Below are 55,341 nucleotides of genomic sequence, written 5' to 3' on the forward strand. Positions count from 1 at the left end.
CGGGTGCTTTGCCGCAACCGGCCAGCAGCAGCGATGCCGCCAGCAGCGCCCAGGCGCAGGGACGATTCAAGCCGATAGCTTGCATGGCAATAGGCCTGGTCAGCATCAGAAGCGCATCAGTGCGGACAGTTCCACGCTGCGTCCGCGTTCCAGCAGCCACTGGTTGCCGCTATAGGCATAGGTGGCATAGAGGCGGTTGGTCAGGTTGCGGCCCACCAGGCGCAGGGTGGTGCGCGGGTTCATATCCCAGCTCAGCACGGCGTCGGTCAGCACATAGGAAGGCATGCGAACGGTGTTGGCGTTGTCACCAAAGCGGTCGCCCACATAGCGCATGCCCAGCGATGCCTGCCAGGGGCCGGTGCGGTAGTGGCCCCAGAGATTGGCGGTCACGCGCGGCACGTTGCTGGGCCGGTTGCCTGCACGGTCCACGCCCTTGTTGCCTTCGAGAAGACGGTCGAACTTTGCATCCACATAGGCAAGATTGCCTTCGAGGCGAAGCGTCTTGCTGGCATGGACGAGAGCGGTCAGCTCCAGCCCCTTGGACGATTGCTTGCCGCCCTGAACCGACAGTGCCGGGCGATCGGGGTCACGGGTGATGATGTCGTCCTTGACAATGCGATAGGCCGCCACGGTCCATTCGCCACGCCCATCGGCCAGTTGCTGCTTGTAGCCGACCTCGATCTGGCGGCCCTGGCTGAGGCTGAAGCCGGTTTGCGACTGCGCAATCGCCAGAAGGCTGGTGACGGGGTCATGGCCGGTACTGGTCTGCACATAGGCGCTGCTGAGCGCATCGAACTTGTGAGTCAGGCCCAGGCGCCAGGAGGTGCCGTTCAGGGGCTTGTCAAAGCCCGATCCGTCCTGAATATTGGTGCGCGAGAAGGCATACCAGTCGCGGCGCATGCCGGCCATCAACAGCCATTGCTCGCTGATCCTCCAGGCATCTTCAAGATACAGCGCATTCTGGCGGAGACTGGAGTTCGTGCGCGGCAGATAGGCAGCGGGGCTGTCCCAATAGCCATGCTGCGGGTTGAAGGCCGAAACCGTGGACTGACCGGTGTAGGGCGAGTTGCTGGTGCTGGTGAACTGGGCGTTGGAGAGGTCCCAGCCCATGGCGATTTGGTGGTTGGCGGCCTTGAGGTCCAGCCCCATGCGATTGCCCGTCTGCTGCACATCGTGGCCGATTTCCAGATAGTCGGATCGCCCCACCTGGCCGGTGGCAGGCTGGTAGTCGTAAGCCTCGATATTCTTCCAGTGGCGATCGGACTTGAAGTGATAGAGCTCGTTGCGCACCGTCAGCGCGTCGCTGGCACGCCACTGGGCCTTGGCACGGAAGCGCTGATCCTTGAACTGGTCGATGGCATCGAGCACGTTGTAGTTCTTGTTGCGCAGCTCCTTGACGATCTGTCCGCCGATCACGGGCGAACCGAAATAGCGCTCGGGCTTTTGCTGGCTGATGTCGGCGCTCAGGTCCACGGTCAGATCGCTGCGTGGAGTCCAGCGCAGTGCGCTCATCAGCTTGCCGCTGCTGGCCTTGCCCAGCTCGCGCTCGCCGTCGGTGCGGTCGCCATAGGCATCGAGCCGGTAACTCAGGGTCTCGCCCAGTGCTCCACTGGCGCCGATGCCGGCATAGGCCTTGCCGTGGCTGCCTGCTCCCAGCAGCACTTCGGTGGAGCGCTCGCGGCTGGGCTGCTTGCGGATGGCATTCATGGTGGCACCTGTGGTGCCGCTGCCATACATCAGCGATGCGGGGCCGCGCAGCACTTCGATGCGCTCATAGCCCCAGCTGTCGCCCGGATAGTTGACGGTGCCCGAGGCCACGCCCAGCATGATGCCGTCCTCGGCAATGCCGATGGAGTTCACGCCATTGAAACCGCGGCTTGAAAAAGACAGTCCGCCATTGCCAGGGGTGCCCGAGGTGCTCAGGCCCACGGTGCGCGTGACTGCGTCGGAGACCCGATAGTCCGCACGCTCGTCGATCTGCAGCGAAGACACGCCGCTGACGCTGGCCGGAAGATCCAGCACGGGTACGTTCACATGGGAGGCCGTGACTGACGGCTGGCTGGTCTGCAACTCATGCGAGGGCAGGCGGTTTTCCCGCACTGTGACTTCGGGCAGGGACTGCTGGGCCATGCCGACGGCGGGGCAGAGCAAGAGCAGCTTGAGTGCAGTGCTGCCTAGATGGTGCAGCGGAGGCTTGGAGTTGAGGACGGAATGAAGAGCAGCAGATGTTTGTGGATGAGAGCACATATCACGAGGCCGAAACTGCCTGAAGGGATAGCTGTGCCGCAGACAGGTCCGCCTTTTTCAGGCAGGACGCAATCCACTTTCTAGCAGCTATCCGCACCCCGCAGACAGTTTTCGTAAAGACCGCCCCAAGGGGCGGAGTTGAGTCATCGGCAGGCCGGTCTCCGGGCTCGCAGGCAATTCATTGCTGAATTCACAACTCGCCTTCCCGGAAGATACAGACCGTCGCGATGCGAGGGGCCGGATCATGTCCAGTGGCTGCGAGCGCTGATGCGCTCGCATGAGTGTGTTGACCTGTTTACCGTTGCGGGGGCAGCCAAGGCTTCCTGAGCTTGCGATCAGACCTTGTTCCCGTTTCACTCGCAGTCAAGCGAGCACCTTCCGAAACGAAGCGCCATCAAGGCGCCGCGAGAGTTTATCAGTCCCTGGGCGAAACGCAGAGGGATTTAGAGCAACTCGTCCGGCATGAACTCGATCAGCGGTTTGCCGCTGCGCTCGGCGATGCGTACCTGGGCACGTACTCCGTAGACTTCGGCAATGGTCTGCGCAGTCAGCACCTGGGCAGGTGTGCCCTGTGCCACCAGTTCTCCTGCCTTGAGCAGGTACAGGCGGTCGCAGTAGTGGGCAGCCAGTGGCAGCTCGTGCAGCGCGGCCAGCGTGGTCAGGCCCAGGCTGCGGACCAGGTTCATCAGCTCGAACTGGTGGCGTACGTCCAGATGGTTGGTGGGCTCGTCCAGCACCAGCAGCCTGGTCTGCTGGGCCAGTGCCCTGGCCATGAGCACGCGCTGCTTCTCGCCCCCTGACAGGGTTGAGAACATGCGCTGTGCCAGCGACTGGGCCCGGACCTGAGCCAGGGACTGGGCGACGATGCGGAAGTCCTGCTCGCTGTCCCGGGCGAAAGAGCTTTGGTGCGGCGTGCGGCCCATGAGCACCACATCGCAGACGCGCAGATCAAACTCGCTGGCGTTCTCCTGGGTCAGTATCGCCATGGCGCGGGCATTGTCCCGGGCGCTGCGCTGCCAGACGTCGTGTCCGTCTATGCAGACCGCGCCGCTGGCAGGCCTGAGCATGCGGTAGATCATGCGCAGCAGCGTGGACTTGCCGCTGCCATTGGGGCCGAGCAAGCCGACCAGTTCGCCATGCCGGATATGCAGGCTGATGTCCTTGACTATGGCCGTGGCCGCCGTCTGCCAATGCAGGCGGCTGGCTTCCAGCAGGCAGGAAGAGCTGGGTGCGGAACTCACGGATTGCCCTTTTCCCGCACGCTCTTGCGGCATAGCATCCAGACAAAGAAGGGGCCGCCCAGCAGCGAGGTGATGACACCCACAGGTACTTCGGCGGGGGCAAAGCTGATGCGCGAGAACACATCGACCCAGATCAGAAAAATGGCGCCTGTGAGCGCGGCCACAGGCAGCACGCGCCGGTGCTCGGAGCCGACCAGCATGCGGGCGACATGGGGCACGATGAGGCCGACAAAGCCGATCGGACCCGTCAGCGCCACCAGCACGCCCGTCACCATCGAGACCAGAACGAATAGCCAGCGTCTGGTGCGAGTGGTGTCCACCCCCAGCGTGGCGGCGGTCTCTTCGCCTGCCAGCAGCGCATTGAGCGAGCGGGCCTGTGCCAGCAGCAGGGCCACGCCCGCCGCCAGCAGGGCGGCCGGCAGGCCCAGCTCCTGCCAGCGGGTTCCGGCCAGGCTGCCCAGGGTCCAGGTCAGCACGGAATTGGCCAGCTCGCGCTGATCGGCCGTCAGCACAATCAGACTGGTGACGCCACCCAGGCAGTAGGCAATGGCCACGCCGCCCAGAATGAGCCGCGATGCCTGCAGTCGTCCATTGGCATGAGCCAGGAAGTACACGGCCGCACAGGCCAGCAGCGCACCGCTGAAAGCTCCCAGCGGCAAGGCCAGCTCGCCGGCAAATGCCAGTGCGCCGAAGGCCAGCACGCTCACGGCCCCGACCGACGCACCGGATGAAATGCCCAGCAGATAGGGGTCGGCCAGCGGATTGCGCACCATGGCCTGCATGGCCACGCCCACCAGCGCAAGGCCTGCGCCGGTCAGGGCAGCCAGCAATACGCGCGGCAGGCGCACGCGCCAGACAATCTGGTATTGGGCGCTGCTCCAATTTCCGGAAGGCCAGTCCAGACCCAGGCGCTGACCCAGCTCATAAGCCGTGATCTGCCAGGCTTGCCCGGGAGCGATCCGGACCGGCCCCAAGGTGATGGCCAGAGTCAGAGAGAGCAGCAGCACTGCCGTCAACATGGCCAGCCATAGCTTCAGCTGATGGCGTTGCTGGACGAACATCTGTGTTAACGGCTGGGTCATGGCTGCAGCCGGGTGGGGCTCCAGGCGGGGCGGGGCAGGGGGCCGGCGGAATCGGCAAAAGATCTGGTGCCAGCAGGCCCAAGGCGCAAGGCGCAAGCCTGTGCAAGGTGTCTCATTGTCATCAGCCAAGGCAGACGGTCTGCATGCTGGTGACGAGATCGGGCGGAGGGCGGGCCTCGCAGCCTGTTGCCGTCACGCTGCTCCCCGCAGACGCTCGTTGCACATGCCGACCGCCGGAGCTGGGCCCGGGCGGTCAACGCTCAACAGGCCGGTATCCGGGCTGGCAGATTGCGCAAGGCATGTCACTTCGCCTTCCCGGCGTTGTCGCGCGCCTCGTCGAAGAGGCCACGTAGAACACCAGTGACGGACTCCTGCAAGCGCAAAAGCCATGAAGTGGTTTGATCTGCTTACCGTTGCGGGGGCAGCCAAGGTTTTGAACCTTGTTCCCGTTTAACCCGATGAAGCACCGGGCACCTGTCGCATGGAGAAAAAGCCTGCGGCACCGCAGTGCCGAGACTTGTTTCAGCGAAAAATTATATAGCAGCGCATCCAGACATCGTTTCGGTGATCTGGGCGATTCCTTTGAGGCGGCGAGGCGCAAAGACGGGGCGGCCGTCGCGTTCGGCGCGTGTCGGTGCTGCAAGGCACGAAGTTCATGCCCTGTGTCGACGCTGTCTGCGATCGATATCCGATGCTCAAACAGGCCGTAGCGGCCTGAAAACTCGGCGGCGGCTGTTTTTTGAGTGGCCGCAGTCAAAACTGAGCTGACATTTGTGCATAAAAATAGAGGCTGAGACAGCCCTTGATTTTGAGGTCACTATGAGCATCTGGTCCATCGACGCACAGACCGTCACCCACAGCATTCAGCTCGCTGTTGCGCCGGTTTTTTTTCTGACTGCCGTGGCCGGCATGATTGGCTCCGTAGCGGGGCGGCTGGCCCGCATCATTGATCGCGCTCGCAAGCTGGAGGAAAGCCTGCGCACCCTGGATGATCACGATCTGATCGCCCGCCATCTCAAGGAGCTGCATTTTCTGCGCGAGCGCGGGCGGCTGGCCAACGTCTCCATCGCGCTGCTGACGCTGTGTGGCATGTGCATAGGGCTGACCATCGTGCTGCTGTTCGTGGGCCAGGCCTACGGCGTCAGCGGCCACGGCTATGCCGTTTTCAGCTTCCTGCTGGGGGTGCTGGCCTTTGTGCTGGCGCTGTGCTGCTTCCTCTGGGAGACCATCATGGCGACACGCATTCTGGACTTTCATATGCTCACCCAGGCCAGGGCGGCCGTGCGCCATATGGAGTCCGAGCATCGCCCCTGATTGCGCTGCGAGACATGTTTGTCCTGCCTCTGCTCCTGGTGCCCATCGTCTTCCTGATGGCACTCGCTCGCCTCTATCAGGTTCCCGCGCAGCTGCGTTCGGGCCGGTTGCAGCTGGTCGGTCGCGGCAGGGCGGGCTTGCGCATGGCCACCTTGCTGGCCTATGCCGGCCTGCTGGCAGGTAGCGGGGCATTGCTTGCGGCCTTGGGATATGCAAGCTTTTTCGCGGTCGACCGGTGGTCGGCCTATCTGCACCTGGCCCCTTATCTGGCGCTTTATCCCTGGCTGTACCTGGCAGCCGCATGGGTGTTCTATTACGGCCTGAAAAAGCCCGCTGCAGACTGAGCTAGTCCTGCATGGGCTCCAGCCAGGCAGCTGCGGCATGAATGATGCAGTCGGTCAGTCGCTGCAGGCTGGTCTGGGCATTGCGGGTGTGGGCCCAGTACATGGGGATGTGGAGATCTCTGCCCGGAAGCAGTTCCATCAGATCGCCACTGTCCAGCTGTGGGGTTATCAGCTGGACCGGGTGCATGCCCCAGCCCATGCCCAGTTCCACCGCACGGGTGTAGCCCTGGTTGGAGGGCAGAAAGTGACGTGCATTGTTGCGCCGTCCGTCCAGCCCCAGGCCGTGCAGCCATTGGTCCTGCAGGCTGTCCTTGCGGCCGTAGTACATCATTGGCGCTTTGGCCAGCATCTGAGCCAGCTCCCGGTCTGACTCGGCTTGGGCCAGGTGACGCTGCACAAACTCCGGGCTGGCCACGGCGATATAGCGCATGCGGCCCAGCGGCCATGTGTTGCAGCCTGCAATTGTCGAACCCGTGGCCGTGACGGCGGCCATGACTTCGCCTTCCTTGATGCGTTTGGCCGTGTGGTCCTGGTCGTCAATGCTGATGTCCAGCAACTCGTTGCCGTCCTGTGTGAAGGCCGCCATGGCATCCATGAACCAGGTCGACAGGGAGTCGGCATTGACTGCCAGCTTCAGCGTGGGCAAGGCGCTCTGTCCTTCGGGGACCAGCTCAGGGTTCTTGCGGCGCAGATCGTTTTCCAGCAGCGCTACCTGCTCCACATGCAGGCACAGGCGTCGGCCAGCGTCCGTGCCGGTGCAAGGCGTGCCGCGTAGCACCAGCACCTGCCCCACGCGTTCCTCGAGCAGCTTGATGCGCTGGGAGATGGCGGAGGGGGTGACATGCAGTTTGCGCGCCGCACGCTCGAAGCTTCCCTCGCGCAATACGGCGGCAAGCGCCTCCAGCCCCGCGTAGTCAAACATTAGAAATTCTTCATTGGGTTGAGTAAATGTAATTTTACTTAATCCGTGTGCAGAGCAAGAATCCGGGCCGGTTTGGAGGAGTCAGCGGCTCATGGACATGACAACTAATTTTTATTCCGCCTGGATTGCAGGCTTTACAGTGTGCGCTTCGCTCATCGTTTCCATAGGTGCCCAGAACCTGTATGTGCTGCGTCAGGCAGTGCAGGGTGAACATGTGAAGGCCTGCGTGGCTCTGTGTGTGCTCAGCGACGGGCTGCTGGTTGCGCTGGGGGTGGCCGGCATGGCGCAGATGCTGGCCAGCTATCCGGCATTGGCCCAGTATCTGACGCTGGGCGGAGCCGCATTCTTGCTGGCCTATGGCCTTTTCGCCTTGCGGCGCATGTGGCTGGCTCCGGATGCGGCCATGGAAGCCGGCGAGCGCAGGGCGGCTCCACGCGGAATGATGAGCGTGCTGGCTGCGCTGGCAGCCATCACTTTGCTCAATCCCCATGTGTACCTGGATACGGTGTTGCTGATGGGCTCGATTGGCGCCCAGCAGGAGGGTGCCGGCCGCTGGTCCTACGTGATGGGAGCGGTTTCGGCCAGCTGCCTCTGGTTTGTGCTGCTGGCGATGGCGGGGCACCGTCTCAAGCACTTGTTTGCCAGCCCCGGAGCCTGGCGCGTCATGGACGGCATCACCGGTGTGATGATGCTGTGTCTGGCCTGGTGGGTGGCGAACAGCGCTTTGGGAATGGAAATTTAAGTCTCAAGTTGCGTCAGCGCCATTCATTGCTGGCTCTTCCACACTCCCGCATTGGGTTTCAAGCCTCTGCGGCTTGTTCCCACAGGCCTACGGCTTCGATGAGGTTCCAGCTATTGCATTCAATGCGGTAGTGGCCTGTGGCTCCGGTCTTCTGGCTCTGGCCCTCGATCACCACAATATGCTTGCCGTGACGCTGGGCTTCGGAGAGCGGGTGGATCTTGTCGTAGTTGTGCCGCTCGGCAATGTCGCCACGAAAGGCAATCGTCACCTGCTCGCGCCGGGGGAAGTAGTCCTTGGCATATTTGTCCAGAGTGCGATCGGCAACCAGCGTGGCCATATCGGGCGAGGTAGCGGAAGAAGTGTTCATCGTGTTTCCTCAAGAGTGGACTTTTGTTTGTGTGCAGAATCTGATTCGGTTTATGACGTGATTGTTGCATTTTGTTTCCGGTGGCGCCAGTGCCAGTCTCCATGGAAGATGGCTGCCCTCGTGCGGGATCAGCTCCAGCCGTACAGCCGGACTGCCGGACTGCCTTATGGCACTGACAGCGGCAGTTGCAGACCTGTCTTGATGCGCTCCAGCGCGATCGAGGTGCTGTAGCGGCGAATGTTCTCGTCACCTTCGAACAGGCGTCTGCAGATGGCCTGGTAATCATTCATGTCGGTTGCCGTGACGACCAGGATGTAGTCGGTTTCGCCTGTCACATAGAAGCACTGCTGCACAGCCGCTTCGTCGGCTATCCGTGCTCTGAAGCCGCGCGACAGATCCGGCCTGTCGTTGACCAGTTGCACGGTGATGACCGCCGTCAGCGTGCGGCCCACTTTGATGGGCTCCAGCACGGCCACATTGGAGGCAATCACCCCGGTTTCCTGCAATCGTTTGATGCGCCGCTGCACGGCTGGGGCCGAGAGGCTGATGTGTTCCGCAATCAGGCGCTGCGGCATGAGGTTGTCACGCTGGAGCAGGGCAAGAATCGCGTGGTCAAAGGAGTCCAGGTCGGCTGCAGGCATGGTTTTGAATGTGTTGAGAGCGAAACTTGCAGATTCAGGGTTGAAAACGAGCAAATTTCGCGGATGACATGCAATATCGTACCTACCTATGTCAAAAAACAGCTGGAATCATTGGTGGCCCGTATTGGCCGTATTGGGCTCGGTCACTGCACTCGGGCTGGGGACTTCGCTGGCCAAGCAACTGTTTCCCTTGATTGGTGCCCAGGGTACATCGGCACTGCGAGTGGGCTTTGCCGCGTTGATTCTGGTGTGCGTCTGGCGGCCCTGGCGCTGGTCGCTCAACCGTCAGCAGGCACTGGCTCTGCTGGTTTTCGGCATGGCACTGGGCGGCATGAATCTGATGTTCTACATGGCGCTGCGCGATATTCCGTTTGGCCTGGCCGTGGCCATCGAGTTTTCAGGACCACTGGCCGTGGCCATCTACTACTCACGCCGCGCGCTGGACTTTATCTGGCTGGCGCTGGCGGTTGTCGGCCTTGCCTTGATTCTTCCTCTGGGCAGCAGTACTTCGGGCCTTAACCTGTCACCGGTGGGTATTGCCTGCGCGCTCGGAGCCGCCATCTGCTGGGCCTCCTACATCGTGCTGGGGCGCAGGCTGGGCCATATCCCCAGCGGCCAGGCCGTCTCTCTGGGCTTGCTGTGCGCGGCTTTGGTGGTGGTGCCGTTTGGTGTGGCCGAGGCTGGAGTCAAGTTGCTGACGCCATCGATTCTGCTGTTCGGGCTGATGGTGGCGGCCATCTCCAGTGCCTTGCCTTACTCACTGGAAATGCTGGCTCTGCGCCGTCTGCCGCCTGCCACCTTCGGCATCGCGCTGGCGACCGAGCCGGCCATTGCAGCACTGATGGGCATGTTGCTGCTCAGCGAGAACCTGACGTCCACGCAGTGGACCGCCATTGCCTGCATCATGGCTGCAGCCATGGGCAGTGCCGTGACGCGCCCAGGTACCAAATCGCCTGCGGTGGATGCTTCGGCAGCCACTTCCGGATGAATACCCATGCTATGAAAACAGATGCTGCTAGCGCTTACTCATCAATGCTTTGCTTAAATATTTCTAGTGAATAACCCTTGAAATTTAAGCAGCAAGCTCTGTTTTCTGTAGCTGCAATAGTTCTAAACGCTGCTTGTTCAGCGTTTTTTTTGTCACCCAGATTGCCTGTAAGGCGATGCTCCGATCAGTTTTTCGAGTCGACGAAATCTTGAATGATGGCAGATAGATAGTGGGCTTTATGCTTCCATGTGGACAGACTTCTATGCTCATTTCGAGTCATATTTTTTGACCGATTTTTGCGCTATCCGGTTTGCGGTTTTGGCTGTCGTGGCTACTGCGTATTTGTAGGAATCTCGGTCTATTCAAATTAGGAGCGAGGTGCTACAACGGACGCACACGGTAACGAATGCCTTGCAACTTTGCGGCACTGATTCGAGCCCTGGTGCCGCCACGGGAGGTCATATGGATGTCATCAGCAATTCCGCAGCACGCTACGCTCGTCTGCGTGAAGAAGAAATGTCGCTGGACGAGTACCTTAGCCTTTGCCAGCGTGATCCCATGGCCTACGCCGGAGCCTCGCAGCGCATGCTGTCCGTCATCGGTGAACCCGAAATGGTAGATACCCGCAACGATCCTGTGCTGTCGCGTCTGTTTGCCAACAAGGTCATCCGCCGCTACCCCGCGTTTTCTGAGTTCTACGGCATGGAAGATGCCATCGAGCAGGTGGTGAGCTTCTTTCGCCATGCGGCCCAGGGTCTGGAGGAGCGCAAACAGATTCTCTATCTGCTGGGACCTGTTGGCGGCGGTAAGAGCTCGATTGCCGAGCGTCTCAAATACCTGATGCAAAAGGCACCGTTCTACGCGCTCAAGGGATCGCCGGTGAACGAGTCGCCACTAGGTTTGTTCGACCCCGTGGAAGACGGTCCGGTACTGGAAGATGAGTTCGGCATTCCGCGTCGCAGCCTGCAGCATGTACTCTCGCCCTGGGCCGTGAAGCGGCTGGAGGAGTTCGGCGGAGACATTCGCCAGTTCCGAGTGGTCAAACGCTACCCCAGCATTCTCAAGCAGATAGGCATTGCCAAGACCGAGCCCGGCGATGAGAACAACCAGGATATTTCCAGCCTGGTGGGCAAGGTGGACATTCGCAAGCTGGAGAACTTTTCGCAAGACGACACCGACGCCTACAGTTACTCTGGTGGCCTGTGCCTGGCCAATCAGGGTCTGCTGGAGTTCGTGGAAATGTTCAAGGCTCCGATCAAGGTGCTGCACCCCTTGCTGACGGCTACGCAGGAAGGCAATTACAAGGGCACGGAAGGCTTTGGTGCGATTCCGTTTGACGGCGTGGTGCTGGCACACAGCAATGAAAGCGAATGGAAAGCCTTCCGCAACAACCGCAACAACGAGGCGTTTCTCGATCGTATCTACATTGTCAAGGTGCCTTATTGCCTGCGCGTGAGCGAGGAGGTCCGCATCTACGAGAAGCTGATCCGGGAGTCTTCGCTGGCCAATGCCATCTGCGCGCCTGGCACGCTCAAGATGATGGCGCAGTTCTCCGTGCTCACGCGCCTCAAGGAGCCAGAGAACTCCAGCATCTTCAGCAAGATGCAGGTCTATGACGGCGAAAGCCTCAAGGACACGGATCCGCGCGCCAAGAGCTATCAGGAATACCGTGACTACGCGGGCGTGGACGAGGGCATGGAGGGCATCTCCACCCGCTTTGCCTTCAAAATACTGGCCAAGGTCTTCAATTACGACAGCACCGAAGTGGCGGCCAACCCCGTGCACCTGATGTATGTGCTGGAGCGGCAGATCGAGCGCGAGCAATTTCCGGCCGAGCTGGAGACCAAGTACATAGGTTTCATCAAGGAATATCTGTCCCAGCGCTATGCCGAGTTCATCGGCAAGGAAATCCAGACTGCCTATCTGGAGAGCTACAGCGAGTACGGCCAGAACATCTTTGACCGATACGTCACCTACGCCGATTACTGGATTCAGGACAGCGAATACCGCGACACCGATACCGGCGAGGTGTTTGATCGCAATGCGCTCAATGCCGAGCTGGAGAAGGTTGAAAAGCCGGCCGGCATTGCGAACCCCAAGGACTTCCGCAACGAGATCGTCAACTTTGTGCTGCGGGCCAGGGCCAACAACCAGGGCAAGAACCCCAGCTGGACCAGTTACGAGAAGCTGCGCGTGGTGATCGAGAAGAAGATGTTCTCCAACACCGAGGAGTTGCTGCCGGTCATCAGCTTCAACGCCAAGGCCAGTGCCGAAGATGCGCGCAAGCACGAGGACTTCGTCACTCGCATGGAAGCCAAGGGCTATACGCCCAAGCAGGTGCGTCTGCTTTGCGAGTGGTATCTGCGCGTGCGCAAGAGCAGCTGACCGACGGACCGGTGGTCGTCCTGGGCGGCCACCGGCGCGATGATTGAGAACAGTCCCTGGAGATGGGAGCACAGATGGCACTGCATATCATCGACCGCAGGCTCGCAGGCAAGAATAAATCGGTGGGCAACCGCGAGCGGTTTGTGCGGCGTTTCAAAGAGCAGATCGCGGAGGCGGTGCGCAAAGCCGTGTCTGCGCGCGACATCCGCCACATCGATCAGGCGGAAAGCATCACCATTCCGAAAAAAGACATTCAGGAGCCGGTCTTCAGGCATGGTCAGGGTGGTATCCGCGATATGGTGCTGCCCGGCAATCGCGAGCATGTGCGCGGTGATCGCATTGCCCGGCCGCCTGGTGGGAGCGGAGGTTCGGGATCGCAGGCCAGCGATAGCGGCGAGGGGCAGGATGACTTTACTTTCACCTTGACCAAGGAAGAGTTCATGGAGCTTTTCTTTGAAGATCTGGCCCTGCCGCGCCTGCTGCGCAATCACATCGGCAATACCTTGCAATACAAGACAAGGCGCGCCGGCTACAGCCATGACGGCACGCCCAGCAATCTGGCGCTGGTGCGCACCATGCGCGGCGCCCTGGGGCGGCGCATTGCACTGACCAAAGCTCCACACCGTGAGCTCAAGGTACTGGAAGAACAGCTTGAAACTCTGCTGGCGCAGGATGATGGCACCAGTGAGTCCGTAGCCGAGTTGCAACGCCGTATCGATACCTTGCGTGAGCGTATCGGCGCAGTGCCGTTCCTGGAGCAACTGGATCTGCGCTTTCGCAATCGCAGCAAGGTGCCTGTGCCCAGCAGCCAGGCCGTGATGTTCTGCGTGATGGACGTGTCCGGTTCCATGGATCAGGAGCGCAAGGAGCTGGCCAAGCGCTTTTTCATCCTGCTGTATCTGTTTCTCACAAGGCATTACGACAAGATCGAGATTGTTTTCATCCGCCACCACACCCAGGCCGCAGAGGTCAGCGAAGACGAGTTCTTTCACTCCACGGAAAGCGGCGGCACGGTAGTCAGCAGCGCGCTGGTCCTGCTCGAACAGATCATCAGGGCCCGCTACCCGGTCAACGACTGGAATATCTATGTCGCCCAGGCCAGCGATGGCGACAACTTCAGCGACGACGGCGGCAAATGCCACAGCCTTCTGGCCGAGAGAATATTGCCACTGGTGCGCTACTACGCTTACCTGCAAGTAGTGCTCGAGGAGCAGAGTCTCTGGGAAGAGTACAGCCGCCTGCTGCCGCTGTTCCCCCATTTCGCCATGCGCAAGGTATCCGCAGCCAACGAGATCTATCCGGTGTTCCGCGATCTCTTCAAGAAGGATGGGGTATCGATATGAACCTCAATCTCTATCCCGTGCTGGATCTCAGCGCCAGCAGAAAGGCCGGAAATTCGCATGTCCAGGGTGAGCCGCGCTTTCGCGATGTGCCGCAGGCGCCTTTGATGGCGTCCCAGCGACCGGCGTCTCCCTTGCCCGATCCCAGCGACTGGACTTTCGAACTGATCGAGCAGTATCACGCGGCGATTGCGGCCACGGCTGAACGCTACGGCCTGGATACCTATCCGAATCAGCTGGAGATCATCACTGCTGAGCAGATGATGGATGCCTATTCCAGCGTGGGCATGCCGGTCAACTACCGGCACTGGAGCTATGGCAAGGAGTTTCTGGCCACGGAGCGCCGCTACCGACGAGGTCACATGGGACTGGCCTATGAGATCGTCATCAATGCCAACCCTTGCATCAGCTATCTGATGGAGGAGAACAGCACGGCCATGCAGGCTCTGGTGATTGCTCACGCGGCCTATGGGCACAACAGCTTTTTCAAGAACAACTATCTGTTTCGCATGTGGTCTGACGCGGGCAGCATCATCGACTATCTCGTCTATGCGCGCGACTATGTGGCGCAATGCGAAGAACGCTATGGCTTCGACACCGTGGAGCAGTTGCTGGACTCCTGCCATGCGTTGTCGAACTTTGGTGTGGACCGCTATTGCCGTCCCTCGCATAAAAGTCTGTCGCGCGAGCGCGCCGAGAGAGAGGCGCGTGAAACCTATGTGCAGCAACAGGTCAATGTGCTGTGGCGCACCCTTCCAGCACGAAGGGACAAAGACAAGGACAGTACGACGCAAGGCAGCGAGCGCTTTCCCCGAGAGCCCGAAGAGAACATCCTCTATTTCATCGAGAAGAACGCTCCGTTGCTCGAACCCTGGCAACGAGAGATCGTGCGCATCGTGCGCAAGATCGCGCAGTATTTCTATCCGCAGCGCCAGACTCAGGTGATGAATGAGGGCTGGGCCACCTTCTGGCATTACACATTGCTCAACACGCTGTATGACGAGGGCTGGCTGACCGATGGCGTGATGCTGGAGTGGCTGTCATCGCATACCAATGTGATCTACCAGCCTCCCGCTGGTCACCGGGCCTTCAGCGGCATCAATCCTTATGCGCTGGGCTTTGCCATGTACCGCGATATTCGGCGGATCTGCGAAAAGCCGACCGAGGAAGATCGCCGCTGGTTTCCCGACATGGCAGGTACGCCCTGGCTGCCGGCGCTGCACCACGCCATGCGCAATTACAAGGACGAGAGCTTTGTCGGCCAGTTTCTGAGTCCGCACCTGATGCGCGACATGCGTTTGTTCTCTTTGCACGATGACCCTGACGAACGTGATGTTCTGGTCAGTGCCATTCACGACGAAGATGGCTACCGCACGCTGCGCCAGTTGCTGTCTCAGCAATACGACCTCGGGACGCGCGAGCCCAATATTCAGGCCTGGAGCGTGAATCTGCGCGGCGACCGCAGTCTTACTCTGCGGCATACCCAGTACAAGGGTAGGCCGCTGGCAGAAGATGCACAGGAGGTTCTCAAGCATGTGGCTCGCCTGTGGGGATTTGGCGTGCATCTGGAGAGCGTCAACGGCGATGGCGAGACACCGGTTTTGCTGCACTCGGTGCCTGCACCCTCACATTGAAAAATCTCCAGTGAAAATTGCGTTAAACCATTGCCTGTAAAGCGCTGAAAGCTATCAAATAAAAAGAAAAAGCGCTGCAGAAGCAGCGCTTTTTTCTGGGTCAGGTCGTCAAGTGTGGTCGGCGGCCGGTTCTGTCCGGCCCCGGGACCACAGCAGGAACCTGTGCCCATCTCATCCTTCGCAGCGCGGTCGTCACCCCCTGTCGAGGAGGGGTGCGCCAACGCTTATAAGGCTTTTGCGAATCAGAACGCAGGAACCACGGCGCCCTTGTACTTTTCCTGGATGAACTTCTTGGTGTCTGCAGAGTGCAGAGCGCTCATCAGCTTGGCAATGTCGGCGCCGTTGGCGCGATCCTTGCGAGCCACCACGATATTGGTGTAGGGCGAATCGGCACCTTCGATGAACAGGGCATCTTTAGTGGGGTTGAGCTTGGCTTCGATTGCGTAGTTGGTGTTGATCAGAGCCAGGTCGACATCAGCCAAGGCGCGGGGCAGCAAAGGCGCTTCCAGTTCCTTGAACTTCAGCTTCTTGGGGTTCTTGACGATGTCCAGAGCAGTAGGGGTCAGGCTCTTGGGATCCTTGAGCTCGATCAGGCCATGCTTGACCAGCAGAATCAGTGCTCGGCCGCCGTTGGAGGGGTCGTTGGGAATGGCCACGGTAGCGCCATTCTTCAGATCCTTGATGTTCTTGATCTTGCTGGAGTAGGCTCCGAAGGGCTCCACATGAACCTTGCCGTTGGGGACGGCCACCAGCGAGGTCTTGCGGTCCTTGTTGTAGCTGTCCAGATAGGGCTGGTGCTGGAAGAAGTTGGCATCCAGTTGCTTGTCTTCCACGGCGGCGTTGGGCTGCACGTAGTCGCTGAACTCCTTGATTTCCAGATCAATGCCCTGAGCCTTCAGTGCGGGCTTGATGTGATTGAGGATTTCGGCGTGAGGAACGGCCGTGGCACCTACCTTGAGCACGTCAGCAGCTTGGGCCGACAGCGCCAGAGTGGCAATAGCGATAGCAGAGAGAGCTTTCTTCAACATTGGTTCTGACCTTCTTCAGCAAGTTGCAATAAATTCCGGGCCTCGTCTGGACCGCAGTGAACTAAGGTGCATAGTCTAGTGCGGTGTACCAACGTCTGCAGGACATTTTTCTTATTTGGTTATAAGAGCGTCGTTTTTTATACAAAATTTCCTTCCGATTGACTGCCATGAATCCCGAAATGCTGGAGCGCCTGGTGCGCGTGCCTATGCCTTATGGCAAGTACAAGGGCCGTTTGATTGCCGATCTGCCCGGTAACTACCTCAACTGGTTTGCCCGCGAGGGCTTTCCCAAAGGCGAGATCGGTCAGTTGCTGGCTTTGATGCAGGAGCTTGATCACAACGGACTCAGCGGTTTGCTGGAGCCCATTCGCAAAGCTGCAGGGCTGCCGTCAAGAGCACAGGAATAGGCCGCAGAGAGGGCCTCGGCAGTGATGGCGCCAGGCGGCTCGATGAATATGCGGAAGGCGGGCCTGCATAAGCCCTGGGCGCTCGCCCTGGGTCGGACGCAGGTAGCTGGCCTTTGGGCTTGGCTGATTGCGGCCGGGCCGTGAGTCTCCAAAATGCCCTGTTTTGGCTCCTAAGGCGTTGTCAATTCCCGGCTCTGGACATATATGGATGGAGCTGGTCGCGGGGGGCGCTCTCACGCCTCGGAGTCTTGCGAGAGGTCCGAATGCTGAACAATGCGTCCCTTGCCTGCATGCTTGGCTGAGTACATGGCTTCGTCCGCGCTCTGCATCAGGTTGGCCGAGGAACTACCTGCGGTGCTGATGGAAATACCGATGCTGCTGCCGACTTGCACCATCACTCCACCATTTAGCGCAATGGGCTGACGCACGGCTTCCATGCAGCGCTTCATGACAGACATGGCCTCACCGGAAGTTCGCAAGCCGGATAGCAGCACCACGAACTCATCGCCGCCCAGGCGGGCAACGCAGTCGCCGGCACGAGCCTGGGCCGTCAGTCGGGCAGCCACCACACGTAAAACTTCGTCGCCTGCGTCGTGACCCTGGGTGTCATTGACCTGTTTGAAACCATCCAGATCCATGAAGCACACGGCAAGCATCTGGCCATCGGCCAGCTCCTGGTTCAGCGTTTCCTCAAGTGCGCGGCGGTTCGCCAGACCCGTCAGAGCGTCGTGGTTGGCAAGGTGGTTGGCGGCTTGTTCACCTCGCTTGAGGGCGTCGATGTCCACCAGAATCCATAGCGACTCTTCTGCATTCAGCAGGGTGCCGGATGCATCCACCCACAAGAGCTTGCCCTCGGCATTTTGCACCTGGAACTGCGCGTGAAATTTGCCCCGAGCCAGCAAGGAGGCATAGGCTTTTTCGCCGATACGCCTGTAGGAGGCTTCGTCCGGGTAAAGCATGCGCGTGGATGCGCCCTGCAGTGCAACTGCTGGCTGCTTGAGCAGACGGCGCATGGCGGGGTTGGTCCAGACGATCTTGCGCGCACGCAGGCGAGCCATGCCGATCAGATCATTGTCGATGACCAGCTCCTGCTCTTTGCGGATGCGGCGTTCACGCTGCTGCAGCCGGTACATTGCCACCGAACCCATAGCGATCAGGGCGATGCACAAGCCGGCGAGACTCCAGGCACGCCAAGCTGAGGCACGCCACATGGCCATATAGGCTTCCGTGCCGAGCCCGGTAAACACCGTCAGAGGATATCCAGGCAGCCGATGGTAGGCCGTGATGCGCTCCACGCCATCGATCAGGGTCGGTGTGATGTACCAGCCTTCCTCGCTGTTGCGGGTGATGGCCTGGTGATATTCAGACGAGACGGCGGCCTTGCCGATACCTGCGTCGGCGTCCTGGCTTGCAGCCGGATAGCGCGCTACCAGCACTGCCTGGTCGGTGCGCAATGCCATGGCACTGCTCGAGCCGAACGACTGGCGCTGGAATAGCTGGTGAAAATGCTCGGCCGCGACAATGGCATAGACGATGCCCTGGAATTGGCCGCCCTCGGCCTGAAGACGCCTTGCCAGCACGATAGACCATTTTCCGAAGGAATGGCTGATCAAAGGCTCAGACACCACCATTCGGTCTGTTTCGCGGGCTTGAGCGAAATAGGCGCGTTCCGCCACTGAAAACGGCACATCAATTTCGCTGGGAGTGATGAGTACTTCGCCTGCACTGTCTGTGATGCGCAGGGCGGTGACAAAAGGAATCAGGGCACGCTGCTCCTGGAGCATTTCGTACAAGGCAAAGTCGGCAGCGGCAAGGCCGTCAAGGCTGCGCGCGCGGTAACGACTGGCAATCGATGACAGAGCGTTGTCAACGAGTCGCACCTCAGCAGCCAGTTCCAAACTCAGGCTGCGCGCCTGATGCCTGGTGACGGCTACTCCCAGGTCCATGTCCGCGCGGTAATTGGCATGCACGCCCAGCCACGTGGCAAAGCACAGCAAGGCCGCTACCAGCAGGTTGCCAAGCACGATGCGATGCAAAAGCTTGTGAGAGCGAAAGCTTGTCATCTTGATTCTTGAGGTCCTTGAATACCAACCTGGATCGGAAACGGCTCGGATCTGGACATTTGTACCAATCACCTGCCGAGTAAAGCATCGCAGAGCTCAACAGCGCAATAGTCTTGCAATCATCCAACAGGTGTTGGGAGGTTGCTGCGAGCAGGCGCCCGAGAGGGTATGCCGAGTGCGCGAATGGCCAGAAGTGGAGCTCCAGGCATGGACGTATTGCTTGTGAGTGATTGTGCAGGGCCGAGTCCTTCCTCCACGCTTGTCGCAGGCGCAAGGTGATGCGGCCCGGCAGAGGATGGAGCTGAAACATATACGGAAATAGTGACGGCATTGAACAAAACTGAAATGAGAATTGATATCATTTGAGGTCTGTTTGAGATTTATTCCCCGTTGCACCATGCCCGTTGTCGAAACAGCCTCCCATCGTGAAGTCGCGGCGCTTTACACAGATCATCACGGCTGGTTGCAGGGCTGGTTGCGCCGAAAGGTCGGCAATGCCTTTGATGCAGCAGATCTGACGCAAGACACTTTTGTCCGTATCCTGGGCGTGCGTGAGCCGCCGCGCATAGAGTCGCCGCGCGCTTATCTGACCACAGTGGCCAAAGGGGTGCTGGTCAACTGGTGCCGGCGGCAGGCGCTGGAGCGTGCCTATCTGGAGGCTCTGGCCCTGTTGCCCGAACTTGAAGCGCCGTCGCCTGAGCACCGGGCCCTGGTACTGGAGGCTCTGCATGAGATAGATGCCATGCTTGATGCCCTGCCGCCGCTGGTACGGCGCACTTTTTTGCTTTCACAGCTGGAGGACATGAAGTACGACGATATCGCCTTGCAGCTGGGCGTGTCGCTGACCAGCGTCAAGCGCTACATGGCCCAGGCTTTCAGACAGTGTCTGGCGCTGATGGAATGACTGCAATGGATGCACGTTTGCTGGACGAAGCTGCGCACTGGCTGGTCCGTCTGAACGATGAAGGCCTGACGGCTGCCGAACGAGTCGCCCTCGAGCGTTGGCGCCAGGCCAGTCCCGCCCATGAAGGTGCCTGGATGCGGGCCGAGCGGCTGATGGACAAGCTGGGAGGGTTGCCGCCAGCGCTGGCCATGCCGGCGCTGGGCCGATCGCAGCGCCGCAGCCGACGGGCCGCAGTGGCCAAGCTGGCTGTTTTGCTGGCCGCCGTGCCCGGTGGCTGGATGAGCTGGCGTGTGGCGCAGCAGCAGGGATGGGCAGCCGATCTGCGTACTGTCACGGGCGAGCAGCGCCTCGTGACATTGGCCGATGGCAGCCGTTTGCTGCTGGATACAGGAACGGCCGTCGATATCCGGTTTGATGCTCATCAGCGCCTGATACATCTGCACCGGGGCTCGATCCTGCTGGAAACTGCCGCCGATCCCAGTGGCGTGGACCGACCGTTGCTGGTGGCGACGGCCATGGGGCGTCTGAGGGCGCTGGGCACACGCTTTTCGGTGCAGCAGAACAACGAAGGAAAATTCGTGGATCTGGCCGTGACCCAGGGCGCGGTCGAAGTCACATTGAGCGCAGCCTCCCGGCCCGCGCTGGTGGTGCCCGCGGGCAACTGGGCGAGGTTGACTGCACTGGGAGCAGGGGGTCTGCAGACGGCAGGGCCGCAGCAACTGGCCTGGGTGCACGGCATGTTGGTGGCGGATGCCATGCCCATGGCAGAAGTCTGCGCCCAGTTGTCGCGTTACCGGCCTGGTCTGCTGCAGTGTGCCCCGGAGGCGGTGTCCATCAAAGTGTCGGGCGCGTATCCCTTGGCCGATACTGATCGTGCCTTGGCCATGCTGGTCGAAACCTATGCCGTGACGGTGCATCGGCGCTGGCAGGGTTACTGGGTCACGGTGGCGGCCCGCTGAGTTCACTAACAAGGCATCCTCTAAAAATTGCACGAAGGTGAGACTTTCTGGAAAGTTGTTTGGCAAGCAAGGTGAACCACTCATTTTTGCTTCCAAAGGACTGTCTTTCATGCCTGCTTCCATGGCCTCCCGTTCCCTATCGAATCCTGTATTCAGCCCCGTTGCGCGCGCCGCGCAGCTTGCCTTGCTGGGCTGGGCGCTGGCGGCGACCTCCGTGCAGGCTGCCGAGCCGCCTGCAGCGGGGCAAGCTCAGGCCTACCGGATAGAAGCAGGCCCGCTGGGCCGGGTGCTGTCCGAGGTTGCGGCTACGGCTGGCATGGCACTGTCGTTCGATCCTGCGCTCACACAAGGTCGGCAAAGCCCGGTGCTTTCCGGCAGCTATACGCCGCGCGAGGCACTGCAACGCCTGCTGGCTGGCAGCGGGCTGGAGCTGGTGTCACGCTCCGGCGGCAGCTATACCTTGCAAAGGCAGGCCGTAGCGCCCGTCTCGAGTGAAGAGGGCAGCACACTGTCTGAGGTGCGTGTCACGGCCCAGGCCGAGCGCAGCGGCACCACGGAAGGCACGGGCAGCTATACCCAGACGGGTCCCAGCCGCACGGCCACAGGTTTGGGCCTGACTCTGCGCGAGACGCCGCAGTCGGTGAGCGTGATGACACGCCAGCGCATGGACGACTTCAAGCTGGAGACGCTGGTCGATGTGCTGGAGCAGACACCGGGCATTGCCGTCTATCGGCAGAACAACGCGACGGACTTCCAGGCCCGCGGCTCGGATGTGAATCTGCAGGTCGACGGCATGTCCCAGCTCAGCAATGGCTGGTACTTTGTCACCAGCACCATGTATGCGTTGGACGATATGGCGGAGATGGACCGTGTCGAGGTGCTCAAGGGCTCGTCGGGACTGGTTGTCGGCAAGGGCGGCTATGGCGCCACCGTCAACCTGATCCGCAAGCGTCCCACGCGCGACTTCCAGGCCAGCGTGCGCGCCAATGCCGGCAGTTGGGATACCTACCGTGCGCAGGCCGATACAAGCGGCTCGCTCAACGAGGCGGGGACGCTGCGTGGCCGCGTGGTTACGTCCATGACGGATGCGGGCAGCTTTCGCGACAACGAAAAGAGCAACAGCAAAATGCTGTTCGGCACGCTGGAGGCCGACCTCACGCCCGATACAGTGCTGAACCTGGGCATCACGCTGCGTCAGCGCGAGGCACGTGGCTTCGGCACGACCCGACCCATCCAGCGCTACACCGCAGCGGGTGCCGAAGTGGGGCTGATGCCGCGCTCGTTCAACAACGGTGCGCCCTGGTCGGGCTATGAACAGGAAAGCACCGAGCTGTTCGGCAGCGTGGAGCAGCGTCTGGCCCATGACTGGACGGCAAGCCTGAAGTTCTTCCATCAGAGGGTGAAGATGGACGACATGACACTGGGCTATCTCTGGAACAGCACCACCGCTGCCTATCTGCCGTGGCAGGACGTGGATAACCGCAACTGGTCGGTCAATCTCGATGTCAAAGGCCCTTTCACACTGCTGGGCCGCACGCACGAGTTGTTGGCCGGCATGGGCATGTCGCGCTACCACAGCGGCCTGCTCTACGGCAGCTCGAAGAGTGTTTCCCTGGCCAATTTGGGCCTGAGCTATGCCCAGGGCGGAAGCGCGCTGGCGCAGCCCGATTTCCACAACTGGAACTATGACCGCCATGTCTTCAACCAGCGCCAGCGCTATGCCTACACTGCAGGGCGCTTTCGCCTGGCAGATCCGCTGCAGCTGATAGCCGGCATGCGTGTGACGCAGTACCGCCAGAATGATGTGACGCCCACCTGGTGGAATTACGATATGCGCGAAACCGTCACCACGCCCTATGCCGGCTTGGTCTATGAAGTGCATCCCCAGGTCTCGCTGTACGGCAGCTACGCCACCATCTTCAAGCCGCAAAGCGCCCAGGATGAGCAGGGACGTACCCTGGATCCCGAGCAAGGCAAGACCTTTGAAGTTGGTGCCAAGGGCGAGTTCCTGGACAAGCGGCTCAACGCCAGCATCGCTCACTTCTGGATGAAGACCGACAACTCGGCCGAGGAATCCGGTGGTTTCACCCCCGGCGGCGAAATGGCCTACCGTGCCGTCAGCGGCGCCACGCGGCGCGGCTGGGAGCTGGAGCTGTCGGGTGAGCTGGCGCGCGGCTGGCAGGTGCAGGGCAGTCTGGTGCAGCAAAACAGCTCGCTGACCAGCTCCAGCTTGTATCCCAGGTACCAGCTCAAACTCGGCAGCACGTACCGCTTCGAGGGTGGATCGCTGCGAGGCCTGACATTGGGAGCGGCCACTCGCTGGCAAAGCAAGACCTCGACCAGCGACAGCCACAACACCCTGGCGCAGCAGTCCTATGCCGTGCTGGATCTGATGGCCCGCTACCAAGTCGACAAGCATCTGTCGCTGAGCTTGAATGTGAACAATGTGCTGGACAAGAAATACTTTGCCGGCGTCAGCAGCCTGGGTGGCCTGTACTACACCTGGGGGGCGCCGCGCAGCGTGAACGTGGGCATGCGCTACGACTTCTGAGTGCAGGCAGCACACCTGCCCTGGAGGCCACTGGTGCAGCCGGCCTGAGTGCAGCGGCGCTCCAGCTGGCGATCTCTGCTGGCACTGCCATGGTTCAGCCAAGGCTCTGTGCGGGCCTGGCGCCGGCAAGCCTGCGCCGCTGCAGGCCCTGCCGCTGGAGCCGGCCTGTGCCATGGCGCAGGGCGGATGACCCTTTTTGGATTTTCGTTTGTCATACATAGGGACAGGGCCGTGCGGCCTGCTTCGCCCCGGGTTGTCCGGGGCATCCATCTCTCTGTCCTTATGTCATGACCCCCTTCTTTCTAAGCTTCGCGGGCAGCAGCGTCCTATCCCGGCGGCTGGCCGCTGTTCTGGGCGGCTATCTGCTGGCCAGCGCCCTGGCCGTATTCCTGGCGACGGTCCTGTCCGCGCCGCGTGCCGAGTCGGTGCTGGCGGGCATGCTGTGGAGTTTCGCCGTGTATGTGCTGGCGGTGTTCTTCGGGCTTTGGAGCCTGGCGCTGCTGCATGGCCTGGTGCGTGCGCCCGCCGTTGCATGGCAGGAGCAGCTGGGCCTGCTGGCCGTTCTGTGCCTGCTGCTGCCGCTGCTGAACTGGATCACGGTCGGTGACAGCCTGCCGGTCCAGATCGCTCGCGGCGACTGGGAGAGCGCGGGAGTGGCGCTGGGATTGCTTGCTGCCTGGGCCTGGCGCTACCTGAGGCGCCGCAGCTGCGATGCAACACGGCGTGTTCCTGCAGTCAAGATGGAGATGGGAGCATGAATGCCCTGCAAGCTTCAATGCTGGCTTTTGCGCTGGCCTTTGCCGGCATGGTGACACTGGCTTTTGCCATGGAGCGTCATCATGAACAGCTGACGGGGTCCATGGAGATTTCCCGGGCTCGATCGCGGCTGTTGCGCTGCGCGGGAGCATTGATGTTGGCGGTGGCCGTCATGCCCTGTCTGCGTGCCTGGGGCTTTTTCGTGGGAGTCGTGGCCTGGCTGGGCTGGCTGTCGATAGGAGCGCTACTCGCCGTCGCCCGTTGGGCCGCTGCCGCTTGCTGCATTCTTGCTGCGGCGGCTCTGGCCTGGGTCTGGAGCGTGTGACAAGGATCTGGCGGCGCATCATTGTCAGGTGCCAAGCGGTTGGCGCTTGATGCGTGCTTATCTTCGGTGTCTTGTTGTGCTTCGCGTAATTGGCAGGGGCCGCAGTTCCAGCCTCATTGGTTCACAGGCCTGGGCATGTCTCATATGGTCGGCGTTCGGACATTGTCTGTTGCCAGGAATGTGCCGGACCAGGCAACCGGAGGTGGCTGGAAACACCCGAAGGAATGCACAAATGGGTGAAAAAAGGGATGCGAATCGCATCCCTTTTTTGAAACAGCCGGAAGACCTTAATTCTTGCACAGCCTGTTTTGACGCCCGGTTACGGGCCGATGATTACTTGGCAGCTGCGCGTGCGGCTTCCGCCTTGGCCTTGGCTTCGTCCAGCTTCTTTTGCAGAGCGGCGGCTTCCGCTTCAGCCTTCTTGGCCTCTTCTTCCTTGGCCTTCTTGGCTTCTGCTTCCTTGTCGCCGCCACCCATGGCGCCGGCAATGGCGTTGCCAGCCATGGAGCCGGCCACGGCGCCGACAGCTGCGCCGGCCATGGTGCCCATCATGCCGGAGCCACGAGCGGCAGGAGCCGCTGCAGCTGCGGGAGCGGCCGCAGGAGCTGCCGCAGCGGCGGGGGCTGCGGGTGTGGCAGGTGCAGCAGCCTTGGGCGCGGCGGCGGCAGGAGCCACGGGTGCGGGCTGAGCGGGCGCCTTGCTGCCGATGCTGGCAGGGCGAACGGACTTGCTGCTGCCCATGCGCTTGGCCTGAGCCAGGGAAGGCACAGTCAGCGATGCGATGGCGATAGCGATCACGGAGGCAGCAGCACGGTACGAAGTCTTCACGAAATGGTTTCCAGTCATGGTTGTCATAGATGGTCGCCTGCTTTTCAAGGGTGCAGACAACCAGCATGCCTTGTGACGCTTGTCGCATCAGGCTTGCTTGCTATGGTATTTAAAGTCAATGGGTGGATTTTCAAGGTGCTGAACTGAAACTGTCCGTAAAAGGACAGGGCTCAGACCCTGAGCGGCCGGATGTTGTGTGATGTATGAGGCCGCACGCTATTGTAGGAACAGTCTGCATGCGCAAAAGTTCCACTAGTCTTCAATGCAGGGAAATAGCCTTGAAGTGCCCTGCAGCGCCTGGAGCGTGAGCGGGGCATGCTATCGAGCCAGAGGAAGATTGGTTTAGCGCTTCTGGTGCAGTTGCACCCAGTCGAGAAAGCGTGTCATGTACTTGACGAGGAAGTCATGGCTGCCCTGGCCGATCTTGCCGTCGGCGTCCAGCAGCGTGTCGGACCAGCGCACAAAGCCTTCGGGCTGGGGCAGGGTGGGCATGTCCAGCGACACCAGCACATTGCGCAGGTGCTGCTGGGCCATGGCCGTGGCGGCCGCGCCAGGCGAGCTGCCGATCACGGCGGCCGGCAGTCCTGCCCAGACGGATTGGCCATAGGGACGGCTCAGGCCATCGAGCACGTTCTTGAGCGATGCGGGGATGGAGCGGTTGTATTCGGGCGTCACGAACAGAACGCCGTCGCAGCCGCGAATCAGGGGCTTGAGGTCGTCGAAGGGCTTGAAATCGGGGGTGTTGTCGAAGTCGCGGTTGTAGACCGGCAGGCGGCTGATATCGATGAATTCGAAATCGGCCTTGTCCAGCATGAGTGCGGCCAGGCCCTGGCCGAGCTGGCGGTTGATGGACTGCTTGCTGAGGCTGCCCACGATGACGGCGATTCTGAGTTGGCTCATGCTCTGACCTTTCGACTGGGTTGAGGGAGATGCATGGCACTGTAGCAAAGCTGCCGGGATTTGCCGCGCCGCAACGGGCACAAAAAAGCCGCTGACCCTGGATGACAGGGCCGCGGCTGATGGGGCGGGTGCTTGTCGCCGCCTATTTGAGCACTTCCAGCAGGCGATCCAGGCCGCCTTCGTTGATGGCGACCTTGGCCTCGTTGCGCACGCGCGGCTTGGCGTGGAAGGCCACAGACAGACCGGCCGCCTGCATCATGGGAATGTCGTTGCTGCCATCGCCCACGGCAATGCACTGGCTGGCATCGATGCCGATCAGCGAAGCCACTTCCAGCAAGGTGCGGCGCTTTTCCGCGCCGTCGCAGATATCGCCCCAGGCCTGCTCGACCAGACCGCCGGTTAGTGCACCGTCCTTGATCTCCAGCACATTGGCACGCACAAAGTCGATATTCAACAGGCCGCGCACATGCTCGGCAAAGTAGGTAAAGCCGCCGGAGACCAGCAGCACCTTCAGGCCGGCGGTCTTGGCGGCCTTGACCAGGGTTTCAGCGCCCGGCGAGAGTTTCAGGCGTTCGGCCAGAACGCGGGCCATGTCAGCCTCGGTCACTCCGACCAGCTTGCCTACGCGCTGGCGCAGGCTGTCTTTGAAGTCGGTGATTTCGCCGCGCATGGTGGCTTCGGTGATCGCCGCCACTTCGGCTTTCTTACCCGTGGCGTCGGCGATCTCGTCGATGCACTCGATGGTGATCAGCGTCGAGTCCATATCAAAGGCGATGAGCTTGTAGTCCGCCAGCTTCTGGGGGGCGGTAAAGCCGCGGATCATCAGGCCGGGAGCAAATTCGGTGGCGTCGGTCATTGCGAGTCGTGCGAATGAGGGGGTAGCAGAAAGGGGAGTGGCGGAGATCGGGCCCGCGCCATTCCTCAAGGTGGCCGCCATTATCCGCTGTTGTGGCTGGCTTCGGCTGGCCATTCACCCGGGAGTCTGCATCCCTGGTGCTGCACGAGGCGGCACCTACTGCGGCTGAATGCCTGCTGCCTTGACCAGTTCTGCATGCAGCCTGATGTCCTGGGCCACTGTCTGCCTGAGCTGCTCTGGCGTCGATGGCGCGACTTCCATGCCGTTTTCACCCAGTTTGGTCTTGATCTCGCTGTCCAGTGCAACGCGCACGGCGCGGTTGAGCTTGTCGATCACGGGCTGCGGCGTCTTGGCAGGGGCGAACAGGCCGACCCAGGCCGAGAGGTTGAGGTCGGCAAAACCGCCTTCGGCCATGGTCGGGGTGTTGGGCAGCATGGCTGCGCGCCTGGGCGCCATCAGAGCCAGGGCATGCAGCTTGCCGGCCTGGATATGGGGCAGGGCTTCGGGCAGCACGGCAAACAACATGTCCACATTGCCAGCCAGCGTATCGTTGACGGCTGGCGCGCCGCCTTTGTAGGGCACGTGCAGCATCTTGGCCTGGGTGCGCGTCTCGAACATCAGCGCTGCCAGATGCTGTGGGCTGCCGTCGCCGGATGAGGCAAAGGTCAGCTTGCCTGGGGTGGCTTTGGCTGCCGCCACCACGGCAGCCACGCTGGGGAATTTCTGTCTGTCCTTGACCACCAGCACCATGGGCTGGTTCACCAGCTTGCTGATGGGCGCGAAGTCGGCCTCGGGGTCATAGGGCAGGGATTTGAAGATGCTCTTGTTGGTGGTCAGGAATGAGGCCGGCGAGACCATCAGCGTATAGCCGTCCGGGGCGGAACGTGCCACGGCCGGTGTGCCGATCTGGCCCGAGGCACCGGCGCGGTTGTCCACCACAAAAGGCTGCTTGAGTTCACTGGCCAGCTTTTGACCCACGACTCGGGCAATCATGTCGGCGCTGCCCCCTGCGGGCAGTGCGACTATGACCTTGACCGCGCGTTCGGGATAGACGTCCTGTGCCTGGGCCGTGACGGCAAAGCCAGCTGCCAGCGCGCAGGCCAGGCCTGTGCGGGCGGTGGTATGTACGGCTTGGCGAATATTGAAGCCAATGCTGGCGCGAACGGGGTGGAACAGCATGCGATCCCTCTCTTTCTCAAGATATGCACCAGCTTGGTGATTGCCCCGGTGCGATAGTCCGATGATGAGCAAGCCTTGTGCCAAATGCCTTGGCGTTTTGCCGGATGGGAAAGATGCGGTTTGCGCAGTGGCCGGGAAAGTGGCAGAGCTGATGCGCCACGACGGCATCAGCTTTCAGGATTGCCAGGCGGCTGCAGGTATAGGGCATCGGACCAGGTGGCCACCCAGTGCGGGCGAAACACCACGAATACCGCAGTCAGCATGCCGGTGGTCACGCCATCGCTCCAGGCCATGAGCCAGCGCGCCATGTGCGAGAGCTCGTCGTTGACATTGGGCAGCACATGCCCGGCCCATTGGCCGAGCAGGGACGCGATGAACACGCACACAACCGTGCCCAGGAAGCCGCGCAAGAAAATAAAGATAAAGATGTTGTGCCAGCACCAGCGGCGCACCGCTGTCCCCCAGAGCATGGCCAGCGTGGCCGGCACCAGCCCCTGCCAGACCGCCAGGCCTAGAGCGTCCTGCAGTCCGAGTGCGGGAGCCAGTGCAAAGGCAATCGCGCTTGTCGCAATCAGTACCGGCACTGCAAGCGGCCAGCCGATCAGAAGCAGCACCAGCGGTGCACCAGACCAGTGCAGTTGCAAAGGCATTTTGTGCAGCTCGGGCAGCGCCCAGACCCAGGGCAGCAGCACCAGAATGGCCAGCAGCGGTGTGATCAACGGTGACGGTACCGGGTCAAGCATGCCGCCGGGGCCGGCCCGGCTGCCCAGCATGCGCCAGGGGCGGCAGAGCAGGGCTAGCAACAAGGCCAGAAGGGCAATGGCAGCTTCAAGAAACATGGCGGCTCGGAAAATCAGGGTCCGCCGCCATCTTGCACCGTCTGCATCGGGCTGGGCTCAATAGCCCTGCTGGCTTTGTCAGCAGTCTTTTCAGGCACGAACAGCTGTTTCGCTCTTGAGCGGCTGGCCCAGGCTGCGCAGCACGTCGCGCACCATCTGGGCACGGTCCTTGGGGTTCTCCAGCTCTTTTTCGATGCGCAGCTTCTCGTTGCCCGCCAGCTTGATGTGCTTGTTCTTCTGGATCAGGTGAATGATGTTCATGGGATCGATTGGCGGCTGAGGCTTGAAGCTGATGTTGATCACGCCGGGGGCGGCATCCACCTTCACAACGCCGTAGGGCTGGCTCAGCACGCGCAGACGGTGCACGTCGATCAGGGTCTGCGCCTGGGGCGGCAGCTTGCCGAAGCGGTCCACGATTTCCTCGAGCAGGGTATCGATCTGATCGGCGGTCTTGGCTGTGGCCAGCTTTTTGTAGAACGACAGGCGCAGATGCACATCGCCGCAGTAGTCATTGGGCAACAGGGCCGGGGCGTGCAGATTGATATCGGTGGAGGCTGACAGCGGCGAGAGCAGATCGGGTTCCTTGCCGGCCTTGAGGCTGCGCACGGCTTCGGACAGCATCTCGTTATAGAGCTGAAAGCCCACTTCCATCATATTGCCGCTCTGGTTTTCGCCCAGCACCTCGCCGGCGCCACGGATTTCCAGGTCATGCATGGCCAGATAGAAGCCCGAGCCCAGCTCCTCCATCTGCTGGATGGCCTCCAGCCGCTGCTGGGCCTGCTTGGTCAGGCCGTCCAGGTCCGGCACCATCAGATAGGCATAGGCCTGGTGGTGGCTGCGTCCCACGCGGCCGCGCAGCTGGTGCAGCTGCGCCAGACCGAACTTGTCGGCGCGGCTGATGAGAATGGTGTTGGCTGATGGCACGTCGATACCGGTCTCGATGATGGTCGAGCACAGCAATATGTTGTAGCGCTGGGCCACGAAATCGCGCATCACACGTTCGAGCTCGCGCTCGGGCATCTGGCCGTGGGCCACGGCGATGCGTGCCTCGGGCAGGATTTCCTCCAGCTTTTGCTTGCGGTTCTCTATGGTCTCGACCTCGTTGTGCAGGAAGTAGATCTGCCCGCCGCGCTTGAGCTCGCGCAGCACAGCTTCGCGAATCACGCCCGTGCCCTCGTTGCGCACAAAGGTCTTGATGGCCAGGCGCCGCTGCGGCGCCGTGGCAATCACCGACAGATCGCGCAGCCCCTCCAGCGCCATGCCCATGGTGCGCGGAATCGGGGTGGCCGTCAGCGTCAACACATCGACCTCGGCACGCATGGCCTTCATGGCCTCCTTGTGGCGCACGCCAAAGCGGTGTTCCTCGTCGATGATGAGCAGGCCCAGGTTCTTGAACTGCGTGGACTCGGACAGCAGCTTGTGCGTGCCGACCACGATATCCACCGTACCGTCCGAGATGCCTTTGATGGCGGCCGAGATCTCCTTGCCTGAGCGGAAACGTGACACCTCGGCCACCTTGATCGGCCATTTGGAGAAGCGGTCCACCAGGGTCTGGTAATGCTGCTCGGCCAGCAGCGTGGTGGGGGCCAGAAAGGCGACCTGCTTGCCGCCCATGGCCGCCACAAAGGCCGCGCGCAGCGCGACCTCGGTCTTGCCGAAGCCGACATCGCCACAGACCAGGCGGTCCATGGGCTGGGGGCTGATCATGTCCTGCACCACCGCGTGGATGGCCGCGCGCTGGTCGGCCGTTTCCTCGAAGCCGAAGTCGGCCACAAACTGTTCGTAGTCGGCTGCTGGGAAGCGGAAGGCATGGCCCTGGCGCGCGGCGCGGCGGGCATAGATATTGAGCAGCTCGGCGGCCGAGTCGCGCACCTGTTCGGCTGCCTTGCGCTTGGCTTTTTCCCATTGCGTGCCGCCCAGCTTGTGCAGCGGCGCATCGTCGGGCGAGACGCCGGTGTAGCGGCTGATCAGGTGCAACTGGCTGACAGGCACATAGAGCACGGCGTCGGCCGCATATTCCAGGTGCAAAAATTCCTGCAGTGCGGGCGTGCCGTCCGGGTTCTTCTGGCCCATGTCCATGTTGATGAGCCCGCGATAGCGGCCGATGCCGTGGTCGGAATGGACGATGGGGTCCCCCACCTTGAGCTCGGACAGGTCCTTGATCAGGGCCTCCACATCGCTGACCTGCTCCTGGCGGCGGCGACGGCGGCCCGTGGGGCTGCTGGCAAACAGCTCGGTTTCGGTGACGAAGTCCAGGCCTTCCTCGACCCAGGCAAAGCCCGTCATCAGGCTGGAGGTGGCGATGCCGACCTTTTCCGTGGCATCGGCCTGGAACTCGGCCAGAGAATCGAACACGGGCGGGTTGACGCCCGAGGCGCGGAAAAAGTCGAGCAGACTCTCGCGCCTGCCATCGGATTCGGCCAGAAGCAAGACCCGGCTTGCTCCAGCTGCTATATGTTTTTGCAGCTTGGCCAGCGGGTCATCGGCCCCGCGCAGCACGGAAAGGTCTTCGAGCTTCTGGAAGATGGCGCTGTCGGCCACATCTTCGGTGCCCGGGCGCAAGGCCAGCTGGGCGTGTTCCTTGCTGCGGGCATAGAACTGGTCGGCGCTGAGAAACAGCGTCTCGGGCGGCAGCGCCGGGTGGTCGGGGTCGCCCTGCACCAGGCGGTAGCGGTCCTTGGTGTCCTGCCAGAAGCGCTGGAAGGCCGGCTCCAGATCGCCGTGCAACACCACGGTGGCCTCATCGCCCAGATAGTCAAAGACCGTGGCAGTCTCGTCGAAGAACAGCGGCAGGTAGTACTCGATGCCGGCCGTGGCAATACCCAGACCCATGTCCTTGTAGATGCGGCTGCGCGTGGGGTCGCCCTCGAGCAGCTCGCGCCAGCGGCTACGGAACTTGGCGCGCGCCTCCTCATCCATCGGGAATTCGCGGCCTGGCAGCAGGCGCACCTCGGGTACGGGGTAGAGACTGCGTTGCGTGTCGGGGTCGAAGGTGCGGATGGAGTCGATCTCGTCGTCGAACAGGTCCACACGGTAGGGCTGGAGCGAGCCCATGGGGAACAGATCGATCAGGCCGCCGCGCACCGCATATTCGCCATGGCTCACCACCTGGGACACGTGCTGGTAGCCCGCCAGCGTGAGCTGGGCCTTGAGCTTGGCCTCGTCCAGCTTCTGGCCCTGCTTGAATTCAAAGGTATAGCCGGCCAGAAACGAGGGCGGGGCCAGGCGATAAAGGGCCGTGGTGGCGGGCACGATGACCACATCGGCGCCATGCTGCTTGTCGCGCTGGTTGATGCGCCACAGCGTGGCCAGGCGCTCGCTGATCAGATCCTGGTGCGGCGAGAAGCTGTCGTAGGGCAGGGTTTCCCAGTCGGGGAACAATGCGCAGCGCAGCTCGGGGGCGAAGAAGGCCATCTCCTCAATGAGGCGGTGGGCATCGGCGGCATCGGCCGTGACGATGGCCGTGACCCGGCCGTCGTGCTTTTCACGCTCGCCCAGCCTGGCCAGCAGCAGCGCGTCGGCGCTGCCGACAGGGCGGGGCAGGTGAAAGCGTTTACCAGGGGTGAGCTTGGGCAGTTGCATGGTTTTTCACAGACAAGCGCAGGCAGCGGCGCACAGGTGCGGGCTGGATGCAAAAAAACGGGGACAGATTGAATGCGGGCAAGCCCCGCCATCAAAGGCAGGGCTCACAGCCCAATCAGCGCGGAGCTGACGGTTGGCGGCGCATTCACTCAAAATGGGGACACCTCAAGGCGATGCAAGTCGAAAGCAGGTCTTCGATGGATCTCATGGGCTTTCGGACGAAATGGTGATTTTAAAATACTGTGCATGACAGATCGGTTTTTCTCGCCTGAGTCCATGACGGACGACAAGGCAAACGCTGCGGAGTCGTCGTCGCCGGCATCTGCGCCCCGCTGCTGGGGGCTGATTCCCTGTGCGGGTGTCGGCCTGCGCGCCATTGCCGCAGATTCCCCGGCCCCCGAGCTACCCAAGCAGTACCAGAGCGTTGCGGGCCAGCCCATGGTCATGCACACGCTGGCCGCCATGTTGGCGGTGCAGCGCATGCACCGGGTGCTGCTGGTGGTCTCTGCTTCCGATGGCTTCTGGCAGGGGCGCGCCACGGACGCCCGGCTCAGCATTGCTGCCTGTGGCGGAGCCACCCGTGCCGAGACCGTGAGCAACGGCCTGCAGGAGTTGCTGCGCATGGGGGCCAGCGGCGAGGACTGGGTGCTGGTGCATGACGCGGCGCGCTGTCTGGTCACGTCGACGCAGGTCAATGCCTTGATCGATGCCTGCCTGCCGGATGCGGTGGGGGGGCTGCTGGCGCTGAAACTGCCCGACACTCTCAAGCAGCAGGCCACCGGCGCGGGCCCGGCACGTGTGGCGCAGACGGTCGAGCGCGGCGACAAATGGCTGGCTCAGACCCCGCAGATGTTCCGTATCGCAGCCTTGCTGTCTGCGCTGCAGGCGGCTGGCGCTGCCGTGACCGACGAAGCAAGCGCCATGGAGCTTGCCGGTCACTCACCCAGACTGGTGCCGGGCGGTGCGCAGAACTTCAAGGTGACCTACCCCGACGACTTCGCGCTGGCCGAGGCCGTGCTGCTGCAGCGAAAGGCGCGTGGCTAGAGGGATTTGGCATCGACAGGGCTTGACGCACGCAAGAGTGCACAGTGGGCATTGCCATCGGCAGAATGCCGTGCCCGGCCCGGGTCGGCGCAGATGGTATTTAATTTGATAGCTGCTTGCGCCTTATGGAAAACGGTTTGACAAGGATTTTTATGAATTTTCGTATTGGTGAAGGCTGGGATGTACATGCCCTGGTTCCTGGGCGCAAGCTGATTCTCGGCGGTGTCGAAGTGCCTCACAGCCTGGGCTTGCTCGGGCATTCGGATGCCGACGTGCTGCTGCATGCAATCACCGATGCCTTGTTCGGTGCTGCGGCCCTGGGCGATATCGGCCGCCATTTCTCGGATACCGACGCGCAGTTCAAGGGGGCGGACTCCGCCGTGCTGTTGGCCGAGGCTGCCAGGCGCGTGCGCGCCAAGGGCTTCGAGATCGGCAATATCGACAGCACCATCGTGGCCCAGGCGCCCAAGCTGGCACCCCATATCGAGAAGATGCGCGAGCGCATTGCCCAGGTGCTGGAGCTGGATGTGGAGCAGGTCAACGTCAAGGCCAAGACGGCCGAGAAGCTGGGGCCTGTGGGTCAGCAGCAGGCCATGGAGGCCCGTGCCGTGGCCTTGCTGGTGCGGACTGCTTAGCTTCGTTCGGCGCAATGGCTGCGGCGAAAGCTGCTCACGAATCGCCGTAGAGGGCTTGCACTTCGGCCCCGGTCAGGGTCGGGGTGTCATTGGCCAGCGCGTAATAGTCGGGCTTCTCGTCGATATAGATCTGCTGGGCCAGTGTCAGCCCCCGTGCATCCTGGAACAGCCCGGCAGACAGAAAATGCTCGTTGTTTGCCAGCAGACGGTAGAAGAGGTGGGTGCCGCAGCTGCTGCAGAAGGCGCGCTCCGCCCATGGCGAGGAGGCAAAGCGCGTAACGGGGCCGCTGGTTTGCACCGCTGTGCCGCCATGCAGCGTGAAGGCGGGCCCCTCTCCCCAGCGCCGGCACATGCTGCAGTGGCAGACATGAACTTCTTGGGTATCGGGTGCGGTGACGAGAACGGCTTTGCACAGGCATCGGGCTTGCATGGTGAACTCTCCGGCAGATGGTTGAAAGGCGATGCCGATTGTGCAATGAGGTTGAGGTGGGCAGATTCAGTCTTGCCCGACCTCATCGTCTTTCCTGTCGCGCGGCAGATTGCGCTTGACCTGGGGGCGCTGCAGGCGCTGTTCGGGCGCTGCACCGGCTGTCACACCCATGGCGCGCTGCAGCTGCAGATGGGCGACCAGGCCGCCCGTCGATGAATTGGACAGGGCAAACATGCCGCCCATGCGCTGAACCGTCTTGTCCACGATGGACAGACCCAGGCCTGCGCCAGCAGCTGCCGTGCGTGCAGTGTCGCCGCGGAAGAAGGGCTGGGTCAGATTGGCCAGCTGCTCGGCCGGCACGCCCTTGCCATGGTCGCGGATGCGGATGACCACCCATTTCTCGCTCTCCTTGGCAACCACATCCACCTCGGTCGTGTCGGTCGATGGGGTCTTGCCATAGCGGCGTGCATTCTCGAAGAGGTTGGAGATCACGCGCGCCAGCTCCACCTCATCGGCCATGACGTAGAGGTCTTCGGGCACGTTCATGGTGATTTGCAGCTCACGGTGGTCCTGCACGGCATAGACGCAGGAGGCAACCACGGCGTGCAGATCCACGGGGCTGAGCATGACGCGATGATCGGGGCGGGCGTAATCCAGGAATTTGTCGATGGTGGCGTCCAGTTGAACGATGTCGGCCACCATATGCTCGCGCGCCACATCGTCATAGACGCTCATCTCGGTCTCCAGGCGCAGCCGCGCCAGCGGCGTACGCAGGTCGTGGGAAATGCCGGCCAGCATCACGGCGCGGTCCTGCTCCAGTTTGGCCAGCTTCTGCGCCATGCGGTTGAAGCCGATATTGACTTCGCGGATTTCGCTGGTCACGGCCTCCTCGTCAAGCTGGCTGGCGTCGAAGTCGCCCTCCCGCACTCGATTGGCCGCGTAAGACAGCTGTTTGAGCGGCCGGTTGATCAGGCGGGCGATGGCGGCCGCGCCGATGAGCGACAGCAGGGCTGCCGTGATCAGCCAGATCAGCCAGGTCTGGCCGCTGGCAGGAGTGAAGCGCGACTGATCCATCAACATCCAGTTGCGGTCGCCGTTGATGGTGAAGCCCACCCACAGGCCGGGCTCTCCGTTGACGCTGCGCGCCACCACGGTACCGTAGCCCAGGCGAGTGGTCAGCTCCTCGGTCAGCTTCTGACCAAGTGCGTTTTGCTCCAGAAGCTCGAAGGAGTCGCCGGGCTCGCGGGGCAGAATGCGCACGCCTTCCTGGTCGGCCATGGTCTTGATCAGGGAGACGCGGTTGATCGCGTCCGAATGCTCGAGGGCCGCGCGGCTCAGGTTGACCAAAGAGGCCACTTGCTTGGCTGTTTGCAGCGTGCGCGGCTCGAAATCCAGTGCCCGCAGTGTCTGCAGCCAGGCCAGAATGCTGCCCACCAGCAGCAGGGCCAGCAGACAGAAGGTACGCCAGAACAGGTTCAGCCCCACAGGGGAGCGAGCTGTGCTGCGCCGCTCGTACTCCAGAGGTACGGGGCTGGTGGCGTCGGGCGGCGGATGGTGAAAAGCGCTCATGAACAGCAATGCGGAAATAACTGGACCCGAGGGTACGCCCAATATCGGCGACACGGGTTACGGTTTGTCCAAAAAGTGTCTATCTACTGGTGGTTGTTGAAAGAGCTTGACTTATGGGTCCTATGGGCCCGCACCCAAGCGCAACAAGCCGCGCAGCGGGCGGCTTGTTGCAATAGAGGCGGGCAGAATCAGTTCATGCCATCGGGCACGAACACATAGCCTATGCCCCAGACAGTCTGGATATAGCGTGGTGCGGCAGCGTCTTCCTCGATCAGCTTGCGCAGGCGGGAAACCTGCACGTCCAGGCTGCGGTCGAACGGCTCGAATTCGCGGCCACGGGCCAGCAGGGCCAGCTTTTCACGCGACAGAGGCTGGCGAGGGTGGCGCACCAAGGCCTTGAGCATGGCAAATTCGCCGGTGGTGAGTGGCAACTCCTCGCCATTCTTTTGCAGCACACGGGTGCCCAGGTCGAAGGTGAAGGGGCCAAAGGTCACCACCTCGTTGTCGCCCGAAGGAGCGCCCGGTGCCTCCTGAGGAGGGCGGCGGCGCAGCACGGCATGAATGCGTGCCAGCAGCTCGCGGGGGTTGAAGGGCTTGCCCAGATAGTCGTCGGCACCCACTTCCAGGCCCACGATGCGGTCCACATCCTCGCCCTTGGCGGTCAGCATGATGATGGGGGTGCGGTCGTTGGCAGAGCGCAGGCGGCGGCAGATGGACAGACCATCCTCGCCGGGCATCATCAGATCCAGCACGATCAAGTCGACAGTCTCGCGAAGCAGAATGCGGTTGAGCGCCTTGCCGTCCTCGGCAATCATGATCTCGAAGCCTTCCTGCGTCAGATAGCGGCGCAGCAGGTCGCGGATGCGTGCATCGTCATCCACCACGAGGATCTTGTCAGTACGGTTGTTCGTCGTTGCCATGATCGTCCTTATCGATTTATTTGTAACTGGCCCATTGTTATCGCTTGATCAAAAAAATCCAGCAAAACAAGGTCAAGTCTTGCCACTTGTTACGATTGTTGCGTTTATTAATGGAACAATAAATGTTTCATGAGGAACTTTTCAGCGGTATTTTGCACTATTGTTTCAGTGTTTGTTCTGTTGGTGTGTCGAATGTGGAGTATTCGTACATAAAGTCACACTCTGGGCTGACATGCTGCGCTGCAGCGACTTTGCGCAATGGTGAAATGCATGTGTATCTGCATGGCCTGATTTACTTACAAGGGTGAACCGCATGAATCAATTTTCCAAGTCTTCCTCTTCCTCTCGCACCGCGGCTGCCGCACTTGCGCTGGCTGCGGCCTGCGCTGGCGGCAATGTATGGGCCCAGGGCGCCGCGCGTGACATGCAAAGACCTGCCAATGTGGTGCAGCTGTCGGCTCAGGGAACCGTGGAGGTCAAGCAGGACTGGATGACGGCAACCCTGTCTGCCAGCAAGGATGGTCGCGATGCTGCGTCCGTTCAGTCCCAGTTGCAAAAGATCGTGGAGTCCGCCATGACCACGCTGCGTAACGATGCACAAGGTCGGCAGATGGAGTTGAGCACAGGTAATTTCTCCATCTCGCCGCGTTATGGCAACAACGGCAAGATCGAAGGCTGGCAGGGCCAGGCCGAGATCGTGCTGCAGGGGCGCGACTTTGTGCGCATCACCCAGGCAGCGGCCAAGGTGCAGGAGATGACGCTGGCCGGCATGAGCTTTGGCCTCTCGCGTGAAGCACGGGAAAAGGTGGAGGGCGAAGCCCAGGCCAAGGCCATCGAGAACTTCCGTCAGCGTGCTGCGGCCATCTCCAAGAGCTTCGGTTTTGCGGGCTACAGCCTGCGTGAGGTCAATGTGAGCAGCAGCGGCGGTGGCGGGTATCCCATGCCGCGCCCGCGCATGATGAGCATGGCCAAGGCCAGCTATGCCGATGCCGCGCCTGTGCCGGTGGAGGCGGATCGAGCCGAGGTGACGGTCAGCGTCGCTGGCTCGATTCAGATGCAGTGATAGGAACAGCGCTGCGTATATAAAAAAGGAGCAGCTTGCGCTGCTCCTTGTTGATTTCCATCATGATTTGATGCTGAATATGGCTACTGGCAAGCGCTAGATGCTATCTAATTGATAGATGTATTTGCGCAAGCCCTGCGGCGTCTACTGTGCCGCCCAGCCACCGTCCATATTCCATGCCACGCCGCGCACATTATTGGCCGCGGCCGAGCAGAAGAAGACGGCCAGCTCTCCGAGCTCTTCGGGCGTGGTGAACTGCATCGAAGGCTCTTTTTCTCCCAGCAACTGTCTGGTGGCGTCTTCATTGCTGATGCCTTGGGCAGCAGCCTTCGCATCCACCTGCTTTTGTACCAGCGGCGTCAGCACCCAGCCGGGGCAGATGGCGTTGCAGGTCACGCCGGTGGTGGCGTTTTCCAGTGCCGTCACCTTGGTCAGGCCGACGATGCCGTGCTTGGCGGCGACATAGGCCGATTTTTCGGCCGAGCCGACCAGCCCGTGTACCGAAGCCACATTGATGATGCGGCCCCAGTTGGCCTGCTGCATGGCGGGCAGGGCCAGGCGCGTGGTGTGGAAGGCGCTGCTCAGGTTGATGGCGAGGATGGCATCCCATTTCTCCACGGGGAAGTCCTGCACCTTGGCCACATGCTGAATGCCGGCGTTGTTGACCAGGATGTCGACGGGGCCGAACTCGGCAGCGGCGTATTTCATCATGGCCTCGATGTCGGCGGTCTTGCTCATATCCGCACCGTGGTAGCCGACCTGGATGCCGGCTGCCTTGCCGGCATCCAGTACCTGGGCGCGTGGTGCTTCGACATCGCCAAAGCCGTTGAGCACGATATTGGCACCCTGGCGTGCCAGAGCGATTGCGATACCTAGGCCGATTCCGCTGGTCGATCCCGTCACGAGAGCGGTTTTGCCTTTCAACATGGACATACAAGGTCTCCGAATGAATTACGATGCGACACAGCCATTATCGGCTCCGGTCCTGAAAACGCGTTCTCCATGAATCAACCTACGCTGAATTACGTATCGTGTCCCGGAGCCTCTGCCATGGCTCCGAGCTGGGCCAGTTCCCAGCGTCGCCAGCAGGTCGAGGTTCAGCCCGAGGGCACGCACCGCATGGCGTACTGGGAATGGAACCGTACCGGAAATCCAAGACATCCTCATGTCATCGTCTGTGTGCATGGCCTCTCGCGCCAGGGGCGAGACTTTGATGTGCTGGCCACCGAGCTCAGCCGCTTTGCCCGCGTGATCTGTCCCGATGTGGTCGGGCGCGGCGAAAGCGACTGGCTGGTCGAGCCCATGGGCTACCAGGTGCCGCTGTATGCGGCAGATATGCTTGCGCTGCTCGCCCAGTTGCATGCGCAGGCACCGATTGAAACCCTGGACTGGGTGGGCACCAGCATGGGCGGCCTGATCGGTATGGCGGTGCTGGGCCAACCCGGCCTGCTGCTGCCGGTGCCGGCGCGGCGGCTGGTGCTCAACGATGTCGGCCCGGCCATTGAGTGGGAGTCGCTGGAGCGCATCGGCTCCTATGTCGGCAAAAGCTTGCAGTTTCCCAACTTTGAGAGCGCTGCCACCGCCATGCGCTTGATTTCCGAGGGATTCGGCCCACATACCGATGAGCAGTGGTGCCGGCTCTCGCAAGCCATGATCAAGCCAGATCCCCAAGGGGGGGTGGTGCTGCATTACGACCCCCGTATTGCGGCGCCGATGGCCCAGATGACGCGCGAGACCGCCCAGGCTGGTGAGGCCTTGCTCTGGCAGCTTTACGACCAGATCAAGGCACAGGTCTTGCTTATCAGAGGGGCCGAGTCCGATCTGCTTTCCAGCCCTACCGCCAAGGCCATGACCGAGCGTGGCCCCAGAGCGCATTGCACGGAACTGGAAGGCGTGGGGCATGCTCCGACGCTGGTAGTGCCGGGGCAAGTGGCGTTGATACAAAAGTTTTTACAAGGGGATAAGGGTCTGCCTGCGAGCATCAGTCTTGTGCAGCAGGCCCAAGAGGAAGCTGCATGAAGACCAGCGATACCGTAACCACAGTCTCTGACGCCGCACCCAAGCTCACGGAGCCTACGCCGCATCTGATTACCGCCACATCCGAGGTTTTGCCCGATCAAGTCAATGCGCTGGCGCGCGCGCGTGCCTTTGCAGAGCCGCTGATTGCAGGCGAAGTCATGGAGACCGGTGAAAACACCCTGACTCACGCCGACGCCGTGGCCGCCATCCTCAAGAAGATTGGGGGCTCGGAAACCATGCAGGCTGCCATTTATCTGGTGCACGCCAGCGTGCACCTGAATAAGCCGCAGGAAGTGATTGCCAAGGCGTTTGGCGATAATTTTGCGACCCTGGCGGTCGAGACCATCAAGCTCATTCGCGTGCAGCAGCAGGCGCGAGAGGCCGAGTTGAGCAGCCAGCATGTCGATGGCGTGGCCACGCAGACCGAGAACGTGCGCAAGATGCTGCTGGGCTTCTCGCGCGATCTGCGGGTGGTGCTGCTGCGCCTGGCGTCGCGCCTGCAGACGCTGCGCTACTACGCGGCCGAGAAGAGCCCGGTTTCGCCCAGCATCGCGCGCGAAGCACTCTATGTCTTTGCGCCCCTGGCCAACCGTCTGGGCATCTGGCAGATCAAATGGGAGCTGGAAGATCTGGCTTTCCGTTTTCTGGAGCCCGATACCTATCGCCAGATTGCGCGTCTGCTCGACGAAAAGCGGGTCGAACGCGAAGCCTATATGGAGCAGATGCGCGCGCGCCTCGAAGCCGACTTGCGCGCCCACAGCATCAGCGCCTCGGTTCAGGGGCGACCCAAGCATATCTACAGCATCGTCAAGAAGATGCGCGGCAAGTCGCTGAGCTTTGACCAGCTGTTCGATATTCGTGCCATGCGCGTCATCGTGCCTACGGTCAAGGACTGCTATGCAGCCCTTTCCTGGGTGCATGAGCAATTCACGCCGCTGGAAAAAGAGTTCGACGACTACATCGCCAAACCCAAGCCCAACGGCTATCAGTCGCTGCACACGGTGGTGCGCGATGAAACCGGCCGCACCATAGAGATCCAGATCCGTACCCAGGCCATGCATGACCATGCCGAACATGGCGTGGCCGCACACTGGGCCTACAAGGAAGCCGGCACCAAGGGCTATGCGGGCGTGTCGGCGTCCAGCGAGTATGACGCCAAGATTGCCGTGCTGCGCCAGTTGCTGGCCTGGGGCAGCGACCTGACGGGCTCGGCCCAGCGTGGTCTGTTTGAAGATCGCATCTATGTGCTGACTCCCGATGCGGCCGTGATCGAGCTGCCGCAAGGGGCCACACCGGTGGACTTTGCCTACTCGGTGCACACCAGCCTGGGCCATCGTTGCCGTGGCGCGCGAGTGGACGGAGCCATGGTGCCGCTGAACACCGCTCTGGAAAGCGGCCAGACGGTGGAGATCAACACGGCCAAGGAAGACCGGCCCTCGCGCGACTGGCTCAATGCCGAGCTGGGTTACCTGGTCAGCAACCGTGCCAAGGCCAAGGTGCGCGCCTGGTTCAATGCCCAGGCCACGCACGAAACCGTCTCGCGCGGGCGCGAGGCCGTTGAAAAGCTGCTGCAGCGCGAGGGCAAGACGGCGATCAAGCTTGAAGAGCTGGCTGCACAGCTGGGCTTCAAGTCTGCCGATGCACTGTTTGAAGTCGTGGGCAAGGACGAGTATTCACTGCGCAATATCGAAGTCGTGCTGCGTCCCAGTGAAGAAACGCCAGAGGAAGACGCATTCACTCCGGTGCGCAAGGCGCGTGGACATGACTCGTCGCGAGGTGGAGTGCTGGTGGTGGGCGTCGATTCGCTCATGACCCAGCTCGCCAAATGCTGCAAGCCGGCTCCTCCGGACGAGATCGGCGGCTTTGTGACTCGAGGCAAGGGCGTCAGCGTGCACCGCCGCGATTGCTCCAATTTCCGCGAGATGATGGCCAAAAGCCCCGAGCGTGTCATTGAGGTCGACTGGGGCACTCCCAAGCATGTGGACAAGGGCGGACCGGTTTACCCCGTGGACGTTGCAGTCGAGGCGGCCGACCGCCAAGGCCTGCTGCGCGATATCTCGGACGTGTTTGCGCGCGAGAAGACCAATGTCATCGGGGTGCAGACCCAGTCCGTCAAGGGGACCGCGTGGATGACGTTCACGGTGGAAGTGGCGGATTCGGGTCGCCTCAACAAGGTGCTAGGCATCGTCGCCAGTGTCTCCGGCGTTCGCTCGGCCAGAAGGCGCTGATGTAAATCCCGATTGCGCCTAGCTGTGCTCGATGACAAGAAAATGTTAGCTCTCAAAAAATGAGTGAAAAACCCGTGCTACAATTGCTTCATCGAACAGAACAACAGGCGCGTAGCTCAGCTGGTTAGAGCACCACCTTGACATGGTGGGGGTCGTTGGTTCGAGTCCAATCGCGCCTACCAAACGTGCAAACGAAACCAGAGTTTGCAGCAAAAATGCCCGCTAACAAGCGGGCATTTTTGTTTTGTCGGTATGAAGCCGCTAGCGGAAAACAGCATTCAAACAGACATTTTTTTCGCAACTGTCGGTTGATTTCTGCCAGTGTTCAGATCGCGCATCCCGATCACCGTCCAGAGCGGAGTAGTGGTTCAGGATCGAGCCGCCCCTCGCAACATAGCTGCTCTTGACTCCGTATTCCGATTCACTGTCACAGCACATGACGGCGCAATGCCTGCACCGAAGATGCCAATAACGCATGTTGTCTGCCTGGCTGGCTGCAGTCCAGACACACTTGCTAGAAAGCCGGATTCAATTCCAGCAGCAAGTTCGAGGAGCCGGGAGTCACCGAGAACGACTGGCTGTAGATATCTCCAGCTCGTGGCATGGCTTGGCCGTCCAGCGACAGCCGCGCCTGCAAACGTAGCTCCGGGAATGACGACAGCGAAACTGCAGGATCGAGCAGGTTCTCCGGTCCCAGCGTGAAATGTGTCGGCAGGGAGGTCGCTGGCAGGCGCAGCACTGCCACAGGCCGGGGGTGACCGTCGGCGCGAGCCACGACAAAGACCTGAGCCTTGGCCAACCGGGCTGGTTCAGATGGATGGGCCTTGGAGGCTGCCCATCGCAACTCTCCGCTCAGGCGGCTCTTGGATGCAGCCGCAGTCTTGGCAGTGATGCTCGAACTGTCTTCAGACGCCAAAGCCTCCAGCTTGAGCAGATCATCTTGCACTCGCAGCGCCATGTCCGATCCTGGCTCCAATTGGCGCAGCAGGGCTTGCCAGTTCTTTTGTGCCTCCTCCAGCTTGCCGTGGCGCACGGCTGCACTCCCTGCAAGGGCCAGTGCCTTGGGTTGATCGGGCTGCAACATCAGAGCCTGCTTTATGGCCTTGCCGGCCTCGCCATCCAGATCACCGCCCTGTGCCGATGCCAGCGCGTCGGCAAGATCGGCCCATAACCTTGCCTGGACTTCCTCATCCGCCGCGCTACGCCGCGCTTCCTGCAAAGCCCGCCGGTACGCTTGGGCCGCTGCGTCAAAGAGCTCCAGAGTTTCATAGGAGCGGGCCAGCATAACCCAGCCAGGCAGGTTCTGGGGTTGCTCTTCAAGACGCCGGGCCAGCCCGTCCACCATGGCCTGCACCTGTGCATCGCCCACGCCGTCTCCGTGCGCGCCGGGTTGCTCCTGCGCCAGTTGCGCTGCAGCCTTGGGGTCGCCCACCTGCAGGTACAAAGCGAACGCGGCGACAGGGAGTAGCACCGCCAACAACAGCGCGCTGCCACGGCGCAGCCAAGGACTTTGGCGCCAGGCCACCGATGCTCGGGGTCTGTCCAGTTCGCTGAGCAGACGCCGCTGCAGTTCTTCGACCGCTTGAGCATGGTCGGTCTCGCTCAGGCGCCCGCCTGAGCGCTCCAGCGTCAACTCGGCCAACTGGGCCTGGTAGAGGCGGCGCAGCGCTTCATCAGGATCGCTGGCGGACAATGGGACCTCGGCCAGCAAAGGCGGCAGCAGTACCGCCAGGCTCAGCATCATCAGGGCGATGGCACCTAGCCACAACCAGTGCATGGCGCTCATTGGCGTTCCTCCTTTGAGGTCGTGTCCAGCCATTGACGTGCGCGGTCGAGTTGCTGCGGCGTGAGTGGCTCGTCCGGCGTGCTCCTTTGGCGCAGTGTGCGCCGCAGCAGGACAAAGCCGCCCAGCGCGGCAAGGAACGGGCTGCTCCATAGCAACCAGGTCGATGGCTTCCAGGGCGGGTTGTAGCGCACAAAGGAGCCGTAGCGCTGTTCGAAGAAGTTGATCACCTGCTCATTGCTATGGCCCTGCTCGAGCTGGCTGCGGATCTCGCGACGCATGTCCTCGGCCATGGGGGCACGCGATTCGGCCACGGTCTGGTTTTGGCAGACGACACAGCGAAGCTGAGCGGCCAACGCCATTTCACGATCCGGCAGTTCCTGGTCCCGAGCGGTCTGCCCGGCCTGGGCCAGCATTGCCATGCAGGCCAGCAAGGCCGCTGTGCAGGCTGCGCCGGTGCTTCGCGGTTTCATTGGAGACTCCTGATGATCGGCAGCAGCCGATCGCGCCATATTTCTGCGGTTACCGGGCCCACATGGCGATAGCGCACGCGGCCCTGGCCGTCAATGACAAAGGTTTCCGGCACTCCCTGGATGCCGAAGTCCATGCCCACGCGGCCATCGCCGTCGATGGCTGAAGCTCGGTAGGGGTTGCCCGCCACTCGCAGCAGCGCGCGAGCCTTGTCCGGCTGATCCTTGTAGTTCAGGCCGTAGACGGTGACCGCGTCGCGCTTCGAGAGCTCGGCCAATACGGGTAGCTCCTGTCGACAGGGGGCGCACCATGAGGCCCAGACATTGAGCAGCCAGGCCCGGCCTCGCAGGTCCTGCAGATGCAGGACTTGCTGCTGGTCTTCGAGCAGAGGGCGGTCTATGGCCGGTGCGGGTTGTTCCAGCAGCGCCGAAGGCAGGGCCCGTGGGTCACGCTGCAGGCCAAGCCCGAGCATGATGGCCAAGCCTAAAAATATTGCCAGGGGCAGGACAAAGCGCATCAGGCAGCTCCTTGCAGGGCCGGAGCGCCGGACTGGCGCTGCGCTCGCTGCTTGGCCGTACGAAAGCGCCGGTCCATAAGGCTCAGGCCCGCGCCCAGCGCCATCATCAGTGTGCCTATCCAGACCCAGTCCATGAAAGGCTTGACCTGTAGGCGCACGGTCCAGCGCAGGCCTTGATCGTCCAGTGGATCGCCCAGGGCCACGAAAACGTCGCGCGTCCAGCCGCTGTCAATGGCGGCCTGGCTCAGCGCCATGCCCTGGGCGCGGTAAACCCGCTTCTCGGGAAACATGCTCCAGCTGTCCAGCCCCGCTCGGCTGACGGTGAATTGGGCACGCTGCGCGTCATAGTTGGGGCCGGCGGCTGGACCAAGGCTGTCGAAGCGGAAGCGGTAGCCGCCCACCTCGGCAGTCTCACCCTGCGCCAGCGTGGTTTCGTGCCGGCTCTCCAGCCCGTCGGCCAGGCTTACCGCCAGCACGAACACGCCTGCACCGGCATGGGCCATCAGCATGCCCCACCAGCCCCAGGGCTGGCGCGACAGGCGCTGACCCAGATGGCCGATTTCCAGGCCTTGCCCCAGGCGCTGCCAGATATGGGCCAGTGTGCTGAGCAGGCACCATAGACCCAGGGCTAGGCCCAGCAAGGTGGCCGGGGAAAGGCGCACACCCATCCAGCCGCCTGCCAGTGCCAGCACCGCCGCGCAGGCAAGGCTCAGCACGAGGGCCACGCGAAGGCGCCGCCACAGCTCGCCAACCAGGCTGCTCTTCCAGCGCGCCACCGTGCCCACGCCCATCAGGGCCAGTGCCGGCAGGACCAAAGGCAAAAAGACGGCCTGGAAGTACGGCGGCCCAACGGAGATCTTCTCGCCGCTCAGCACATCGAGCGCCAGCGGGTACAGCGTGCCTATGAGCACCGCCAGCGCTGCAGCGGTGAAGAGCACGTTGTTGATCAGCAAAAAGGTTTCGCGCGAGAGCATGGCAAATTCCCCGGAGCCGCGGCCCAGCTCCGGTGCGCGCCAGGCGAACAGCCACAGCGATGCTCCCACCACAGCCACGATGAAGCACAGGATGAAGAGTCCCCGCCCTGGGTCCACGGCAAAGGCATGAACCGAGGTAAGCACGCCTGAGCGCACGAGAAAAGTACCCAGCAGGCTCAGTGAAAATGCGCAGATGGCCAGCAGGGCGGACCAGCTGCGGAAGGCGCCGCGCTGGTCGGTCACGATCAGCGAATGCAGCAGGGCCGTACCCACCAGCCAGGGCATGAAAGAGGCGTTTTCCACCGGGTCCCAGAACCACCAGCCGCCCCAGCCCAGCACGTAGTAAGCCCAGGCGCTGCCCAGCAGAATGCCCAGCGTCAGAAAGCCCCAGGCTGCCAGTGTCCAGGAGCGCGACCAGCGCGCCCAGGCAGCACCCAACTCGCCCGAGATCAGTGCCGCCAGCGCGAACGCAAAAGGTACGGCAAAGCCCACATAGCCCATGTACAGCAGCGGCGGATGCAGCACCATGCCGGGGTCTTGCAGCAAGGGATTGAGGTCCTTGCCTTCCGCAGCCGCTGGTATCAGGCGCGCAAACGGGTTGGAGAGAAACAGCAGGAACAGCAGCAGGCCCACACTGATCCAGCCCAGCACCGCGAGCACGCGCGCCACGAAGGCCGGCGGCAGGTCTCGGCTGCGCCAGGCCACTGCCAGGGTCCAGCCCGAGAGCATGAGCTGCCACAGCAGCATGGATCCTTCATGACCACCCCAGAACGCTGCCAACTTGTAGGCCATGGGCAGGTCGCTATGCGAATTGGCCGCCACATACAGCACCGAGAAGTCTCCGCGCCAGAAGCACCAGAACAGGCTGGCCGAAGACAGCACGCACAACGCGCATAGCAAAAAGGCTGCGGGCCGGGCCAGCCTTACCCAGCCCGCCAGTCCCCAGTGGGCACCGGCCAGCGGCAGCACCGCCAGCAGCACTGCCGTAACCAGGGCCAGTACGAGGGCGAACACGCCAAGTTCAGCGATCATGTGCGGCCTCCGCTGGAGACGGCAGCGGCAGCGGCAGCGGCACCGGCACCGGCGCTGTCCTGGCCGGCTTCCCTGACGGTGGCGTCGTCGGCAGACTTTTCCGGCGGCTTGCCGGCGGCGCTTTTCAATGCATGGGCTGCTTCGGGCGGCATGTAGTTCTCGTCGTGCTTGGCCAGCACCTCGGAGGCCTGGAAGGCTCCGTCCGCCTGCATACGGCCAGATACCACCACACCTTTGCCCTCGCGGAACAGGTCGGGCAGCAATCCTCGATACTGCACAGGCACACTGCGCACTTCATCGGTCACGGCAAAGCGCAGCAGCATTCCGTCGCCGCTGCGCTGCAGTGAGCCAGGCTCCACCAGGCCTCCCAGGCGAAAGGCCGCACCATGCGGAACCTCGCCCGCATGAACCTGGCTGGGGCTGTAGAAGAACATCACATTGTAGTTGAGTGCTCGCAGCACCAGCGTGACGGCTGCGGCCACCAGCGCAAGTCCTGCCAACACCCACAGCAGGCGACGCTGGCGCGGCTTCATGAGCTCTCCCTGGTTGAGAGTCCGGACGCGGCTTCAGCCTTCAGGCGACGGCTGCGCACAAAGATGCTGACCAGCTCGATACCCAGCGCCATCGCGCTCACACCGTAGGCCAGAGCAATGAAAAAAGCATGATCCTGCATTACAGACTCTCCTCGCGGGCTCGCTCCAGAATCAGGCAGCGGGCCCGCACCAGGGCGACGGCCAGCGTATAGGCCCAGCAGGCCAGCGCCATCAACAGCATGCCGGCCAGCATGGTGTGCGTCATGCTGGGAGCTGTATCCATGCGGATGCTCGCACCCTGATGCAAGGTGCTCCACCACTGAACCGAGAAATAGATGATGGGAACATTGACCACGCCGGCCAGCAGCACGATGGCGCCAGCGCCATCGGCCCGACGCGAATCCTCGATGGCCGAGACCATGGCCATATAACCCAGATACAGGAACAGCAGGATCAGCTCCGAGGTCAGCCGGGCATCCCACACCCACCAGGCTCCCCAGGTCGGCTTGCCCCAGGCCGCTCCGGTCCACAAGGCGATGGCCGTGAACAACGCCCCCGTGGGTGCCAGGGCCCTTGCCAGCACGGGGGAAAGACGGGTGCCGTAAATCAACCCCAGGGCAGCATGGAGCGCTGCCACCAGATAGATGAACATGGACATCCAGGCGGCCGGCACATGCAAAAAGATGATGCGGTAGACCTCGCCCTGTTGGTGATCCGTAGGTGCCAGTCCAAATCCGACCCATAGACCCGCAGCAGCCAGCACGGCAGCCAGCACAGCCATCCAGGGCCAGACTCGGCCAGCCCAGTGGTAAAAAATCGGGGGCGAAGTCAGTTGGCGCCATTTGCGGCCGCTGGACCCTGCTGCAGGCGTCGGCGATGCATTGGAAGTAAGGGAATTCATATCACTCCAGTGCGAGGCGCAAGGCCGCTGCTATAGCCCAGGGGCCGGCCAGTAACGCCAGGCACAGGCATGCCCCCAGCAGATTGAGAGCAGGCGCTGCACTCAGCCCTTGCTGTGCCTGGGCCACGGCATGGCTGCCAAAGATCAGGATGGGTACGCTCAGCGGCAGCACCACCAGAGCCAGCAGCAACTGCCCCCGCACACCCAGTGTCAGTGCTGCGCCCAGAGCCGCCAGCAGGCACAGGCTGGGCGTTCCCAGGGCCAGCGATGCCAGCAGAATACCGATCACCGTCCCATCCAGGCCGTACTGCCAGCCCAGCAAGGGAGCCACCAGCAACAATGGCAACACGCCCAGCAACCAGTGCGTGGCCACCTTGAGGCCCACCAGCAGCGAAAGGGGCGCAGGCGCCAGCAACCACTGCTCCAGCGACCCGTCGGCCATGTCGCTCTCGAACAACCGGTACTGCCCCAGCAGCACGGCCAGCAAGGCCGCGACCCACACAATGCCCGGCGCAATCTGCCTCAGCAGGGGCGCATCCGGCCCCAAAGCCAACGGGAAAAGACTGCCCACCAGTACGAAAAAGAACAGCCCGCCCAAGGCATCGGAAGGCCTTCGAGCGGCCAATTTCAACTCTCTTGCGCAAACAGCTCTCAGCAAACAGCCACCTGCTCATTCATTGCCGTCGTGACCACGGAGCAGGATAAGTCCAGCACCGACACCCGGGGCATCGGCAGCACCAGGCGGCGGTGCGAAGCCACCACAGCCATTCCTCCTGAGGCCAGATGTTGCTCCAGTGCCTCGACCAGATATTGTTCGCCCTGGACATCCAGACAGTTGTCGGGTTCGTCCAGCAACCAAAACGCACGCTCGCCCAGCAAAACACGGGCCAGCCCCAATCGCCGACGCTGACCCTGGGACAGTCGGCCAAAAGGCCGTGCGACGACTCCCGTCAACGACAAGGCCTGCAAAACGGCTTGCACGCGTGCTTCATTCCAGCTCACAGCCATCAGATCCAGCGCAAAGCGCAGATTCTCCATCCCTGTCAAGGCGTCGCTCATTCCTGCCTGATGTCCCATATAGGCCAGTTGCCGCTGGTAGGCTGGATCCTGAGGGGGCAGCGTAGCTCCGCACCACTGGAGGCTTCCAGTACGCCATGGCAGAAGGCCGGCCAGACAACGCAGCAGGCTGCTCTTGCCCGCGCCGTTATGACCTTTGAGCATCAGCAGCTGACCGCCACCGAGTTCCAAGCCCAGATCGCGCAGCACCACCCGGCCACCGCGTACACAACCCAGGCCGGATATGCAAAGAAATCTGGAAGCAGCCGTGCCCAAGCCATTCACCCCGCTACTGCACCGACGCAACCGAAGCCTCAGCTGGCCCCGGCACTTTCTGACCTGGCGTGTCGCTGGGGCCCTGTCCGGGAGGAATGTGAGGCAGCTTATGGGCAATGCCCTTGTGGCAGTCGATACAGGTTTTTTCCTTGCTGGCCAAATAGGTGTTGTGCATGTTCTGTGCACGCAAACTCTGCCGTGTCATATCCATGGAGTCGTAGTTATGGCAGTTGCGGCACTCCAGCGAATCGTTGGCCTTGAAGCGAGCCCACTCGTGCTGCGCCAACTCCAGCCGCTTGGCTTCGAACTTTTCAGGCGTGTCGATCGTTCCGAAGATCTTGCCCCACACTTCCTTGGAGGCCTGCATCTTGCGAGCGATCTTGTCGGTCCAGTCATGCGGCACATGACAGTTTGAGCATACGGCGCGTACGCCCGAACGATTCGTGTAGTGGATCGTACTCTTGAGCTCGGCAAACACGTTGTCCCGCATCTCATGACAACCCGTGCAGAATTTCTCCGTGTTGGTCAGCTCCATGGCGGTATTGAATGCGCCCCAGAAGAGAATGCCGCCGATAAAGCCGCCGATGGTCAGAAAGCCCAGGCTGAAATGTACGCTCGGGCGGCGGACCACCGCCCAGTAGCGCTTGAGAAGTGTCAACATAGATGAGCCTCGTGTGCCGCAGCGTCAGTTTTTCTTGGATGCCTTGCCCGACTGGGACTGCAGGGCCTTCAGAATCACGGTATCCACGTCTTCGAAGGTGTTGCTGACCAGAGGGCGGACGGCATCCTGGGCCACATGGCATTGCTGGCAGAAGTAGCGTCGCGTGGATACCTGCCCCAACATTCGCCCGTCGCGATCCATATAGTGCGTGACCGATACCGGCACGGCCTGCGAGATCTCGGCCTTGGTTCGCGAGTGGCAGTCCATGCATTTGTTGAAGTTCTTGTCTACCTGATAGCCGTCCACGCGATGGGGAATCGTGGGAGGTTGCCAAGTGTAGTTGCGCGTGCGGCGCACGTCATCGTTGACGGCATTGCCAAGCACTGGTGGCTTGGTTGCCTGCATGATGGGCGTAGGGCCGCGCGCCGAGTCATAAAAGGTCTCCGCGATAGCGGCCGGCGTCCAGACCATACCTATATTGAGCATAAGCAGAATGCCCACAAGACGGACGAATTTGCGGACGAAGTTCATGGTCAACCTCTCTTTCGTCAAACCTTGGTGACCTTCACAGCGCACTTCTTGAAGTCCGTCTGCAACGAGATCGGGTCGGTAGCATCCAGCGTCACCTTGTTGATCAGCTGGCTGGCGTCGAACCAGGGGACATAGACCAATCCGCGCGGTGGCTTGTTGCGGCCGCGGGTCTCGACGCGCGTGCGCATGGAGCCACGCCGCGAGGACAGCTCCACTTCGCTTCCTCGGCGCACGCCCAGCGCCTTGGCGTCGTCAGGATGCATGTAGCACAGTGCGTTAGGCACGGCACGGTGCAGCTCGGGAACGCGCCGGGTCATGGATCCTGAGTGCCAGTGCTCAAGCACTCGGCCCGTGGAAAGCCAGAACGGATAGTCCTTGTCCGGAGCCTCCGCCGGTGGTTCATAGGGCAAGGCAAAGATGTTGGCCTTGCCGTCGATATTTCCGTAGAACTGGTAGCCCGTACCGGCCTTCACATAGGGGTCCGAGCCTTCGCGGTAGCGCCAGAGGGTTTCCTTGCCGTTGACCACCGGCCAGCGCATGCCGCGCACCTTGTGATATTGGTCGAACGGTGCCAGATCGTGGCCATGGCCACGGCCGAACGAGGCGTACTCCTCGAACAGACCTTTTTGCGGATAGAAGCCAAAGGCCTTGGCTTCCTCGTTTTCATAGGCGGGATCCATATCGGCCAAGGGAAACTTGTCCACGTTGCCGTTGCGGTACAGCACCTCGAACAGGGTCTTGCCGCGCAACTGCGGCTTCTTGGCCAGCAGTTCCTCGGGCCAGACTTCCTCGACCTTGAAACGCTTGGAAAACTCCATCAATTGCCACAGGTCGGAGCGCGCCTCACCAGGAGCCTTGACCAACTGGTGCCAAAAGTGGGTGCGGCGCTCTGCATTGCCGTAGGCGCCTTCCTTCTCGACCCACATGGCCGATGGCAAGATCAGATCGGCGGCCACGGCCGTGACGGTGGGATAGACATCGGAGACCACCACGAAATTTTCGGGATTGCGGTAGCCCGGATAGCCTTCCTGGGCCAGGTTGGCACCCGCCTGAATATTGTTGTTGACCATCACCCAGTAGGCATTGAGCCTGCCGTCCTTGAGTGCTCGGTTTTGTTCCACGGCGTGGTAGCCGGGCTTGGGGGGGATCGTGCCCTCGGGCAGCTTCCAGATGGTTTCCGCAGTCTTGCGATGCTCTGGGTTCGTCACCACCATGTCCGCAGGCAGGCGGTGCGAGAAGGTGCCCACCTCACGCGCCGTTCCGCAGGCCGACGGCTGTCCCGTCAGTGAGAACGGGCTGTTGCCGGGTGTGGCGATCTTGCCCAGCAGCAAGTGAATGTTATAGACCATGTTGTTGGCCCATACACCGCGCGTGTGCTGGTTGAAACCCATGGTCCAGAACGACACCACCTTGCTGTTGGGGTCTGCATAGAGTTCGGCAAGTGCCTTGAGGCGGTTGGCCGGTACACCCGTGAGCTTGGTTGTGTACTCGAGCGTATAGGTGGATACGAACTTGGCGTATTCCTCAAAGTTTATGGACTTGGCACCGTTGGGATCCTTGGCGTTCTTGGCCGCCTTTTGCAGAGGGTGCTCGGGACGCAGCCCGTAGCCGATATCGGTGTTGCCGAGCTTGAAATTGCAGTGCTTGGAGACAAAGTCCTTGTTGACCCTGCCCGTGGTGATGATGTGGTTGGCGATGTAATTGAGTATGGCCAGGTCGGTCTGAGGCTTGAAGGTCAGAGACATGTCCGCCAACTCATACGAGCGGTGCTCGAAGGTGGACAGCACAGCCACCTTCACGCCTGGTGTGGACAGGCGCCTGTCGGTCACGCGCGTCCACAGCACCGGATGCATTTCAGCCATGTTCGAGCCCCAGAGCACAAAGGCAGTCGCGGCCTCGATGTCGTCATAGCAACCCATGGGCTCGTCCATGCCAAAGGTGCGCATGAAGCCGGCAACTGCCGAGGCCATGCAGTGGCGTGCATTGGGATCAATGTTGTTGGTGCGAAAGCCCGCCTTGAACAGCTTGGAGGCTGCATAGCCCTCCCATACCGTCCACTGGCCGGAGCCGAACATGCCCACTGCGTCGGCCCCCTTGGCCTTGAGCGTCTTTTTGAACTGCTCTGCCATGACGTCGAAGGCCGTGTCCCAGGAAACCTGTTGGAACTCGCCATCCTTGGCGTAGCGACCATTCTTCATGCGCAGCAGCGGCTTTGTCAGACGGTCACCGCCATACATGATCTTGGACAGGAAGTAACCCTTGACGCAGTTCAGCCCCCGGTTGACCTCGGCCTCAGGATCACCCTGAGTGGCCACCACGCGGTTGTCCTTGACGGCCACCATGACGCCGCAACCTGTACCGCAAAAGCGACATGGCGCCTTGGACCACTTCAGGTCGGCGGCCATTGCACCTGCATCCTGGGGCAGAACTTCTATGGGTATGCCTGCAACGGCCCCTGCGGCCGCGGCTGCAGATTGACGGACAAAATCACGCCTAGTGCTAGTCATGTGTTACCTCTTGGTTTAGCGACTGCCAGTTCTCAACATGCTGATAAACCAGGGATGCGTTGATTACGCCATCAAGCAGCTCAATCTGAGACACGCAATCAAGTATTTCTCTTGCATGCGGCGCTTCCAAGGTCACTACCAACTTGCCAGCCGGATGACTTCCATGTACTTGAGCGCCTTTGATCGTGACGATGCCAGCAGTTACTTGCGCCAATGCCTGGGGAAGCACATGCACAACCAGACTGGTGATATGCAAGTCGGTATGAGTTTCAATGGGCTCAGATTCTTCATGCATGTGGGGGGCCACCGATGATCATCTGATAAAACCAGATCGTAAAGCCGTAAGTAGCAATCAGTACAACGGCCAATATAGGCGCCATAACAACTGCGAGAAATGCGAAGCTGCGCAACTCCTCGGTACGAGTCGATTCAGGCTGAGGTTCTGTCATTAGCAATCCCCTTGGCTTGGATGCCTGAGCATCCATGATTTGGCGATAGAGATCCGATAACAAACTTTGCCACGAGATTACCGACAAAATTGACTTGCAACAAGGCTCTTCTCGATTCGTTGGTCTGCATCAATTCCTTCATCAAGATTTCATTGAATCAATTGACATTCAAGTAAATACCTCGGGAGTTGACTAAATTGTCAGCGCGCATCAAGCGCGGCTTGGATCAGCCCTATGCAGACTGAAGTCGCACCTCAATCTCGCACTGATCCGTTGAAGTTGGGAAGTGACATCAGGCCTGAAACCGATAGTCACCGCCTTCTGCTTGCTTGAAAACCGTCACTGGATCACCTGACCGCTATAGAGAGGTAGTCGAGGTATCGTGCGGCCGTAATTAATGATGGCAATCAGTGGAAGAAAGCCAGGCCTGCACAAGAAATTGCTGCAGATCGTGGACTCCGTGGCTTAATGCAACGCAGCCTCGCCCAGGCAGGGAACGATAACGAGGCTCATGCGAGCTCAACCTGGATTCGTGCAGCTCAAAGCATCACCGTACTGAGCACGATGTGCGTCGAACCAGAAAGCGCTCCACAAAAGCGCTTTATAGGAGCAAAAGGAAGCAGGAGCAGAGCTCTGCTCCTGCTTAAACCTACATTGGACTGCCTCTAGGCATGTCTATCTGCTAAGGGAAAGTCCAATCGCAATCCTTGTGTCACCTATGAGCTGCTCGCAATAGGTTGCGATGTGATGCGGCAACCACTGCTCAGAGGCTCGATCATCTCCAGCAGCCGCTTGTAGCCCGTGCGCTGCACCCGCCACTGATCGGCGACCCTGGTATAGCAGTCCTCGTACAGCGCACTACCGGTGAGTATGGTCTGCTCATCCAGATTGATGAACAGATCATTAAGGTACCAGATACCGGTAGCCGCGTCTCCGTCAACCTTGATTTCCGGTGTATGCCCGTTGTGCATACCAAAGCGCCTATGGGTGAAGGCATTGCGGTAGAAGTTCATGGCTTCATCGATGCCATTGATCTCATACTGGTAAGTCGGGCTGTCGAAGCGGATATGGACATCATCGGCCAGAACGGTTTTCAGAAGCTCCAGATTGCAGGTGTCGATGCCGCGAAAGTAGCGCGCCTTGAGCTGTTTGATTTCTTCAATATCCAGAAGAGTTTGCATGCTGTTTTCCTCTGAAATTTAGTGAGGCAGGTAATGGCCGCCACTGACGTCCAGTTGGGCGCCGGTCACCACGCGCGCATAGTCGCTGGCCAGATACAGTGCGGCAGAGGCGCAATCGGCATCGTCGGGAATCTCGT

General features: G+C 61.4%; 52 protein-coding genes, 1 tRNA gene, 1 pseudogene and 2 riboswitches (2 of these 56 running past the window's edge). Of the genes and pseudogenes, 19 read left to right on the top strand and 35 right to left on the bottom strand.

The genetic code is table 11. The annotated features are described in order from the left end of the window. The 4 genes from AC1RTQ_RS13945 to AC1RTQ_RS13960 form a co-directional block, all read right to left on the bottom strand. Positions 1–85: the beginning of an ABC transporter substrate-binding protein gene (locus AC1RTQ_RS13945; protein ID WP_492876544.1), read on the bottom strand. It extends 965 nt beyond the left edge of the window; 85 of the gene's 1,050 nt are visible here — the first part of the coding sequence; it begins with the start codon at positions 83–85; the stop codon falls past the left edge of the window. Between the two features lie 20 nt (positions 86–105). Next, entirely contained in the window at positions 106–2,130 is a 2,025-nt protein-coding gene (locus AC1RTQ_RS13950; protein WP_492876546.1) for a TonB-dependent receptor, read from the bottom strand. Positions 2,131–2,382: 252 nt separating this feature from the next. Beyond that, positions 2,383–2,641: riboswitch (cobalamin riboswitch) on the bottom strand. 49 nt (positions 2,642–2,690) lie between these two features. Then, entirely contained in the window at positions 2,691–3,521 is an 831-nt protein-coding gene (locus tag AC1RTQ_RS13955) for an ABC transporter ATP-binding protein (RefSeq protein ID WP_492876548.1), read from the bottom strand. Continuing rightward, entirely contained in the window at positions 3,485–4,549 is a 1,065-nt protein-coding gene (locus AC1RTQ_RS13960; RefSeq protein WP_492876674.1) for a FecCD family ABC transporter permease, read from the bottom strand. Before AC1RTQ_RS13960 ends, AC1RTQ_RS13955 begins: the two co-directional genes overlap by 37 nt. A gap of 270 nt (positions 4,550–4,819) precedes the next feature. Beyond that, positions 4,820–5,063: riboswitch (cobalamin riboswitch) on the bottom strand. 326 nt (positions 5,064–5,389) lie between these two features. Here AC1RTQ_RS13960 and AC1RTQ_RS13965 point away from each other — a divergent pair. Then, positions 5,390–5,884 (top strand): DUF2721 domain-containing protein, encoded by a 495-nt coding sequence (locus AC1RTQ_RS13965; protein ID WP_302091163.1) that lies wholly within the window; start codon positions 5,390–5,392, stop codon positions 5,882–5,884. A gap of 14 nt (positions 5,885–5,898) precedes the next feature. After that, positions 5,899–6,228 carry a hypothetical protein gene (locus AC1RTQ_RS13970; protein ID WP_492876550.1) on the top strand — a complete coding sequence of 110 codons (330 nt, stop codon included), beginning with the start codon at positions 5,899–5,901 and terminating at the stop codon, positions 6,226–6,228. A gap of 1 nt (position 6,229) precedes the next feature. Here the strand turns inward: AC1RTQ_RS13970 and AC1RTQ_RS13975 are convergent, their stop codons facing one another. Further along, positions 6,230–7,150: an HTH-type transcriptional regulator ArgP gene (locus AC1RTQ_RS13975; RefSeq protein WP_409816497.1), complete on the bottom strand. Its 921-nt coding sequence runs from the start codon at positions 7,148–7,150 to the stop codon at positions 6,230–6,232. 91 nt (positions 7,151–7,241) lie between these two features. Between AC1RTQ_RS13975 and AC1RTQ_RS13980 the strand changes: the two genes are divergently transcribed. Beyond that, the gene (locus AC1RTQ_RS13980; protein ID WP_492876552.1) at positions 7,242–7,892 is read left to right on the top strand and encodes a LysE/ArgO family amino acid transporter; all 651 of its coding nucleotides are present in this window, start codon (positions 7,242–7,244) and stop codon (positions 7,890–7,892) included. A gap of 58 nt (positions 7,893–7,950) precedes the next feature. Here the strand turns inward: AC1RTQ_RS13980 and AC1RTQ_RS13985 are convergent, their stop codons facing one another. Both AC1RTQ_RS13985 and AC1RTQ_RS13990 read right to left on the bottom strand, forming a co-directional pair. After that, a complete protein-coding gene (locus tag AC1RTQ_RS13985) occupies positions 7,951–8,259 on the bottom strand; it encodes a hypothetical protein (RefSeq protein WP_492876554.1) in 309 nt (102 codons plus the stop codon). A 164-nt stretch (positions 8,260–8,423) separates the two neighbouring features. Beyond that, complete coding sequence (locus tag AC1RTQ_RS13990) at positions 8,424–8,900, bottom strand: Lrp/AsnC family transcriptional regulator (RefSeq protein WP_302091158.1); 477 nt, start codon at positions 8,898–8,900, stop codon at positions 8,424–8,426. A gap of 88 nt (positions 8,901–8,988) precedes the next feature. Between AC1RTQ_RS13990 and AC1RTQ_RS13995 the strand changes: the two genes are divergently transcribed. From AC1RTQ_RS13995 to AC1RTQ_RS14010, 4 genes are all read left to right on the top strand, one after another. Beyond that, positions 8,989–9,888 carry an EamA family transporter gene (locus tag AC1RTQ_RS13995; RefSeq protein ID WP_409816487.1) on the top strand — a complete coding sequence of 300 codons (900 nt, stop codon included), beginning with the start codon at positions 8,989–8,991 and terminating at the stop codon, positions 9,886–9,888. A 462-nt stretch (positions 9,889–10,350) separates the two neighbouring features. Next, positions 10,351–12,273: a PrkA family serine protein kinase gene (locus tag AC1RTQ_RS14000; RefSeq protein ID WP_409816484.1), complete on the top strand. Its 1,923-nt coding sequence runs from the start codon at positions 10,351–10,353 to the stop codon at positions 12,271–12,273. A gap of 74 nt (positions 12,274–12,347) precedes the next feature. Next, on the top strand, positions 12,348–13,616 hold the full coding sequence (locus AC1RTQ_RS14005; protein WP_492876557.1) for a YeaH/YhbH family protein: 1,269 nt from the start codon (positions 12,348–12,350) through the stop codon (positions 13,614–13,616). Beyond that, positions 13,613–15,247 (top strand): SpoVR family protein, encoded by a 1,635-nt coding sequence (locus AC1RTQ_RS14010; RefSeq protein ID WP_492876559.1) that lies wholly within the window; start codon positions 13,613–13,615, stop codon positions 15,245–15,247. The genes AC1RTQ_RS14005 and AC1RTQ_RS14010 overlap by 4 nt, the downstream gene beginning before the upstream one ends. A gap of 242 nt (positions 15,248–15,489) precedes the next feature. On the opposite strand, the gene AC1RTQ_RS14015 is transcribed toward AC1RTQ_RS14010, so the two are convergent. Next, positions 15,490–16,275, bottom strand: coding sequence for a MetQ/NlpA family ABC transporter substrate-binding protein (locus AC1RTQ_RS14015; protein WP_302091153.1), 786 nt, complete (start codon positions 16,273–16,275; stop codon positions 15,490–15,492). A 167-nt stretch (positions 16,276–16,442) separates the two neighbouring features. On the opposite strand from AC1RTQ_RS14015, the gene AC1RTQ_RS14020 reads away from it, so the two are divergent. Further along, entirely contained in the window at positions 16,443–16,682 is a 240-nt protein-coding gene (locus tag AC1RTQ_RS14020; protein ID WP_343496268.1) for a DUF3820 family protein, read from the top strand. 233 nt (positions 16,683–16,915) lie between these two features. On the opposite strand, the gene AC1RTQ_RS14025 is transcribed toward AC1RTQ_RS14020, so the two are convergent. Beyond that, positions 16,916–18,745 carry a sensor domain-containing diguanylate cyclase gene (locus AC1RTQ_RS14025; protein WP_492876562.1) on the bottom strand — a complete coding sequence of 610 codons (1,830 nt, stop codon included), beginning with the start codon at positions 18,743–18,745 and terminating at the stop codon, positions 16,916–16,918. A 397-nt stretch (positions 18,746–19,142) separates the two neighbouring features. Between AC1RTQ_RS14025 and AC1RTQ_RS14030 the strand changes: the two genes are divergently transcribed. From AC1RTQ_RS14030 to AC1RTQ_RS14050, 5 genes and pseudogenes are all read left to right on the top strand, one after another. Beyond that, positions 19,143–19,649 (top strand): sigma-70 family RNA polymerase sigma factor, encoded by a 507-nt coding sequence (locus AC1RTQ_RS14030; RefSeq protein WP_492876564.1) that lies wholly within the window; start codon positions 19,143–19,145, stop codon positions 19,647–19,649. Positions 19,650–19,654: 5 nt separating this feature from the next. Then, the gene (locus AC1RTQ_RS14035) at positions 19,655–20,608 is read left to right on the top strand and encodes a FecR domain-containing protein (RefSeq protein WP_492876566.1); all 954 of its coding nucleotides are present in this window, start codon (positions 19,655–19,657) and stop codon (positions 20,606–20,608) included. A 109-nt stretch (positions 20,609–20,717) separates the two neighbouring features. Next, positions 20,718–23,159, top strand: coding sequence for a TonB-dependent siderophore receptor (locus AC1RTQ_RS14040; protein ID WP_492876568.1), 2,442 nt, complete (start codon positions 20,718–20,720; stop codon positions 23,157–23,159). A 452-nt stretch (positions 23,160–23,611) separates the two neighbouring features. Further along, positions 23,612–23,917 (top strand): annotated as a pseudogene (locus tag AC1RTQ_RS14045) (PepSY domain-containing protein); the annotation flags it as partial. Further along, positions 23,914–24,240 carry a DUF3325 domain-containing protein gene (locus AC1RTQ_RS14050; protein ID WP_492876570.1) on the top strand — a complete coding sequence of 109 codons (327 nt, stop codon included), beginning with the start codon at positions 23,914–23,916 and terminating at the stop codon, positions 24,238–24,240. The pseudogene AC1RTQ_RS14045 and the gene AC1RTQ_RS14050, both read left to right, overlap by 4 nt. Positions 24,241–24,573: 333 nt before the next feature. Here the strand turns inward: AC1RTQ_RS14050 and AC1RTQ_RS14055 are convergent, their stop codons facing one another. The 6 genes from AC1RTQ_RS14055 to mfd all read right to left on the bottom strand — a co-directional run bounded on the left by AC1RTQ_RS14055 (position 24,574) and on the right by mfd (position 32,424). Next, positions 24,574–25,095 carry an ABC transporter substrate-binding protein gene (locus AC1RTQ_RS14055; RefSeq protein ID WP_492876572.1) on the bottom strand — a complete coding sequence of 174 codons (522 nt, stop codon included), beginning with the start codon at positions 25,093–25,095 and terminating at the stop codon, positions 24,574–24,576. 315 nt (positions 25,096–25,410) lie between these two features. Further along, entirely contained in the window at positions 25,411–25,968 is a 558-nt protein-coding gene (locus AC1RTQ_RS14060; RefSeq protein WP_492876574.1) for an NADPH-dependent FMN reductase, read from the bottom strand. A 142-nt stretch (positions 25,969–26,110) separates the two neighbouring features. Further along, positions 26,111–26,824, bottom strand: coding sequence for a phosphoserine phosphatase SerB (gene serB / locus AC1RTQ_RS14065; RefSeq protein ID WP_492876576.1), 714 nt, complete (start codon positions 26,822–26,824; stop codon positions 26,111–26,113). A gap of 156 nt (positions 26,825–26,980) precedes the next feature. Next, positions 26,981–28,003 carry a Bug family tripartite tricarboxylate transporter substrate binding protein gene (locus tag AC1RTQ_RS14070; RefSeq protein WP_492876578.1) on the bottom strand — a complete coding sequence of 341 codons (1,023 nt, stop codon included), beginning with the start codon at positions 28,001–28,003 and terminating at the stop codon, positions 26,981–26,983. Positions 28,004–28,170: 167 nt separating this feature from the next. Beyond that, on the bottom strand, positions 28,171–28,842 hold the full coding sequence (locus AC1RTQ_RS14075; RefSeq protein WP_492876580.1) for a hypothetical protein: 672 nt from the start codon (positions 28,840–28,842) through the stop codon (positions 28,171–28,173). Between the two features lie 90 nt (positions 28,843–28,932). Beyond that, positions 28,933–32,424, bottom strand: coding sequence for a transcription-repair coupling factor (gene mfd / locus AC1RTQ_RS14080; protein WP_492876582.1), 3,492 nt, complete (start codon positions 32,422–32,424; stop codon positions 28,933–28,935). 276 nt (positions 32,425–32,700) lie between these two features. On the opposite strand from mfd, the gene ispD reads away from it, so the two are divergent. Next, positions 32,701–33,468: a 2-C-methyl-D-erythritol 4-phosphate cytidylyltransferase gene (gene ispD, locus AC1RTQ_RS14085; protein ID WP_492876675.1), complete on the top strand. Its 768-nt coding sequence runs from the start codon at positions 32,701–32,703 to the stop codon at positions 33,466–33,468. A 152-nt stretch (positions 33,469–33,620) separates the two neighbouring features. Continuing rightward, positions 33,621–34,103 carry a 2-C-methyl-D-erythritol 2,4-cyclodiphosphate synthase gene (ispF, locus tag AC1RTQ_RS14090; RefSeq protein WP_003070287.1) on the top strand — a complete coding sequence of 161 codons (483 nt, stop codon included), beginning with the start codon at positions 33,621–33,623 and terminating at the stop codon, positions 34,101–34,103. Between the two features lie 34 nt (positions 34,104–34,137). Here ispF and AC1RTQ_RS14095 read toward each other — a convergent pair whose 3' ends face one another. From AC1RTQ_RS14095 to ompR, 3 genes are all read right to left on the bottom strand, one after another. Beyond that, positions 34,138–34,533 (bottom strand): GFA family protein, encoded by a 396-nt coding sequence (locus AC1RTQ_RS14095; protein WP_492876584.1) that lies wholly within the window; start codon positions 34,531–34,533, stop codon positions 34,138–34,140. Between the two features lie 66 nt (positions 34,534–34,599). After that, on the bottom strand, positions 34,600–36,102 hold the full coding sequence (locus tag AC1RTQ_RS14100; protein WP_302091139.1) for a sensor histidine kinase: 1,503 nt from the start codon (positions 36,100–36,102) through the stop codon (positions 34,600–34,602). A 188-nt stretch (positions 36,103–36,290) separates the two neighbouring features. Next, positions 36,291–37,022, bottom strand: coding sequence for an osmolarity response regulator transcription factor OmpR (gene ompR / locus AC1RTQ_RS14105; protein WP_492876586.1), 732 nt, complete (start codon positions 37,020–37,022; stop codon positions 36,291–36,293). 313 nt (positions 37,023–37,335) lie between these two features. Here ompR and AC1RTQ_RS14110 point away from each other — a divergent pair, with 313 nt between their 5' ends. Further along, the gene (locus tag AC1RTQ_RS14110) at positions 37,336–38,085 is read left to right on the top strand and encodes an SIMPL domain-containing protein (RefSeq protein WP_304350352.1); all 750 of its coding nucleotides are present in this window, start codon (positions 37,336–37,338) and stop codon (positions 38,083–38,085) included. Positions 38,086–38,229: 144 nt separating this feature from the next. Here AC1RTQ_RS14110 and AC1RTQ_RS14115 read toward each other — a convergent pair whose 3' ends face one another. After that, positions 38,230–39,012, bottom strand: a complete 783-nt coding sequence (locus tag AC1RTQ_RS14115) for a 3-hydroxybutyrate dehydrogenase (protein WP_492876677.1) — start codon at positions 39,010–39,012, stop codon at positions 38,230–38,232. Between the two features lie 75 nt (positions 39,013–39,087). Here AC1RTQ_RS14115 and AC1RTQ_RS14120 point away from each other — a divergent pair, with 75 nt between their 5' ends. From AC1RTQ_RS14120 to AC1RTQ_RS14130, 3 genes are all read left to right on the top strand, one after another. Beyond that, on the top strand, positions 39,088–40,104 hold the full coding sequence (locus AC1RTQ_RS14120; protein WP_492876589.1) for an alpha/beta fold hydrolase: 1,017 nt from the start codon (positions 39,088–39,090) through the stop codon (positions 40,102–40,104). Beyond that, a complete protein-coding gene (locus AC1RTQ_RS14125; RefSeq protein WP_304350354.1) occupies positions 40,101–42,332 on the top strand; it encodes a RelA/SpoT family protein in 2,232 nt (743 codons plus the stop codon). The genes AC1RTQ_RS14120 and AC1RTQ_RS14125 overlap by 4 nt, the downstream gene beginning before the upstream one ends. A gap of 105 nt (positions 42,333–42,437) precedes the next feature. Continuing rightward, a tRNA-Val gene (locus AC1RTQ_RS14130) sits at positions 42,438–42,514 on the top strand. A gap of 332 nt (positions 42,515–42,846) precedes the next feature. Here the strand turns inward: AC1RTQ_RS14130 and ccmI are convergent. The 16 genes from ccmI to AC1RTQ_RS14210 form a co-directional block, all read right to left on the bottom strand. Next, positions 42,847–44,118 carry a c-type cytochrome biogenesis protein CcmI gene (gene ccmI / locus AC1RTQ_RS14135; RefSeq protein ID WP_492876591.1) on the bottom strand — a complete coding sequence of 424 codons (1,272 nt, stop codon included), beginning with the start codon at positions 44,116–44,118 and terminating at the stop codon, positions 42,847–42,849. Beyond that, entirely contained in the window at positions 44,115–44,588 is a 474-nt protein-coding gene (locus tag AC1RTQ_RS14140; protein WP_492876592.1) for a cytochrome c-type biogenesis protein, read from the bottom strand. Before AC1RTQ_RS14140 ends, ccmI begins: the two co-directional genes overlap by 4 nt. Then, positions 44,585–45,103, bottom strand: a complete 519-nt coding sequence (locus tag AC1RTQ_RS14145; RefSeq protein ID WP_492876593.1) for a DsbE family thiol:disulfide interchange protein — start codon at positions 45,101–45,103, stop codon at positions 44,585–44,587. Before AC1RTQ_RS14145 ends, AC1RTQ_RS14140 begins: the two co-directional genes overlap by 4 nt. Next, positions 45,103–47,109, bottom strand: a complete 2,007-nt coding sequence (locus tag AC1RTQ_RS14150) for a heme lyase CcmF/NrfE family subunit (RefSeq protein ID WP_492876595.1) — start codon at positions 47,107–47,109, stop codon at positions 45,103–45,105. The genes AC1RTQ_RS14145 and AC1RTQ_RS14150 overlap by 1 nt, the downstream gene beginning before the upstream one ends. Beyond that, positions 47,106–47,642 (bottom strand): cytochrome c maturation protein CcmE, encoded by a 537-nt coding sequence (gene ccmE / locus AC1RTQ_RS14155; protein ID WP_492876597.1) that lies wholly within the window; start codon positions 47,640–47,642, stop codon positions 47,106–47,108. The genes AC1RTQ_RS14150 and ccmE overlap by 4 nt, the downstream gene beginning before the upstream one ends. Further along, a complete protein-coding gene (gene ccmD, locus AC1RTQ_RS14160) occupies positions 47,639–47,782 on the bottom strand; it encodes a heme exporter protein CcmD (protein ID WP_492876599.1) in 144 nt (47 codons plus the stop codon). The genes ccmE and ccmD overlap by 4 nt, the downstream gene beginning before the upstream one ends. Next, the gene (ccmC, locus tag AC1RTQ_RS14165; protein WP_196491429.1) at positions 47,782–48,543 is read right to left on the bottom strand and encodes a heme ABC transporter permease CcmC; all 762 of its coding nucleotides are present in this window, start codon (positions 48,541–48,543) and stop codon (positions 47,782–47,784) included. Before ccmC ends, ccmD begins: the two co-directional genes overlap by 1 nt. A gap of 1 nt (position 48,544) precedes the next feature. Then, positions 48,545–49,141: a heme exporter protein CcmB gene (gene ccmB, locus AC1RTQ_RS14170; RefSeq protein WP_230847653.1), complete on the bottom strand. Its 597-nt coding sequence runs from the start codon at positions 49,139–49,141 to the stop codon at positions 48,545–48,547. Between the two features lie 53 nt (positions 49,142–49,194). Continuing rightward, positions 49,195–49,884, bottom strand: coding sequence for a heme ABC exporter ATP-binding protein CcmA (ccmA, locus tag AC1RTQ_RS14175; RefSeq protein ID WP_492876602.1), 690 nt, complete (start codon positions 49,882–49,884; stop codon positions 49,195–49,197). 4 nt (positions 49,885–49,888) lie between these two features. Then, entirely contained in the window at positions 49,889–50,536 is a 648-nt protein-coding gene (locus AC1RTQ_RS14180) for a cytochrome c3 family protein (RefSeq protein ID WP_492876604.1), read from the bottom strand. A gap of 24 nt (positions 50,537–50,560) precedes the next feature. Continuing rightward, a complete protein-coding gene (locus AC1RTQ_RS14185; RefSeq protein WP_492876606.1) occupies positions 50,561–51,067 on the bottom strand; it encodes a nitrate reductase cytochrome c-type subunit in 507 nt (168 codons plus the stop codon). Positions 51,068–51,084: 17 nt separating this feature from the next. Next, complete coding sequence (gene napA / locus AC1RTQ_RS14190; protein WP_492876608.1) at positions 51,085–53,574, bottom strand: periplasmic nitrate reductase subunit alpha; 2,490 nt, start codon at positions 53,572–53,574, stop codon at positions 51,085–51,087. Continuing rightward, complete coding sequence (locus AC1RTQ_RS14195; protein ID WP_492876610.1) at positions 53,567–53,869, bottom strand: chaperone NapD; 303 nt, start codon at positions 53,867–53,869, stop codon at positions 53,567–53,569. Before AC1RTQ_RS14195 ends, napA begins: the two co-directional genes overlap by 8 nt. Continuing rightward, on the bottom strand, positions 53,862–54,023 hold the full coding sequence (gene napE, locus AC1RTQ_RS14200; protein ID WP_492876612.1) for a periplasmic nitrate reductase, NapE protein: 162 nt from the start codon (positions 54,021–54,023) through the stop codon (positions 53,862–53,864). The genes AC1RTQ_RS14195 and napE overlap by 8 nt, the downstream gene beginning before the upstream one ends. Before the next feature lie 716 nt (positions 54,024–54,739). After that, complete coding sequence (locus tag AC1RTQ_RS14205) at positions 54,740–55,204, bottom strand: nuclear transport factor 2 family protein (protein ID WP_492876614.1); 465 nt, start codon at positions 55,202–55,204, stop codon at positions 54,740–54,742. Between the two features lie 18 nt (positions 55,205–55,222). Next, positions 55,223–55,341 carry the 3' portion of an SDR family oxidoreductase gene (locus AC1RTQ_RS14210; protein WP_492876616.1) on the bottom strand. 676 nt of this gene lie beyond the right edge of the window, so only the last 119 of its 795 coding nucleotides appear in the window; its start codon lies beyond the right edge, outside the window; the stop codon is at positions 55,223–55,225.

The sequence above is a fragment of the Comamonas sp. GW821-FHT11H03 genome, assembly GCF_058807955.1.

Excerpts from the sequence above, each read along its gene's own strand:
- AC1RTQ_RS13950 (WP_492876546.1), bottom strand. The coding sequence starts at position 2,130 with ATGGCCCAGCAGTCCCTGCCCGAAGTCACAGTGCGGGAAAACCGCCTG.
- AC1RTQ_RS13955 (WP_492876548.1), bottom strand. The coding sequence starts at position 3,521 with ATGCCGCAAGAGCGTGCGGGAAAAGGGCAATCCGTGAGTTCCGCACCC.
- AC1RTQ_RS13960 (WP_492876674.1), bottom strand. The coding sequence starts at position 4,549 with ATGTTCGTCCAGCAACGCCATCAGCTGAAGCTATGGCTGGCCATGTTG.
- AC1RTQ_RS13965 (WP_302091163.1), top strand. The coding sequence starts at position 5,390 with ATGAGCATCTGGTCCATCGACGCACAGACCGTCACCCACAGCATTCAG.
- AC1RTQ_RS13970 (WP_492876550.1), top strand. The coding sequence starts at position 5,899 with ATGTTTGTCCTGCCTCTGCTCCTGGTGCCCATCGTCTTCCTGATGGCA.
- AC1RTQ_RS13975 (WP_409816497.1), bottom strand. The coding sequence starts at position 7,150 with ATGTTTGACTACGCGGGGCTGGAGGCGCTTGCCGCCGTATTGCGCGAG.
- AC1RTQ_RS13980 (WP_492876552.1), top strand. The coding sequence starts at position 7,242 with ATGGACATGACAACTAATTTTTATTCCGCCTGGATTGCAGGCTTTACA.
- AC1RTQ_RS13985 (WP_492876554.1), bottom strand. The coding sequence starts at position 8,259 with ATGAACACTTCTTCCGCTACCTCGCCCGATATGGCCACGCTGGTTGCC.
- AC1RTQ_RS13990 (WP_302091158.1), bottom strand. The coding sequence starts at position 8,900 with ATGCCTGCAGCCGACCTGGACTCCTTTGACCACGCGATTCTTGCCCTG.
- AC1RTQ_RS13995 (WP_409816487.1), top strand. The coding sequence starts at position 8,989 with ATGTCAAAAAACAGCTGGAATCATTGGTGGCCCGTATTGGCCGTATTG.
- AC1RTQ_RS14000 (WP_409816484.1), top strand. The coding sequence starts at position 10,351 with ATGGATGTCATCAGCAATTCCGCAGCACGCTACGCTCGTCTGCGTGAA.
- AC1RTQ_RS14005 (WP_492876557.1), top strand. The coding sequence starts at position 12,348 with ATGGCACTGCATATCATCGACCGCAGGCTCGCAGGCAAGAATAAATCG.
- AC1RTQ_RS14010 (WP_492876559.1), top strand. The coding sequence starts at position 13,613 with ATGAACCTCAATCTCTATCCCGTGCTGGATCTCAGCGCCAGCAGAAAG.
- AC1RTQ_RS14015 (WP_302091153.1), bottom strand. The coding sequence starts at position 16,275 with ATGTTGAAGAAAGCTCTCTCTGCTATCGCTATTGCCACTCTGGCGCTG.
- AC1RTQ_RS14020 (WP_343496268.1), top strand. The coding sequence starts at position 16,443 with ATGAATCCCGAAATGCTGGAGCGCCTGGTGCGCGTGCCTATGCCTTAT.
- AC1RTQ_RS14025 (WP_492876562.1), bottom strand. The coding sequence starts at position 18,745 with ATGACAAGCTTTCGCTCTCACAAGCTTTTGCATCGCATCGTGCTTGGC.
- AC1RTQ_RS14030 (WP_492876564.1), top strand. The coding sequence starts at position 19,143 with ATGCCCGTTGTCGAAACAGCCTCCCATCGTGAAGTCGCGGCGCTTTAC.
- AC1RTQ_RS14035 (WP_492876566.1), top strand. The coding sequence starts at position 19,655 with ATGGATGCACGTTTGCTGGACGAAGCTGCGCACTGGCTGGTCCGTCTG.
- AC1RTQ_RS14040 (WP_492876568.1), top strand. The coding sequence starts at position 20,718 with ATGCCTGCTTCCATGGCCTCCCGTTCCCTATCGAATCCTGTATTCAGC.
- AC1RTQ_RS14050 (WP_492876570.1), top strand. The coding sequence starts at position 23,914 with ATGAATGCCCTGCAAGCTTCAATGCTGGCTTTTGCGCTGGCCTTTGCC.
- AC1RTQ_RS14055 (WP_492876572.1), bottom strand. The coding sequence starts at position 25,095 with ATGACAACCATGACTGGAAACCATTTCGTGAAGACTTCGTACCGTGCT.
- AC1RTQ_RS14060 (WP_492876574.1), bottom strand. The coding sequence starts at position 25,968 with ATGAGCCAACTCAGAATCGCCGTCATCGTGGGCAGCCTCAGCAAGCAG.
- serB (WP_492876576.1), bottom strand. The coding sequence starts at position 26,824 with ATGACCGACGCCACCGAATTTGCTCCCGGCCTGATGATCCGCGGCTTT.
- AC1RTQ_RS14070 (WP_492876578.1), bottom strand. The coding sequence starts at position 28,003 with ATGCTGTTCCACCCCGTTCGCGCCAGCATTGGCTTCAATATTCGCCAA.
- AC1RTQ_RS14075 (WP_492876580.1), bottom strand. The coding sequence starts at position 28,842 with ATGTTTCTTGAAGCTGCCATTGCCCTTCTGGCCTTGTTGCTAGCCCTG.
- mfd (WP_492876582.1), bottom strand. The coding sequence starts at position 32,424 with ATGCAACTGCCCAAGCTCACCCCTGGTAAACGCTTTCACCTGCCCCGC.
- ispD (WP_492876675.1), top strand. The coding sequence starts at position 32,701 with ATGACGGACGACAAGGCAAACGCTGCGGAGTCGTCGTCGCCGGCATCT.
- ispF (WP_003070287.1), top strand. The coding sequence starts at position 33,621 with ATGAATTTTCGTATTGGTGAAGGCTGGGATGTACATGCCCTGGTTCCT.
- AC1RTQ_RS14095 (WP_492876584.1), bottom strand. The coding sequence starts at position 34,533 with ATGCAAGCCCGATGCCTGTGCAAAGCCGTTCTCGTCACCGCACCCGAT.
- AC1RTQ_RS14100 (WP_302091139.1), bottom strand. The coding sequence starts at position 36,102 with ATGAGCGCTTTTCACCATCCGCCGCCCGACGCCACCAGCCCCGTACCT.
- ompR (WP_492876586.1), bottom strand. The coding sequence starts at position 37,022 with ATGGCAACGACGAACAACCGTACTGACAAGATCCTCGTGGTGGATGAC.
- AC1RTQ_RS14110 (WP_304350352.1), top strand. The coding sequence starts at position 37,336 with ATGAATCAATTTTCCAAGTCTTCCTCTTCCTCTCGCACCGCGGCTGCC.
- AC1RTQ_RS14115 (WP_492876677.1), bottom strand. The coding sequence starts at position 39,012 with ATGTTGAAAGGCAAAACCGCTCTCGTGACGGGATCGACCAGCGGAATC.
- AC1RTQ_RS14120 (WP_492876589.1), top strand. The coding sequence starts at position 39,088 with ATGAATCAACCTACGCTGAATTACGTATCGTGTCCCGGAGCCTCTGCC.
- AC1RTQ_RS14125 (WP_304350354.1), top strand. The coding sequence starts at position 40,101 with ATGAAGACCAGCGATACCGTAACCACAGTCTCTGACGCCGCACCCAAG.
- ccmI (WP_492876591.1), bottom strand. The coding sequence starts at position 44,118 with ATGAGCGCCATGCACTGGTTGTGGCTAGGTGCCATCGCCCTGATGATG.
- AC1RTQ_RS14140 (WP_492876592.1), bottom strand. The coding sequence starts at position 44,588 with ATGAAACCGCGAAGCACCGGCGCAGCCTGCACAGCGGCCTTGCTGGCC.
- AC1RTQ_RS14145 (WP_492876593.1), bottom strand. The coding sequence starts at position 45,103 with ATGCGCTTTGTCCTGCCCCTGGCAATATTTTTAGGCTTGGCCATCATG.
- AC1RTQ_RS14150 (WP_492876595.1), bottom strand. The coding sequence starts at position 47,109 with ATGATCGCTGAACTTGGCGTGTTCGCCCTCGTACTGGCCCTGGTTACG.
- ccmE (WP_492876597.1), bottom strand. The coding sequence starts at position 47,642 with ATGAAGCCGCGCCAGCGTCGCCTGCTGTGGGTGTTGGCAGGACTTGCG.
- ccmD (WP_492876599.1), bottom strand. The coding sequence starts at position 47,782 with ATGCAGGATCATGCTTTTTTCATTGCTCTGGCCTACGGTGTGAGCGCG.
- ccmC (WP_196491429.1), bottom strand. The coding sequence starts at position 48,543 with ATGAATTCCCTTACTTCCAATGCATCGCCGACGCCTGCAGCAGGGTCC.
- AC1RTQ_RS14180 (WP_492876604.1), bottom strand. The coding sequence starts at position 50,536 with ATGTTGACACTTCTCAAGCGCTACTGGGCGGTGGTCCGCCGCCCGAGC.
- AC1RTQ_RS14185 (WP_492876606.1), bottom strand. The coding sequence starts at position 51,067 with ATGAACTTCGTCCGCAAATTCGTCCGTCTTGTGGGCATTCTGCTTATG.
- napA (WP_492876608.1), bottom strand. The coding sequence starts at position 53,574 with ATGACTAGCACTAGGCGTGATTTTGTCCGTCAATCTGCAGCCGCGGCC.
- AC1RTQ_RS14195 (WP_492876610.1), bottom strand. The coding sequence starts at position 53,869 with ATGCATGAAGAATCTGAGCCCATTGAAACTCATACCGACTTGCATATC.
- napE (WP_492876612.1), bottom strand. The coding sequence starts at position 54,023 with ATGACAGAACCTCAGCCTGAATCGACTCGTACCGAGGAGTTGCGCAGC.
- AC1RTQ_RS14205 (WP_492876614.1), bottom strand. The coding sequence starts at position 55,204 with ATGCAAACTCTTCTGGATATTGAAGAAATCAAACAGCTCAAGGCGCGC.